The organism is Anaerovibrio sp. RM50 (assembly GCF_000622005.1).
GTDB lineage: Bacteria > Bacillota > Negativicutes > Selenomonadales > Selenomonadaceae > Anaerovibrio.
Map to the genome: position 1 here is coordinate 12434 of NZ_KK211384.1, position 57671 is coordinate 70104.

The 57671-nt window shown below is 45.1% G+C and carries 62 protein-coding genes (1 of these 62 cut by a window edge); 10 read left to right on the top strand and 52 right to left on the bottom strand.

What is annotated here, in order from left to right; all coding sequences use genetic code 11:
• Positions 1 to 111 precede the first annotated feature (111 nt).
• The 4 genes from cas2 to cas12a are packed head-to-tail and all read right to left on the bottom strand — an operon-like array spanning position 112 to position 5608.
• Positions 112 to 384, bottom strand: coding sequence for a CRISPR-associated endonuclease Cas2 (gene cas2, locus T525_RS0112950; protein WP_027407521.1), 273 nt, complete (start codon positions 382 to 384; stop codon positions 112 to 114).
• 4 nt (positions 385 to 388) lie between these two features.
• The gene (gene cas1 / locus T525_RS0112955) at positions 389 to 1354 is read right to left on the bottom strand and encodes a type V CRISPR-associated endonuclease Cas1 (RefSeq protein WP_027407522.1); all 966 of its coding nucleotides are present in this window, start codon (positions 1352 to 1354) and stop codon (positions 389 to 391) included.
• Positions 1351 to 1908, bottom strand: coding sequence for a type V CRISPR-associated protein Cas4 (cas4, locus tag T525_RS0112960; protein WP_072031665.1), 558 nt, complete (start codon positions 1906 to 1908; stop codon positions 1351 to 1353). The genes cas1 and cas4 overlap by 4 nt, the downstream gene beginning before the upstream one ends.
• Positions 1901 to 5608, bottom strand: a complete 3708-nt coding sequence (gene cas12a, locus T525_RS0112965; RefSeq protein WP_027407524.1) for a type V CRISPR-associated protein Cas12a/Cpf1 — start codon at positions 5606 to 5608, stop codon at positions 1901 to 1903. The genes cas4 and cas12a overlap by 8 nt, the downstream gene beginning before the upstream one ends.
• A 291-nt stretch (positions 5609 to 5899) precedes the next feature.
• Between cas12a and T525_RS0112970 the strand changes: the two genes are divergently transcribed.
• From T525_RS0112970 to T525_RS0112980, 3 genes are all read left to right on the top strand, one after another.
• On the top strand, positions 5900 to 6289 hold the full coding sequence (locus T525_RS0112970) for a pyridoxamine 5'-phosphate oxidase family protein (RefSeq protein WP_027407525.1): 390 nt from the start codon (positions 5900 to 5902) through the stop codon (positions 6287 to 6289).
• Positions 6290 to 6333: 44 nt separating this feature from the next.
• Positions 6334 to 6837 carry a hypothetical protein gene (locus T525_RS0112975; protein WP_027407526.1) on the top strand — a complete coding sequence of 168 codons (504 nt, stop codon included), beginning with the start codon at positions 6334 to 6336 and terminating at the stop codon, positions 6835 to 6837.
• A gap of 143 nt (positions 6838 to 6980) precedes the next feature.
• Positions 6981 to 7520, top strand: a complete 540-nt coding sequence (locus T525_RS0112980) for a phosphatase PAP2 family protein (RefSeq protein ID WP_027407527.1) — start codon at positions 6981 to 6983, stop codon at positions 7518 to 7520.
• A 138-nt stretch (positions 7521 to 7658) separates the two neighbouring features.
• Here the strand turns inward: T525_RS0112980 and T525_RS0112985 are convergent, their stop codons facing one another.
• The 8 genes from T525_RS0112985 to T525_RS15295 all read right to left on the bottom strand — a co-directional run bounded on the left by T525_RS0112985 (position 7659) and on the right by T525_RS15295 (position 10165).
• Positions 7659 to 8153 carry an HAD domain-containing protein gene (locus T525_RS0112985; protein ID WP_027407528.1) on the bottom strand — a complete coding sequence of 165 codons (495 nt, stop codon included), beginning with the start codon at positions 8151 to 8153 and terminating at the stop codon, positions 7659 to 7661.
• 378 nt (positions 8154 to 8531) lie between these two features.
• Positions 8532 to 8711 (bottom strand): hypothetical protein, encoded by a 180-nt coding sequence (locus tag T525_RS16460; protein WP_156945826.1) that lies wholly within the window; start codon positions 8709 to 8711, stop codon positions 8532 to 8534.
• Positions 8712 to 8758: 47 nt separating this feature from the next.
• A complete protein-coding gene (locus T525_RS0112995) occupies positions 8759 to 8938 on the bottom strand; it encodes a hypothetical protein (protein WP_027407529.1) in 180 nt (59 codons plus the stop codon).
• A 36-nt stretch (positions 8939 to 8974) separates the two neighbouring features.
• Positions 8975 to 9172, bottom strand: a complete 198-nt coding sequence (locus T525_RS0113000) for a hypothetical protein (RefSeq protein WP_027407530.1) — start codon at positions 9170 to 9172, stop codon at positions 8975 to 8977.
• Positions 9173 to 9259: 87 nt separating this feature from the next.
• Complete coding sequence (locus T525_RS16465) at positions 9260 to 9400, bottom strand: hypothetical protein (protein WP_156945828.1); 141 nt, start codon at positions 9398 to 9400, stop codon at positions 9260 to 9262.
• Between the two features lie 46 nt (positions 9401 to 9446).
• Positions 9447 to 9641, bottom strand: coding sequence for a hypothetical protein (locus T525_RS0113010; protein ID WP_027407531.1), 195 nt, complete (start codon positions 9639 to 9641; stop codon positions 9447 to 9449).
• Between the two features lie 105 nt (positions 9642 to 9746).
• Positions 9747 to 9887, bottom strand: coding sequence for a hypothetical protein (locus T525_RS16470; protein WP_156945830.1), 141 nt, complete (start codon positions 9885 to 9887; stop codon positions 9747 to 9749).
• 98 nt (positions 9888 to 9985) lie between these two features.
• Positions 9986 to 10165: a hypothetical protein gene (locus T525_RS15295; RefSeq protein WP_037325716.1), complete on the bottom strand. Its 180-nt coding sequence runs from the start codon at positions 10163 to 10165 to the stop codon at positions 9986 to 9988.
• 412 nt (positions 10166 to 10577) lie between these two features.
• On the opposite strand from T525_RS15295, the gene T525_RS0113025 reads away from it, so the two are divergent.
• From T525_RS0113025 to T525_RS0113050, 6 genes are read left to right on the top strand one after another with little or no spacing between them, the layout of a single operon-like run.
• Positions 10578 to 11477 (top strand): ImmA/IrrE family metallo-endopeptidase, encoded by a 900-nt coding sequence (locus tag T525_RS0113025; RefSeq protein WP_027407533.1) that lies wholly within the window; start codon positions 10578 to 10580, stop codon positions 11475 to 11477.
• A 10-nt stretch (positions 11478 to 11487) separates the two neighbouring features.
• Positions 11488 to 11661, top strand: a complete 174-nt coding sequence (locus T525_RS16475) for a hypothetical protein (RefSeq protein ID WP_156945833.1) — start codon at positions 11488 to 11490, stop codon at positions 11659 to 11661.
• Positions 11662 to 11691: 30 nt separating this feature from the next.
• Positions 11692 to 11874 (top strand): hypothetical protein, encoded by a 183-nt coding sequence (locus tag T525_RS0113035; protein ID WP_027407534.1) that lies wholly within the window; start codon positions 11692 to 11694, stop codon positions 11872 to 11874.
• Between the two features lie 10 nt (positions 11875 to 11884).
• Positions 11885 to 12172: a hypothetical protein gene (locus T525_RS0113040; RefSeq protein ID WP_156945836.1), complete on the top strand. Its 288-nt coding sequence runs from the start codon at positions 11885 to 11887 to the stop codon at positions 12170 to 12172.
• Between the two features lie 38 nt (positions 12173 to 12210).
• A complete protein-coding gene (locus T525_RS0113045; protein WP_027407536.1) occupies positions 12211 to 13032 on the top strand; it encodes a hypothetical protein in 822 nt (273 codons plus the stop codon).
• 30 nt (positions 13033 to 13062) lie between these two features.
• A complete protein-coding gene (locus tag T525_RS0113050) occupies positions 13063 to 13527 on the top strand; it encodes a hypothetical protein (protein ID WP_027407537.1) in 465 nt (154 codons plus the stop codon).
• A 238-nt stretch (positions 13528 to 13765) separates the two neighbouring features.
• On the opposite strand, the gene fic is transcribed toward T525_RS0113050, so the two are convergent.
• The 22 genes from fic to motA all read right to left on the bottom strand — a co-directional run bounded on the left by fic (position 13766) and on the right by motA (position 36390).
• On the bottom strand, positions 13766 to 14377 hold the full coding sequence (gene fic, locus T525_RS0113055; RefSeq protein WP_037325718.1) for a protein adenylyltransferase Fic: 612 nt from the start codon (positions 14375 to 14377) through the stop codon (positions 13766 to 13768).
• A 39-nt stretch (positions 14378 to 14416) separates the two neighbouring features.
• Positions 14417 to 15184: a precorrin-6A reductase gene (gene cobK, locus T525_RS0113060; protein WP_027407539.1), complete on the bottom strand. Its 768-nt coding sequence runs from the start codon at positions 15182 to 15184 to the stop codon at positions 14417 to 14419.
• Entirely contained in the window at positions 15181 to 15921 is a 741-nt protein-coding gene (cobJ, locus tag T525_RS0113065; protein WP_027407540.1) for a precorrin-3B C(17)-methyltransferase, read from the bottom strand. The genes cobK and cobJ overlap by 4 nt, the downstream gene beginning before the upstream one ends.
• On the bottom strand, positions 15909 to 16979 hold the full coding sequence (locus T525_RS0113070) for a cobalt-precorrin 5A hydrolase (protein WP_027407541.1): 1071 nt from the start codon (positions 16977 to 16979) through the stop codon (positions 15909 to 15911). Before T525_RS0113070 ends, cobJ begins: the two co-directional genes overlap by 13 nt.
• Positions 16976 to 17731, bottom strand: a complete 756-nt coding sequence (gene cobM, locus T525_RS0113075) for a precorrin-4 C(11)-methyltransferase (RefSeq protein WP_027407542.1) — start codon at positions 17729 to 17731, stop codon at positions 16976 to 16978. Before cobM ends, T525_RS0113070 begins: the two co-directional genes overlap by 4 nt.
• Positions 17732 to 17736: 5 nt before the next feature.
• The gene (gene cbiT, locus T525_RS0113080) at positions 17737 to 18321 is read right to left on the bottom strand and encodes a precorrin-6Y C5,15-methyltransferase (decarboxylating) subunit CbiT (protein WP_027407543.1); all 585 of its coding nucleotides are present in this window, start codon (positions 18319 to 18321) and stop codon (positions 17737 to 17739) included.
• Positions 18321 to 18956, bottom strand: a complete 636-nt coding sequence (cbiE, locus tag T525_RS0113085) for a precorrin-6y C5,15-methyltransferase (decarboxylating) subunit CbiE (RefSeq protein ID WP_027407544.1) — start codon at positions 18954 to 18956, stop codon at positions 18321 to 18323. The genes cbiT and cbiE overlap by 1 nt, the downstream gene beginning before the upstream one ends.
• Complete coding sequence (gene cbiD / locus T525_RS0113090; protein ID WP_027407545.1) at positions 18941 to 20041, bottom strand: cobalt-precorrin-5B (C(1))-methyltransferase CbiD; 1101 nt, start codon at positions 20039 to 20041, stop codon at positions 18941 to 18943. The genes cbiE and cbiD overlap by 16 nt, the downstream gene beginning before the upstream one ends.
• Positions 20042 to 20175: 134 nt before the next feature.
• Entirely contained in the window at positions 20176 to 21090 is a 915-nt protein-coding gene (ftsY, locus tag T525_RS0113095; protein ID WP_027407546.1) for a signal recognition particle-docking protein FtsY, read from the bottom strand.
• Between the two features lie 18 nt (positions 21091 to 21108).
• Positions 21109 to 24669: a chromosome segregation protein SMC gene (smc, locus tag T525_RS0113100; RefSeq protein WP_027407547.1), complete on the bottom strand. Its 3561-nt coding sequence runs from the start codon at positions 24667 to 24669 to the stop codon at positions 21109 to 21111.
• A 148-nt stretch (positions 24670 to 24817) separates the two neighbouring features.
• Positions 24818 to 25951, bottom strand: a complete 1134-nt coding sequence (locus tag T525_RS0113105; protein WP_027407548.1) for a sodium ion-translocating decarboxylase subunit beta — start codon at positions 25949 to 25951, stop codon at positions 24818 to 24820.
• A 20-nt stretch (positions 25952 to 25971) separates the two neighbouring features.
• The gene (locus T525_RS0113110; RefSeq protein WP_027407549.1) at positions 25972 to 26316 is read right to left on the bottom strand and encodes an OadG family protein; all 345 of its coding nucleotides are present in this window, start codon (positions 26314 to 26316) and stop codon (positions 25972 to 25974) included.
• Between the two features lie 184 nt (positions 26317 to 26500).
• Entirely contained in the window at positions 26501 to 27280 is a 780-nt protein-coding gene (locus T525_RS0113115) for a sirohydrochlorin cobaltochelatase (protein ID WP_027407550.1), read from the bottom strand.
• An 11-nt stretch (positions 27281 to 27291) separates the two neighbouring features.
• Positions 27292 to 28647, bottom strand: coding sequence for a phosphoglucosamine mutase (gene glmM / locus T525_RS0113120; protein ID WP_027407551.1), 1356 nt, complete (start codon positions 28645 to 28647; stop codon positions 27292 to 27294).
• A 33-nt stretch (positions 28648 to 28680) separates the two neighbouring features.
• On the bottom strand, positions 28681 to 30300 hold the full coding sequence (locus T525_RS0113125) for an NAD(P)/FAD-dependent oxidoreductase (protein ID WP_027407552.1): 1620 nt from the start codon (positions 30298 to 30300) through the stop codon (positions 28681 to 28683).
• Positions 30301 to 30328: 28 nt separating this feature from the next.
• A complete protein-coding gene (locus tag T525_RS0113130) occupies positions 30329 to 31261 on the bottom strand; it encodes a YbbR-like domain-containing protein (protein WP_027407553.1) in 933 nt (310 codons plus the stop codon).
• Entirely contained in the window at positions 31251 to 32102 is an 852-nt protein-coding gene (cdaA, locus tag T525_RS0113135) for a diadenylate cyclase CdaA (protein ID WP_027407554.1), read from the bottom strand. Before cdaA ends, T525_RS0113130 begins: the two co-directional genes overlap by 11 nt.
• Positions 32103 to 32341: 239 nt before the next feature.
• Complete coding sequence (locus T525_RS0113140; protein ID WP_027407555.1) at positions 32342 to 33421, bottom strand: branched-chain amino acid aminotransferase; 1080 nt, start codon at positions 33419 to 33421, stop codon at positions 32342 to 32344.
• Positions 33422 to 33566: 145 nt separating this feature from the next.
• Positions 33567 to 34439 carry an NAD(P)H-hydrate dehydratase gene (locus T525_RS15300; RefSeq protein WP_051533614.1) on the bottom strand — a complete coding sequence of 291 codons (873 nt, stop codon included), beginning with the start codon at positions 34437 to 34439 and terminating at the stop codon, positions 33567 to 33569.
• A gap of 12 nt (positions 34440 to 34451) precedes the next feature.
• A complete protein-coding gene (gene acpS / locus T525_RS0113150) occupies positions 34452 to 34823 on the bottom strand; it encodes a holo-ACP synthase (RefSeq protein ID WP_027407556.1) in 372 nt (123 codons plus the stop codon).
• A gap of 46 nt (positions 34824 to 34869) precedes the next feature.
• Complete coding sequence (locus T525_RS0113155) at positions 34870 to 35640, bottom strand: flagellar motor protein MotB (protein ID WP_027407557.1); 771 nt, start codon at positions 35638 to 35640, stop codon at positions 34870 to 34872.
• 3 nt (positions 35641 to 35643) lie between these two features.
• Complete coding sequence (motA, locus tag T525_RS0113160; protein ID WP_051533622.1) at positions 35644 to 36390, bottom strand: flagellar motor stator protein MotA; 747 nt, start codon at positions 36388 to 36390, stop codon at positions 35644 to 35646.
• 390 nt (positions 36391 to 36780) lie between these two features.
• On the opposite strand from motA, the gene T525_RS0113165 reads away from it, so the two are divergent.
• Complete coding sequence (locus T525_RS0113165; protein ID WP_027407559.1) at positions 36781 to 37662, top strand: LysR family transcriptional regulator; 882 nt, start codon at positions 36781 to 36783, stop codon at positions 37660 to 37662.
• 104 nt (positions 37663 to 37766) lie between these two features.
• On the opposite strand, the gene T525_RS0113170 is transcribed toward T525_RS0113165, so the two are convergent.
• The 18 genes from T525_RS0113170 to T525_RS0113255 all read right to left on the bottom strand — a co-directional run.
• Complete coding sequence (locus tag T525_RS0113170; RefSeq protein WP_027407560.1) at positions 37767 to 39005, bottom strand: ATP-binding protein; 1239 nt, start codon at positions 39003 to 39005, stop codon at positions 37767 to 37769.
• A 16-nt stretch (positions 39006 to 39021) separates the two neighbouring features.
• Positions 39022 to 39531 carry a shikimate kinase gene (locus T525_RS0113175; RefSeq protein ID WP_027407561.1) on the bottom strand — a complete coding sequence of 170 codons (510 nt, stop codon included), beginning with the start codon at positions 39529 to 39531 and terminating at the stop codon, positions 39022 to 39024.
• Positions 39531 to 40688 (bottom strand): chorismate synthase, encoded by a 1158-nt coding sequence (gene aroC, locus T525_RS0113180; RefSeq protein WP_027407562.1) that lies wholly within the window; start codon positions 40686 to 40688, stop codon positions 39531 to 39533. Before aroC ends, T525_RS0113175 begins: the two co-directional genes overlap by 1 nt.
• An 85-nt stretch (positions 40689 to 40773) precedes the next feature.
• Entirely contained in the window at positions 40774 to 41340 is a 567-nt protein-coding gene (gene pilO, locus T525_RS0113185) for a type 4a pilus biogenesis protein PilO (protein ID WP_027407563.1), read from the bottom strand.
• A complete protein-coding gene (locus T525_RS0113190; protein ID WP_156945842.1) occupies positions 41309 to 42391 on the bottom strand; it encodes a hypothetical protein in 1083 nt (360 codons plus the stop codon). The genes pilO and T525_RS0113190 overlap by 32 nt, the downstream gene beginning before the upstream one ends.
• On the bottom strand, positions 42388 to 42804 hold the full coding sequence (locus T525_RS0113195; RefSeq protein WP_037325723.1) for a hypothetical protein: 417 nt from the start codon (positions 42802 to 42804) through the stop codon (positions 42388 to 42390). Before T525_RS0113195 ends, T525_RS0113190 begins: the two co-directional genes overlap by 4 nt.
• 2 nt (positions 42805 to 42806) lie before the next feature.
• Complete coding sequence (locus tag T525_RS0113200; RefSeq protein ID WP_027407566.1) at positions 42807 to 43346, bottom strand: hypothetical protein; 540 nt, start codon at positions 43344 to 43346, stop codon at positions 42807 to 42809.
• Complete coding sequence (locus tag T525_RS0113205; protein ID WP_027407567.1) at positions 43318 to 43536, bottom strand: hypothetical protein; 219 nt, start codon at positions 43534 to 43536, stop codon at positions 43318 to 43320. Before T525_RS0113205 ends, T525_RS0113200 begins: the two co-directional genes overlap by 29 nt.
• Positions 43529 to 43945, bottom strand: coding sequence for a Tfp pilus assembly protein FimT/FimU (locus T525_RS0113210; protein ID WP_156945844.1), 417 nt, complete (start codon positions 43943 to 43945; stop codon positions 43529 to 43531). The genes T525_RS0113205 and T525_RS0113210 overlap by 8 nt, the downstream gene beginning before the upstream one ends.
• Positions 43933 to 44553, bottom strand: a complete 621-nt coding sequence (locus T525_RS0113215; RefSeq protein WP_027407569.1) for an A24 family peptidase — start codon at positions 44551 to 44553, stop codon at positions 43933 to 43935. Before T525_RS0113215 ends, T525_RS0113210 begins: the two co-directional genes overlap by 13 nt.
• Entirely contained in the window at positions 44553 to 44957 is a 405-nt protein-coding gene (locus T525_RS15305; RefSeq protein WP_051533615.1) for a prepilin-type N-terminal cleavage/methylation domain-containing protein, read from the bottom strand. Before T525_RS15305 ends, T525_RS0113215 begins: the two co-directional genes overlap by 1 nt.
• A 12-nt stretch (positions 44958 to 44969) precedes the next feature.
• Complete coding sequence (locus tag T525_RS0113225) at positions 44970 to 46157, bottom strand: type II secretion system F family protein (protein WP_027407570.1); 1188 nt, start codon at positions 46155 to 46157, stop codon at positions 44970 to 44972.
• Positions 46154 to 47161 carry a type IV pilus twitching motility protein PilT gene (locus T525_RS0113230; RefSeq protein ID WP_037325725.1) on the bottom strand — a complete coding sequence of 336 codons (1008 nt, stop codon included), beginning with the start codon at positions 47159 to 47161 and terminating at the stop codon, positions 46154 to 46156. The genes T525_RS0113225 and T525_RS0113230 overlap by 4 nt, the downstream gene beginning before the upstream one ends.
• An 11-nt stretch (positions 47162 to 47172) precedes the next feature.
• Positions 47173 to 48444 (bottom strand): GspE/PulE family protein, encoded by a 1272-nt coding sequence (locus T525_RS15310; RefSeq protein ID WP_051533616.1) that lies wholly within the window; start codon positions 48442 to 48444, stop codon positions 47173 to 47175.
• A gap of 180 nt (positions 48445 to 48624) precedes the next feature.
• Positions 48625 to 52416, bottom strand: coding sequence for a helicase-exonuclease AddAB subunit AddA (gene addA, locus T525_RS0113240; protein ID WP_027407572.1), 3792 nt, complete (start codon positions 52414 to 52416; stop codon positions 48625 to 48627).
• A 2-nt stretch (positions 52417 to 52418) separates the two neighbouring features.
• The gene (gene addB, locus T525_RS15315) at positions 52419 to 55958 is read right to left on the bottom strand and encodes a helicase-exonuclease AddAB subunit AddB (protein WP_051533617.1); all 3540 of its coding nucleotides are present in this window, start codon (positions 55956 to 55958) and stop codon (positions 52419 to 52421) included.
• A 94-nt stretch (positions 55959 to 56052) separates the two neighbouring features.
• Entirely contained in the window at positions 56053 to 57036 is a 984-nt protein-coding gene (locus tag T525_RS0113250; protein ID WP_027407573.1) for a phenylacetate--CoA ligase family protein, read from the bottom strand.
• A gap of 34 nt (positions 57037 to 57070) precedes the next feature.
• Positions 57071 to 57671, bottom strand: the 3' portion of a protein-coding gene (locus T525_RS0113255; RefSeq protein ID WP_027407574.1) for a protein-glutamate O-methyltransferase CheR. The gene runs 185 nt beyond the window's last position; the window shows 601 of its 786 coding nt (coding positions 186-786); its start codon lies beyond the right edge, outside the window — the gene reads right to left on this strand; the stop codon is at positions 57071 to 57073.

Sequence of the window (57671 nt, forward strand, 5' to 3'; positions counted from 1 at the left end):
TTTTTGAACCAACATGTTTTTTATTTTCATTAATTTCTTTAAAACTAACTTTATTAGCCCAGAACCTCATTTTTAAACCTTAAATTTCCATAAAGACAGAGGTTTGCAACCTCAAACTATAATCAATTCATCTGTATCATGCTTTGCATAACCAAATCGTGTTATATCACAATATTTGGAAAGCTTCATTATCATGATACTATCTTCCTCAGAAAATTTCTTTTCAAAATTACCTTTTATTTCCAAGATAATATTATCCAAGGCAGTATCACTGTTTTGTATTTCATAGACAGAATACTGCAACCTTCCACCAAATTTCCTAATATACTTGTTAAACTTGGTACGTAATTTGTCGTCTTTTATATCATAGCTGATTATAACCATTATATCACCTGACCACAAATACAGGAAATTCCTCGGCCTTTTTGCCCTTCATAAATGCCCTATAGTAGCTTTGAACATACATAAAAATTTCCACCTTCTTTTGCAGAATTGGCTGCATTAAAAAGCCAATATATTTTCCATTATTCTCCCACTTCAAAAGAAAAGCTCCATTGCGGTTGGTAAAATCCTCTGGCTGGCATTGCTTTAAATTAACAGATTTTCTTACCTGCATATCTATAAGGCTCCTAAAGGGTTCCACCAAATCACATACCAAGGATTTTCGCATGTAAAACTCCCGGTGTAATACACCGCAATAAGTATCAAAACCAAAAGCATTTAACAAGGCATCAATATAATTAAACAGTATGGTATACCCTATATCCAGGGTACTATTTATAAAATCACATTTTATCCTCGGCTTTCGCCCCTTCCATTCTATATCACGGTAGTAGCATTTAAAATATTCTCTGGCAGATAGCCCTTCCAATCCCAATAAGCCCGATAGCTCTCCAGTATAGGATCTTATTCTAGTAACAAATTCATCTAAACGTGCTATTGATAACTTAACATCTTCCGATTTATTGCGCTCAGCCATTAAAAGTTGGCGCGAATTTTCAACTTTATTTTTCAATAAATGCTTTGCCAATTCTAAACCGCTATAGGCATATTGTTTACGTCGCAATATCACATTTCCTTCCATTCTTCCACCAAGCATTTCATAGGTTTTCATGGAGGAACTCATTAATACGATTAAGAAACAAAACTTGCGGGCAGCCTTGAATACGGCATTTGTAATTGAAATATTGCCTATCAGACACAACATAAACAATCTGTAGCAGGTGGACTGGTGGCGAATTTTCCCATCCTTGTCCTTAACTATTATGTTGTCATTTGAAAAAGCAATTTTCTCCCCTTCATTAAGCAAAACGAACACGATTTGTTTGGATTCAAATTCAGGCTTACTAATCATATTAAACCTCTGTCACATGCTGGTTCGTAAATACATCTTTGACACTTTTTAATATTAGTCTGCTGGAAATCGTCCAAAGAAAAATCTCTTATTGCTTTAATTGTACTTTCGAATTTAACAGACATTATATGGTCTTCACAGGGAAGCAGGATGTCATAGTTCTTATTGTCATCCATGGAATGAAAACGGATATTAGACACGGTATATCCCATTTCCATCAATGCAAAATATTGGGCATAAAGCTGGAAAACATATCCATCATAAATGTTTACAATCCTTTTTTTCCGCTCAGTCAGAACGCCATTGGCCACATCGAATATGTCTATTTTGCCCACAAGACCATACTTTTCTGATACAACACTTATCCCCTGCAACACATCTTTGCGAGTAGAATAGCATTTTTCATCAACAGTTTTATGGGCTGCTTTACCAGAAATCTGATCACTATTCTGGTAAAGCAGCGTTTCTTTATTCCCATATAACTGGTGAAAATAAATTGATACCGGGCAAAAGATAAAATCATTCAGCCATGAAATCAATATATAATCATCCATTGTTTTTATATTCCTGATTTTGCATAAATTTAAACCATGCTGCGTTTTCTCCACCTTTACCGTAATTATGCAATTTGCCATCCTCAATTCCTCTTATAGTCATGAGACCTTTCAAAGCAATATGATATGCACCGTTGGCATCAGCATTCATCGGCTCAGTGGAAGTGGCCTCGCGGGAATCAAAGAATTTACCTGGGGCATATTCCACAGGGGATAGGATAAAGTCATTTTCATTTTCTGTTCCGCTTACGGTATATCTCATTTTCAGCACCAACCGCAAATAGAACAACAGCGTACTCAAAAAATGTTTATCTGCAACCTCTGTAATATGAGATACAAGATTCTCCCCACCTACATAATCGATACCATGAGCTTTAAATAATTCTTTCAGCCGGTCAGTAACGGAATAAGCCTTTGTCTCCCGTGTTTTTGCAGAATACTCCCACCGCAAATCTCCGCACGTACATACCACCCATTCATTTCTGGCCATATCAACGCCAAAACTTCTGTAATCAAAGGCAAACTCAAAATAATCTGCCTTGGCATTATAGGAAATGCTGTCAAATTTCCGTATTGTATCCTGGGCCTTGGTAATATTTTCATATCTCAGCTTGGCATTAAGCAGATTCACAAATCCTGTTTTTGGATCAATGTGTGAAGTATAAGACGGTATCACATAATATATACAGCCTGTCTGTTTGCCAATCTTATCAAAGCTCTCAAACTTATCCGTCAGCTGTAAGCCCTTTGCATAAGAACCATTCATTTCATAACCACGGTCCTTAAATACAAGATAGTTAAGCTTATCTATCATGGCTTTTTCAAATTTCTGATAAACCTGCTTTTCCACCTTTGTTCTGCCACGCTTAAAACCAACATTGAGGTTCTCAAGGACAATGACAGCATTATACTGCAGCATTAACTGGGTAAGCTTATATACCACCTGAGACAAATACCCTGCTTTTAATTCCTTGATGTTCTCTATGGTTTCCCAAGCCTGCTGGGCTACATGCTTCCCTTTTTCCTTTCTGTCCAGCAAATCATGGTAATCCGTTTCCTTGTTGACCTTCTCACCCTTATCATTTGTGTAACTGCCAGAAATCTTATTAAGTGAACCCTGTTCCAAAATATCCCCTGTCTGATTAATGACAGTGTAATACAGTAAATGTCTTTCACCACGGTCAATGCCTATAATGCACACATCAGGATTATTCTCCACAAAGCGGTTAATCTTTTCGTTGTACTTTATAGGCTTATCCGCCCGGAAATTCAGAGTAATCGGACAATGGAAATAGAATTTTCTTTCAGTGTAGCGCTTATCTTTAATCAAATCATAATTAAATACACTTTCCTTCTTGGTATTGAGCGGATTTTTATTGGCAATAGGCTTGTTATGCTCATGAGTAACCTGAAACTCAATTGACGGATTGCGCATAAACATTTCCGCTTCACCATTCAGTTTTATAATTGGCTGTGTTCCCTCAGTAACGGCCTTTAAATTCTCATCGCTGAACACCCCATGCCAATACATTGTATGAAGGTTATCCGTTCCCTTTTTCTTTTTCTTATCGGAAAAATCCTTTGTATAAAGCTGGAACAAATACAGCTTATGCTGTGAAACCATCTCATCAATATATTCTGTTGGAATCTCCACTTTTTCCAACGAATAAGTCTGCTTATCTATGTCCTCATAAAACTTATTTGCATTGTCATATTCCGCTGTATTTTTAAACTTAAACTTGAAATATTCATTCCATTCCGGGTGAATGGCAATTGCTGATTTCATAAAGTCTATCCACTCAGCAACAGCCTTACGATCCCCTGCCGCTGCAGTATATAGCTTTTTCTCACGAATTTCCAATATTCGTTTTGAAATCAAATGGCCAAAAATTTTTTCGTTAGAACCAGCGAAAACAACTTTTGGTAACATTTTGGCGGAGCCGGAAACTTGCTTATACTTAACCTTATAATATATGTCTTTGGAGGAATATTTATCCAAAAGGTGTGGATTCTTTTTAAAATCAAATATATTCTTTGATTTGCTGTCTGCTACACCCAAGAAGTATTTTCCATCTTTTATAAACAGGAAGCAGCCATTGGCTGTTTCATTGTTATAGTCCCAACCAGCCAGCATTGTCGGCATGTTGAAGGAAAGTTTCATCTTTTCATCAGAATAAGGTTTCTTGGTAGCAAAATTTCTGATTCTGTCATAAAGGATACTAAATTCGCTCAGCTTATCATATATAGCATTAAACTCGTTGCTAAAATCGATGCCATTTTCAGGAACATCCATCTTTTTCCTGCCGTTATACATAGAAAACAGCTTATATTTGCGTATTGCCTGAAGCATAGCATCCAAATGTGGTTTATATTGGGTTATTTTATCCAAATCAGGAAGAGTAGCGTCCAATGCATTTTTCTGAATGAAATAATCCTTCAAGTTAAATTTATCCTGAATTTTAGCTGCATCATCAGCATCCAGCACTTTGCAATACTCAGAAAAATACTTTTCCAACTCAGCCAGATTAATTATATCCTTATCATATTTTCCATTATCCAAGGCATTTCTGAGAATACTCCAATCCCCAAAAAGAGCCTGGGATAACTCAGTTAATGGCTGGGTTTTTACATAAATATTTCCATAGTTATCTTCAGTAAATATCTTCTTGTACAACTGCAATAACTCATTGAAAAGTGCATAAGAAACTTTATACCCATTCTTGGCACATTCTATGGCTTCCTCATTTCTATTTATTACTTCAGACATAAAACTGTTATCCCTGTCACTGAGTATCTGCTTGTACAACATTGACATAACAGGCAGTTCACGGGCTTTGATGCCATTTTTCTGACGATATTCATTTATCAGGGAATTAACGCCCTTGAAATCAGCATCATCAATTGGTCTGCCAATACACTGATAGTTGTATTCATCTATTTTGCTTTGACTCAGTATTTCCGAATAAGCTGTCGGCGAGAAAAACTTTTCAAAGCCCTTAAGGGCAGAATATAACTCAGGATACTTGGCTTTGATTTTTTCATATATTCTTATATTGCCAAAATATGTCACCATATTTTGATCTATCACCCGAAAAGCTATGGCCGTGGACTTGTCCTCAGAGCTAAACATATTCTCTCTGGCCTGCTTATAATTAGTAAGATAGGTTACAAAGCCTTCAAATGATTCAATAGCTTTGATATATTTCTCTCTGTCTTCAGCAGAATATTTTGCATTGTTATTCAGCCAGTTAATCAATCTGCTGTCAACTTCAATCTTCTTTTTACCTTTACCGGCTGGGGCATCTACTTTGGCTTTAAGCTTAACCAAGTCCTTTAATTGATCAGAGCCCAACAAATAATCCTTTAAATTTCCGAAAGCCTTTACCAAATCCTTCCTCAATTTTTCACAGCATGAGGAAAAAGCATTAGTATCGCGGTTGCAGTACAAGTCATAGGCATTTTCAAGCAATGCTTTATCCAAAGTAAATGACGTAAGCGCATCTTCAATATAAGCCCTGTAATAATCATCCAATAGTTCTTTAAGCACACCATAATACTCATTACGCTTTTGGTCATTGAACAAAACACTGCACTGGTCACTTTCGAGCCACTTCTTAGTTTCTGGAACTGGTCGTGCCTCAAATCTTAAAGTTTTGGAAACTGGGTATTGCCCTACAAATTCATCAATAAACGCAACCATGTTTACACCTCTTCCTATAGTTATTGCAAAAGCACTGTATTAAACCTTTTCCCCTAAAATATTTCTATACTTTTCAAAAAATTCCCCCTTCATGTGAATTAATTTTCATTGACTTTATATTAGCACTTATGTCTTCCACTGGAAACACTTTGTTGTTACTTTTTTTGACCAAGCTAGAGAATGTAGGTTTGGAATGGACTTTTTCTTTTGCCGCTATCTTATAAAGATATCTCCTTGGGTGTATAATACAAGAAAGAGTTTTATATAATGGTTCAAAGGGGGATTTATACCATGAACAAAATAGTTGAAGCCCTGAAAAAAGCAGACACCTTCTTTATTGCCACCATTGATGGGGACCAGCCAAGGGTGCGTCCTTTTGGTGCTGTTGTCGAATATGAGGGCAAGCCTTATCTTTGCACTGGCAATAAAAAGCCATGCTTTGCCCAGATGAAGGCCAATCCGAAGGTTGAAATCTCAGCAGTATACCCTGACAAAAGCTGGCTGAGACTTACCGCAAAGGTGGAAGCAATCGACAGCGATGATATCCGCTCCGCCATGCTGGAGGAATATCCAAGCTTAAAGGGAATGTATCATGTTGGAGATGGGGTCTTTGAAGTATTGGAAATCAAGGAAGCAAAAGGCGGCATATACTCATTTGCTGCTGATCCTGTAATATTGTAAGGGAATACATGAATTTTTCCACAACAGAAAGAGAGGTAATGTGTATGCCTTGTAAATCAAAGCTTGCAGCATTTATTGTACTTTGCAGTATGTTGATATCATCAGTGGCCTTTGCACATAATATGCCCTGGGAGGAAATGTATGTGGGAGGCGTAGGCCCGGGATGTACCCTGGGCTATGTAAAGGAAATATATGGTGAACCCATTGACAAGATTGAATCTACAACCGATTGGCTTCATATTGTAACCTACAAATATTCTGAGTCTTTTTCTATTACTGGCCGCTCTTTTACAGAGGAAAATATTCCCGAAAATGAAATGATAGTTGCGGGATTGGTACTTAAAGACAATTCCCTGTCTACCCCAAGCGGCATCCGGGTAGGAAGCCCCTATGAAGAAGTCATACACAAATTTGGCTACGGTGATGAAGTAAAACTTAGCGGCAAGACCTACTATTGTTTTAATGCCCCTAACTCTGCCGTGGAAATGTCCTTTGGGGTTGATGGTGATTATATTATTACTGAAATACGTGCAGGTACTGAGCTTTAACTATTTGGATAACTCAATATGCGGTTTTCCTGTGGAGTGCTGCAACCTCATGGGATAAGGTCAGTCTTCGGACTGGCCTTTTTTTGTGGCTCACTATTCCGGATATTTGTGATATCATATAAAAATAATGAAAGGAGACATTTATGGACTGGCTTTTCAATATTGATAAAACCCTTATTTTCGCCGTGCAGGATAATATAGTAACTCCTCTGCTTACCCCTTTTATGCGGGGAATATCCTTTGTTGGGGAATATGGTGCAATATGGATTATATTGGGCATTGGCCTTTGCTGTACAAAAAAATACCGCCAAACTGGCATAGCTGTCCTGATTGGGTTGTTATTTACCCTTTTGGTGGGAAATATCTTTTTAAAACACCTTGTAATGCGGGCAAGGCCATGTATAGATTTTGCGGGAATATCGGTTTTGCCTGTTACGCCGCCTGCAACCGACTATTCCTTTCCCTCCGGTCATTCCTTCAGCTCTTTTGTCGCAGCTACGGCTATTGCCAGTACAAAGAAAAAAGGCTGGATTATCGCCGCATTTTCAGCGGCCTTTATAATGGCTTTTTCCAGGATATATCTGTTTGTCCACTATCCTTCCGATGTGCTTACGGGAATGATTTTGGGTATTGTCTTTGGAATACTGGCATGTCATATTTCCAAATTCATATATAAGCATTAACGAATAACGTATTACGTGTAGAGACCCCCATAAGTTAGACCAAGTAATCTAACTTATGGGGGTCTCTACACAGCTCCATGTATATTTGAGATTATTTGATTTTTGGGAACTGCCCTAGTAATAGCCACCTCAAATTATTTACTTTCCCCCAAAGAAATTCATAATCCTCTGCCAGCCAGTTTTGTCACTGTTTATCAGCTTTTGGGCATCATCCTTGGTGAAGCCCCTGGCTGCATTGGTGTAGTAGATATTCAGCTCCGGGGCGGTTTTAAACAGGGATTTGTCATCATCAAAAACTATATAATCCCTGATATTATGTGCCTTACAGTAATTCAGTACGCTCCGTCCCCTGTCCAGTTGGTCAAGCTCCTCAGTCTTATCCATTATGCGGATTTTTTCAGGGGCCATGGCGTGAATTAACTCCTTTATATACACCGCATGTTTACCATCACTGTTGAAGCCCGTTTTCCATGAAGAAGTGAGGACAATGCCCACCTCATGGTTATGCTTCCCGTTCAGATAGGCCATGTATTCAAGAAAGCAGCTGATACATTTGCTATTTAAGGTAAAAGGGCGCTTCCAGTCCATTTCCGTGTTCAGTACCCCGTCCACATCCAGAAATATATAAAACATAATATCACGTTCCTTATATTGATCCCTTATATTAAAAACCTAATTTACCTAATCTTATCAAACCAACAAAGCCTTATCAATCAACGATTTGACTTCATTATTTCTTGCTCAGATATAACACTTTCCCCTGCTCAGGGATATAAAGAACAGAAAAGGAAATACATCCCAAAATAAAACGTATATACAAGTAAATAAAGGCACGTAGAAGCGGTTATGCTTTTCATCAGGAATTGTATAATTTCTTCCAGTGCCATCAGCAACAGAGGGTCGGAAGCCGACCCCTGTTTCAATTTTGGGGGAAATTAAAGAAGCCGCCCCCTGGGTTGGGAACAGCTCTATGGGTGTATTTAAGATTATTTCTTTTTGGGTGAATGAACCTCATTTGGAGGGTCGTATTGGCATAATCTGCTGATTTGCTGCCTGAATTTTCTTGAGTGATTCCTCTGTCCAATTCATACCCAGCTTTTCCGCTAATACCTCCAATTCCTTCATGTCCGTTGTGTGGCACATCTTTTGAGTTAGAACATTTATTTCGTGCTTTGACAATTCTTTCATCACTTTCAAACGCCCTCCTTCCGAAACTTAACACTATTGTTGAATGGTCCTCATTTTGGGAAGGGCGTATCGGATAATTGGGAGGGGGTCGCATTCGCCAAGAATTCCTTTTCTTCTGGCAGCATTTCTATCCCGTAGTAATCGTAAATCTCGGTAAACGCTGCCAGTCTTTCCGATGGTGTTTTTGCTTCGTAGGCTTTCAATGCTAATTTCCAAGGATTCGGTTCCATTGTCAAACTCCTTTCTAGGTTGAATGACCCTCAAATTCAGCGGTTCATATTGGCCAAGGACTGTTCTAACGCCATCCGTTCCTCGTACTCCCGTCTGAGGATTTCCTTCCCCTCTTTCTCCACCAGTTCTCTTGACATCCCCGGTGTTCTTCGCATTATCTCGTTGACGAATTTCTCCAGCGGCAATGGCTTTATCGAGGTTAATCTTGCGTTGTCTTTTGACTTGTTCATCATTTTCAAACGCCTCCCCTAAGTTGAATGACCCACCAAATTTGAGGTGCACCCCATTTTGGGAGGGTTGTATTGGTTTATCCCTTACATTTAAATCATAAGGTATTTTTTTGCCCTTTCTTCCGCTTCTTCGTCTGGCATATCGGGATAAGCCTTTTGCAGACAATAAACCACTTCTTCCACCGTTTTTGCTTCTGCTATTCGGTAAAACCATCTCATAGTTTCTGTCATAATCAATACACCCCCTGTTTAGGTTGAACGGCTCTCAGTGGTATGATCATATTGGTAATTTTTCTTCTAAACTTATATTCTCCTGTGACTGGGATGGAGGCGCCTTCATGAAAATTTCCTTCTCCTCTGGCAACATTTCTATTCCGTAATGATTGTATATCTCTGTATATGCTGCTAACCTCTCCGATTCATCCTTCGCCTTGTATGCTTTCAAGGATAATTTTGCTAATTCCTTCATCATTATTAAACATCCCCCTTATTAGGTTGAACGGCTTTTATTGGGATGGTCCTATTGGATAATCGCCAAAAGGCTCAGACCTGATAGCAAATATCTTGTTCCGAGTATTTACATATTAAAAATGTTCATTACTCTTTTTTTGGCTTCCTCATCCGTTATCCCCGGACAAGCCTTTTTCATGTACTGTACTGCTTCTTCAAATGTTTGTGCCTTTGCTATCTTCAGATACATTTCCAATTTTTCTGACATACCACCCACACCTCCTGATTCGTTCGCGGTCAAGGGAGATTTTTCAGTAGATGACTCTTTCATAATCAACGACCCCCATAGTTAAATGGACATTCATTTTAAGAGCATCCTTGATTGATGCAAATATCTTCTCCATTTTTTATCGCTAAGAGTTCTTCGGAGAACTTCTTTATTTCTTGAGGTGTTTTCGTCGGATATACTATTTTGCAATACTTCATTATTTCTTCCAGAGTATCGGCTTCCAACATCATTCTATAGGCTAGTATTTCTTCTCCCATAAGAGATGCACCTCCTAACCATATTTTATCAAAACCATGTCCTCTTTAGGTCGCTTCGCAAGCGACATAACAACCACTTGAATATGGTTTTAGGTTAATCAATATTTATTATCTGTATGTTATCATTTTTTTTTAAACTTGAAAACATTTACCTGTGCAAAAATATAGCCAACATAAAAATCATGTGTTCCACTTTATTTTTTTGGGGTGGCAGCCAAATTTTTATTTTTAAAGTCCGGCATATATCAGAGCCCTGTTGGAGAATATAAGTTCTCTGACGAGGGCATTTTTTTGACCTGACAGATATTGCAAAATATAAATGTTAATATAGAATATAGAAAAGAATTATTATTAACAAATATTGAGGTTTAAAACTCTGCTGATCTGTCATAGTATACGGAGGTGGGTTGAAATGACTGATAGCACATATAAAAGTTCACCATTCAGGATAGAAGAAATTGATGAATTATATAACAATGTCCAGAAATTCAGATCCACAAAATTTACCGGCAAGCTATTTGAATTTATAGCCAATTTTCCTAAAATTGCCCCGTATAATGCCATGCTGGTTTTTATGCAAAAGCCCGGCAGCTCCTATGTGGCCACCGCAAAAGAGTGGAAGGAAAAATATGGCAGAAGCCCAAAATCCACCGCCAACCCGCTGGTTATATTAAAAGCATTTGGCCCAATAGAATTTGTCTTTGAGGCAAACGATACTGAGGGAAAGCCTTTGCCCCAGGAAATAACTAATCCTTTCAGAACTGAGGGGGAGATTTCCCGAAAACACTACGATACATTTTTTAAAGATATCATTAAGGAAGGTATCGTTGTAAGGAAACAAAATTATGGTACTGGTATGGCTGGAAAAATTCAAAGACTTCAGAGCAGCAGCAGTATTATTCTTCCAGAAGGTAAAAAAAGCATAGAAGTATCACATTGTTTTGATATTGTAATAAATGAATCAATGAGCGAAACTGAGGAAGTTGCTACCATATTTCACGAACTGGGCCATTATTTTTGCGGACACTTTAAGATGCCGGACAAAATAAAGCATATCCCAAGAAGAATGGTCGAAACTTTAACGGATCAGGTAAGGGAGTTCGAGGCTGAAACAGTTTGCTGGCTTGTCTGCAAACGGCTGGGGATTATTAATCCATCTGAAAAATATTTGAAGCATTATTTGGAAAATAATAATGAGGTGCCAGAGGGAATAAGCTTTGATGCCATTTTAAAGGCCTGCGGGAAAATAGAAAACATGCTGCTTGGTAAATACAAGACACCGAAGGAGTTAATTATAAACGTATACAAGTGAGGTGGTTGGCATGGAACAATTAACAAGAAAACAAGGAATAGAATTGACAGAAAGACTTCACCAGAGCTCCAATGTAGACGAGATTTTGGAAATATCACAAAAACTAGGGATGGACTTCACCCGTCAAGAGGCCATCGAATATATGGAAAGAAATCTGCGAATAATGGCGTTGGATAAAAAATAAATGTCACACTTCAACATGGGGGTGTTCATTATGGAAGAATTAACAAGACAGCATGGAGTGGAATTGATAAGAAAGCTTCGACAGAGTACTGATGTGGATGAGATTTTGGAAATATCCCAGAAATTGGGGATGGATTTTGATAGGCAGTCGGCCAATGAGTATGCAGAAACAAATCGGCGAATAGAGGCGTTGGATGAACCAAAAGAGAAGTGAGGTGGGCGTTATGGCTGAGAAGAACACTAAAACTTATCCAATATGGAAAAACGGAAAAATACTTTTCAAGGGTATTGAACTTACGGAGGATGAAGCATTGGCACTGGTAATGAAAATGGAATACGGCGACCCGAACATCGACAAGCAAATGGAAATCGACATCAGAACAGAAATTTGCGGAATGCCGTTGGAAAAAGCTATTGATTTTACGGAGGGTCGATACCCTGATATTGATCGTGCAACACAGCTTAAGATTTTAGACAGATGGATTAGGGAAATAAAGGAAGGTAAATTGTAATAGCAGTTCTGATAGATTTCTGTTAGGAGGTTTTTACAATGGATGCTGAAAGATGGATGCAGCTGCACCCAGAGATAGATATGATAGCGGCTATAAATAAAATTAAGGATTATTTTAAAGATAATTTATATCAGATAATTCTTTTTCCTCCAACAGATAGATATCCTTTTCTTGAGATACTTCTTGACGAACATGACCACGATAACTTTTACTCTGATTTATCCGATGAACTCTTATTTGATATGGATTTAGGTACTCTATACAGGGAGAAAGATGATTTTAATGCACTTTTACCATTTGGTGAACAAAGTAATTATATAGCCAGAGAAGGAATTGTGTTTTATGGACCAGAACTGAAACGTCCAAATTATGATCTAAAAAAAATGCCTGTAGATGCAAACTATGCAGAAAGACATGATATTAACTATAGATTTAATATGGCTTTTAATGTTGGGTATGTTTTGGCGCAATCAATCGAAGCATTTGCCTTTAAACCAGTTGAATTAATTGAAAGATGGCTTACTTCCCAAACAGCTTATGATGTTTATCAATTAGGGCATTCTTATGACGAAAAATATCATTATCCAATGAAAAGTGATGTAATATTTGATGATTTTGCAAAAGAACTCTCGTTAAATTGGGTTGGCCCGCAGATCGTTAATGCCATAGTAGATAAAAGTCCAATGTTTTGGTTGGGGTATATGCTTCAACACCTTATGTATAAAGATGGGCTTCCACCGGCAACACTTTTAAAAAAATATAATATTAGACGGATAATAGCTGACATTGAAATACTCTGGACTCTCTGCGCAAATGATGCAGTAGATATTCTTTCTGAAAAATATACTTTGAACAATTGAGTAAAAAATCTGGAATGTGGGGTGATTACCATGCAGAAAGACAGATTTACAGAACTTGCATTAGAATTGTTATTTATTGACGATGAGCAACACAAAGAAGCGATATTTCAAGAAATATGTAAACTGGAAGCTGACAGAATAAAAGAAGAACACATATTAGAACAAATAAAAGACCTTATTCCTGAAAGAGAGTTGGAATATTATAAGGCACTTTTAACCGCTAAAGATGATGAACAGAAAAAAAAAATAATCATATCCCATGCAGAAAAATCAGGCATTGAGCTTGTACCAGGCGAATTGGAAATATATATAAAAAATGCTACCCCTAAAAAAATATTGCACCAATTATTAGACATAGCGTTTCATAATGCAACTGATCCACAAATGATTATATATCTTGGAAATAAGTTGGGGATGAGCTTCACTCAGGAAAAAGCTGAAGAAATTGCAGAAAGGCATAAATTCTTTAAGGTTGGTAAGGCATCTGAGCTTTAAGAAAAATATTGATTGAGCACCCTTCATGGGTGCTTTTCTTTTTTGGGTGGGGCGTATGCCGTGGGGCGGCTGCGACGCGAAGCTAGTCCCGACATGGGCTCTTTCTTTTAAAATCTGTGTGCAGCTGCGGCCACGGCTCTTGGGTGGGGTTCAGCGAGCATTCTTCAAAAAGAGCGAATAGTCATCTAATAAAAAATGCTGGAACCAGTTACTAGTTCCAGCATTTATTTTAGAAATATTAAATTTTATCAATAGACCAGGTGCTGTAGCCCTCATAGGCATAGGAGGCGTCGATGCCCTTCATATACACTTGGCGGTCAGTGATTTTGTCCGTTAAAGCATCTTGCAGAAGGGCCTTTATTTCCTTGTTGCGCACGGGGCTTCTTTCCATGGCCAAAAGGTAATCCTCCTTGTCCACCTGACTCCAGTCAACTACCTTGCCCAGTTCCTTTTTTAGTATGCAGTCCAGCCATATTCTTGTACTGCGGCCATTTCCCTCACGGAAGGGATGGGCCACATTCATCTCCACATACTTCTCAATAATATGGTCGAAGGTATCCTGTGGCATTTTATCAATATTGCCAAGGGCTTCACTTAAATACAGCACCGGTGCAAAGCGAAAATTTCCCTTTGCTAAATTAACAGTCCGCATGACACCGGCAAAATCATATACATCCTGAAAAAGATATTTGTGTATTGCCTGCAGGCCTTCAAATGTGCCTACCGAAAAGGAATCCAGCAGCTTTTTATCATAAAGCTCCAGTGCTCTCTTTTTGCTCAGGCGTTCCTCTATATGGGCCAGTTCTATGGAATCCGTTATACCAAGTTTATTTTCCAATGCATTTGCCATAGACTTCTTCATCTCCATTTCCACTGACCCGTAAAAATACTATTTCCTTACTTGGCCTTCAAGAAACTCCAGCACACCATCGAAGCTATAGGCCACGTTGGTGTATTCCACCTTCGGGCGGTCGATAACCACCATAGGCAGATTCAGCTCCTTTACTGCCGCAAATTTTGTATCTGCCCCACCAAGGGAGCCGCTGTTTTTAGTAACCACCACATCAGCCTTGTACTTGATAAAGAGCTCCTTGTTAAGCTCCTTGGAAAACGGCCCCTGCATGGCAACAATTTGATTTGGTGAAAAGCCCAGCTCCCTGGCCTCCCGTACCACCTCAGCCTCCGGCAGAATACGGCATACCACATCGCAGTTCTTTAAGGCCTCGGCCCTGGCAAATACAGGAAGACTCCTGCTGCCAGTGGTGAGAAATACGTGCTTTCCCAGTTCTCCGGCCTTCTCTGCCGCTGCCTCAACGCTTTCCACATAATAGGCCTTGTCATAATCCAGCTGGCTTGATGGCCGCTCATAGCGGATATAAGGCACACCATATTTTTCACAGGCCCTCATGGCATTGGCGGAAATATTGGCCGCATAGGGGTGACTGGCATCAACAAAGCACTCCACCTTGTTGCTGCTGAAATACTCCACAAAGCCAGCTTCATCCATGGCCTTATTATTAACCTTTATTCCCTTGTAGCTTTGCAAAAGCTCCTCACCGTACTCACTGACAACAGAGGCAGTAACCTCATAGCCATGCTCCAAAATGAAGCCCGCCAGTTCACGTCCGTCCTGAGTACCCGCAGCTATGAAAATCATACCTTGTAACCTCTTGGAGTAATCATATAACCGTCCTTAACGTAGGTGTGGCTGTTGCCAATGATTACGATGGAGAACATGCCGATTTCTTCCTCTGTGAAATGCTCCAGATCGGAAATAACATAATCCTCCTGCTCACGGCTGGCACTGGTAACAATACCCACTGGGGTCTTTGGATCACGGCACTTCAGAAGAATCTCCTGAATGGTGTCAATATAATCTGGACGGGCCTTGCTCTTTGGGTTATAAAGGGCAATTACAAAATCCCCCTCCCCTGCCAATTTGGCACGCTTCTGAATAAGCTCCCAAGGGGTCATCCAGTCACTGAGGGAAATAACTGCAAAATCGTGCATCAGCGGAGCTCCCAGAATAGAAGCCGCCGCATTTACTGCAGAAACCCCTGCCACTGTTCCGCCATATTCCGGACGGTCACACTCCGGGTACTGAAGCACCAGCTCCAATACGAGCCCGGCCATACCATATACCCCAGCATCACCGCTGGATACAACTATGGTATTTTTTCCGGATGCTGCAGACTCCACAGCCATCTTGCAGCGGTCAACCTCCTGCATCATGCCTGTGCCAATAACCTCTTTGCCCTCAAGCATTGGCTTAATTAAATCAATATATGTGGTATAGCCCGCAACCACTTCTGCCGCCTCGATTGCTTTTTTTGCCTTTGGAGTCATATCGTCCATGCTGCCAGGACCAATTCCGATTACTGTTATTTTTCCCATATTAACGCCACCGTCACTTTCTCATATTTTGTCTTAAGGAGAGCCTCAACACCGTGGTTAACACAGCAAAAGGCCGCAGCCTCCGCCACATTTCCCACGCCAATAGTTTTTCTTACAAATTCCGACTCTGCCAAATTATAATATTCTATCTGTTCCTTCAGTTTGCTGTTATCCCAGAAGGTAATCTTCTTGTTCAGGGTCTTTGCAATTTCCAGGAGTCCCTGCTCGTCAGCCTTGAATACAGTGCTGGCCATTTCGTCTATACGGTCAACACTCCAGCCAATCCTCTTGCAGGCCTCCTCCAGTGCCCCGCGAATCAGGTCCGCCCCAACACCCCGGCGACAGCCGATACCGGCCACCAGCCGCCTTGGCCTAAGATACAGCACCCATTCATTAACAGGAAAATGATTAGCGGAAAGCACCACGCGATAGGTGCCCTGCTCCACCACCTTTTTGGATATTTCCTCATTGGTGCAAACCGTCACCAAAATGCCATTGCTCTTCATCTTTTCACGGTATTCCTCCAGACATGGAATATCCTCATCTATGAGGTATTCCAGCTGTGCGTCTCCCAAAACCGCGTTATTTAAATGGAGAATATTTTTCTTTGGATAAGGCACCAGCCCAATGCGTGATGCCAACAAATCCGGGGCCAGCTTATTATTCACGTCTGTAGCTGTAGTAATAACAGGATTGCTTTCCAGAATTTCCGCCAGCTCCAGAGTAAGCTCATTGCCGCCCCCAATATGGCCGGACAACAGACTGATAACATTTCTGGCCTGCTCGTCCATTACCACAACTGCAGGATCAGTGAGCTTGCTTTCCAAGAGCGGGGCAATAGTACGCACCACAATTCCCGTGGCCATAATAAAAATCAGGGCCCCGTATCTGGAAAATTCTTCCTTTACAGCACTGGCCAGACGGCTGTAATATATGACCTCATGCTGGTCCCTAAGGCCCTCATGGGCATAAATATCCACATTGGCCTTAATATTCTCTCTGATGCGTCTGGCTACCTTCAATCCATTTTCTGATGAAGTAAAGATGGCATATTTCATAGGCTGGCTTCCCTAAATCCGTGACTGAACTCCGGGGCATAAAGCCTTGACAGCTCGTAGTCACTGCCCAACACATTACTTACGACTATCATGGAGGTGCGGTCTACGCCCTTGCCCTCAATTTCCTTGCAGATGGTCTCCAATGTACCACGGAAAATCCGCTGCTCCGGCCAGCTGGCCCGCTGAACAATGGCAATAGGAGTAGTAGGCTCATAGCCACCCTCAATAAGCTCCTTCACCACATCCCCCAGCATGGAGATACTGAGGAAAATGCACATGGTGGCCTTGTGGGCAGCCAGAGAACGAAGCTTTTCCCTATCCGGAACTGGAGTTCTACCTTCATTTCTGGTAATAATAACGGTCTGGGTAACCCCCGGCAGGGTATACTCCTGCTTAAGGGCCGCTGCAGTGGCCAAAAAGCTGCTGACTCCCGGAACCACCTGATATTCAATGCCCTTCTTGTTAAGGGCATCCATCTGCTCCTGAATGGCACCATAAATGGCAGGATCCCCCGTATGGAGTCTTACCACATTTTTACCAGCTGCCACGGATTTTTCAATAACCTCCAGCACCTCAGGAAGGGACATTGAAGCGGAATTATGAATCTCACAGCCCTCCTTGGCGTAGCCCAGCAAAGCCTCCGGCACCAGGGAGCCCGCATAAATAATAACGTCAGCCTCCTCCAGTAGTCTCTTGCCCTTTACTGTAATAAGCTCAGGATCGCCAGGGCCTGCCCCCACTATATTTACCATTGCCATTATTTAGCTCCTTTCTGTTTTTCACATGTAACTATATAAATCGGATTATTTGCCTTTGGCATATCATAAGGCCCCACCTGCTCCAGCTTGCTCACCTGGACCTGAACGGCCTCATAGGTATAATCCTCACGCTTTCTCATATATTCCAGGCACTGGGCGATAGTCTGTATGGTGATGCAGTTCATCACAATTCGCCCGCCCTTGTTCAGCTTTTTATCAATTGCATCAAGAATAATTGGCAGATTGCTGCCGCTGCCCCCAATGATAACAGCATCAAGCATGGGAAGCTCATCAAATCCCTCAGGGGCGTAGGCCTCAATAACCTTTAAGTTATATACACCAAATTTTTGTGCATTTTGTTTAATTAAGTCAATGCCATCTGGATTGCGCTCAATGGCATATATCATACCGTCCTTGGCTTGAAAAGCTGCCTCTATGGATATGGAGCCCGTGCCTGCTCCCACATCGCAAATTACACTGTCTGGCTTTATGCGGGCCTTGGCAATGGTCAGAATCCTAACCTCCTGCTTTGTCATGGGCACCTTGCCACGAATAAATTCCTCATCGGGAATCCCTAATGGAATCATTTTGCCTTCACCACCAATACGCAATTTAAATACACCGTCTCCAGTTTGGCCGCTTCACCGATGGTTGTAATTATAATTTTCTCATCGGGATATGACAGTCGGTTGCAGATTGCCACCATGGCCCCCGCCGGCCAGCCCATTTTTCTCAGCATGGAAGGAATGGTTCTGGAATTATTATTTTTATCCGTCAAAAAGCCTAAAATCTTGCCGGGACAATAAACCATTTTTTCCTTGGAAGCACTGCGCCCGTGCATGCTGATAAGCTCCGCCTCCTGCCATGGCATACCCAGCTTGGCAAAGGCCACCTGCATAGAGCTGAGCCCTGGAATGACCTTTATTGGCTTATCTTCAAAATTGCGCTTAACAGCATCCAGCATAGAGTAATACCCCGGATCCCCGGAAACCATTACCACCACGTCCTGGGTATGAAGCTCCCTTTCAATGAAGTCCATAACAGCATGCATATCCGCCCGAATAATGCACTGCTTCTGGCCCTTGTCCTTGCCATACTGCTCCATGGCACGGCTGCCCCCCACCAGCACCTTTGCCTCATCAATGGTCTTTAATGCCGCTGGTATCATATATTCAGGACTTCCTGGTCCAATGCCCACAATAATTATTTTATGTTCCATCCAAACTCCTCGCCAATCTTTCTTGCTGTATCGTCCATGCCCAAAAGCTTTCCCTTCAGGGTAACCATCACTGTGCCAACCTGCATTTTTTCAAATACATAGCGCTGGGCTCTAAGGCTTGCCCGTGCCGCAATGGTGTCATAGACAGACTCCAGATTATACTTTTCAATAACTGGCAGTGCCTCCTCTGTGGTAACAGCAGAAAGTATCTCCTGCACTCCCTCTGGTGGCATTCCCGCCGCTGCACTGTAGGCCGCCATGGTTTCCATACGCCCGTCTCCCATGCGGTTGTGGGTATGAAAAACTCCCGCCGCCACCTTGGCCATTTTTCCGATATGGCCAAATAAAAGAACTCTTTCCAGTCCCATATCTGCCGCCGATTCCAGCATGTGACCGATAAAATTGGAGGTCTGGACCATTGCTTCTGTCGGAAGTCCCCATGAACTGGCTATACGTTCACCAATCTTTCCAGGCACAAAAATCTGTGTCTTGTACCCTGAAGCCAGAGCAACACTGATCTGAGGCACCAATGAATCCTTAAATGCTTCCTCGGACATGGGGCGAATAACCCCAGTGGTGCCAATAATGGATATACCACCAACTACCCCCAACACGGAATTTAGGGTTTTCTTGGCCAGCTCCTCACCCGCCGGCACATCAACCCGTACAGAGCAGCCGGGAATAAAGCCAAAGACCTCCTCCAAGGACTGTCTTATAAGAGCTCTGGGACCCGGATTAATGGAAGGCTCCCCTGGAGGTATTGCCAGCCCGGGCTTTGTAATGGTGCCAACTCCCTTTCCAGCGATAAGCTTGATACCCTCCTGGGACTTGTCCATGGTCAGGGTAGTCAAAATGGATGCTCCGTTGGTAATATCCGGATCGTCCCCGGAGTCCTTCACTATTTCCACCCTTATGCCCTTCCCAAAGGGTTCAATGGCCTTTACGGGTATATGCAGTTTTGTTCCGTCAAGGGCATTTATTTCCACAAAATCAACGGAGCTGCCCTGCATAAACAGAGCCGCTGCCTTGACTCCGGCTGCCACACAGGCCCCTGTGGTATATCCGCCCCTAAGTTCTTTAGGCATTTACGTCTCCTATTTTAACGATAACTCTCAGTTATCTTATATTATAACGCAATTATGCAAATTTTTCCTTTACTAAAGGAAAAATATTCCTAATGCAAAAGAAAAAGGACTGCTTTCGCAGTCCCTGATATTTTTTATCTCTCAAACAAAGCCTTGGCGAAGTCCTCGGCTACGAACGGACGGAGATCGTCCACGCCCTCCCCTACGCCAATCCACTTAACTGGCATGGAGAGCTCGGCCTTGATGCCGATTACCACGCCGCCCTTGGCAGTGCCGTCCAGCTTGGTGAGAACTACACCAGAGATTGGGGCCGCCTCAGTAAAGAGCTTGGCCTGGCTGATGGCGTTCTGGCCAGTGGTGGCATCCAGCACCAGCAATGTCTCATGTGGTGCCTCGGGAATCTCACGCTGAATAACGCGGTTAATTTTCTTCAGCTCCTCCATGAGATTGGATTTGGTCTGAAGTCTGCCGGCAGTATCGATAAGGAGAATGTCCACATTACGGGCCACAGCCGCCTTTACGGCATCATAGGCCACAGCAGCAGGATCGGAGTTTTCCTCATGACGGATAACCTTTGCGTTGGTGCGCTCCCCCCAGATTTCCAACTGGTCAATGGCTGCAGCTCTAAAGGTATCCGCAGCGGCCAGCATAACGGTTTTGCCCTGTTCCCTGTAATAATTGCTCAACTTGCCAATGGTTGTGGTCTTCCCCACACCGTTTACGCCGATTACCAAAATAACAGTAGGGCCTTCCTGGGCAATTTTGGTGATATCTGAATCCTTGGTAAGAAGCTCGGAAATCTGCTTTGCCAAAAATGGTTTCAAATCCTCAGGGGTGTTGATTTCCTTCTTCTTGATGCCCTTGCGCACAGCCTCCATGAGATTATCGGTGGTGTTGACACCCACGTCTGCCATAATGAGGATTTCCTCCAGCTCGTCCAGCAGATCATCATCAATATCGGCATAGCCAATAACCAGCTTTTCAATTTTCTCGGTAATTGTTTCACGGGTCTTGGTCAGGCCCTTTTTTAATTTATCAAAAAATCCCATTTTAAACCTCCAACGATTTTAATTATCTATCATGGATTCTGCTTCCTTCAGCTTTACGGAGAGAATCTTGGATACCCCCGCATCCTCAACAGTGACCCCATACATGGAATCCGCCGACTCCATGGTTCCCTTGCGGTGAGTAACCACAATAAACTGTGTATTATCGGAATATTCCTCGAGGAAGCTTCCGAAACGGCCAATATTGGCCTCATCCAACGGAGCGTCCACCTCGTCAAGGAGAGAGAATGGGGCAGGTCTGTACCGCAGGAAGGAGAACAGCAATGCCACAACTGTAAGGGCACGCTCACCACCTGACAGCACTGCCAGATTCTGCTGCTTCTTGTCGGGAATCTGCACCACAATGTCCACGCCGGACTCCAGAACATTTTCCCTGTCAATTAGGATAATCTTGGCATCGCCGCCCCCAAAGAGTCTCACAAAAATATCCTTGAACAGAAGGTTGATGCTGTTAAATGCCTCCCTGAACTGCTTGGTCATGGTGGCATCCATTTCCCCGATTATCTTCAGAAGATCCGCCTTGGCATTGGTAAGATCCTCAGCGTTTCCTGACAGGAAGCCGTGGCGCTCCAAAAGCTCCTTGTACTCAGTCGGGGCATTTGGATTGACAGTACCAAGGGTGCCAATCTCCCGCTCCAGTCTTTTCAGCTCACGCTTAAGGGCGGTTGGCTCCATTTCAGGCACCATTTCAGCGGCACGCTCCGGCACTATGCCATATTCTGACAGCATCTCATTTTCCAGCTGCTCCAAGTCGTATTCCGTGTGGGAAGCGTTGAGCTCCAGCTGATGCAGCTCATCCTGAATACCATTAAGACGCTGCTGGGCTGCCTTTGTTTCCTTTTCATTTTTCTGGCTTTCCACCAGCTTTTCCATGCGGCGCTCGTGAACTTCGCTGTATTCCTTCTTGGCCGCTGCATAATCATCCTGCAAATGCTGGGTTTTGGTAATAAGGCCGCCAATCTTGTTTTGGCTTTCCTCCAGCTCATTGTCCAGTCTGCGGATCTCCTGCTCATTCTGGCCGATGGATTCTGCGTTTCTGGAAACCTCACGCTGACGAAGCAGCGTCTTTTCCTTCATGCGCAAAATACTCTGCTCAAGAACAGTTTTATCATGCTCCAGTTGATTGGTAAATACGGACAGATCCTCTGCCTCCTGATCCATATCAGCATAATCATCTATACTTTCCTGAAGCTCTTCATTTAAGGACTTATTCCTTGTCTGCAAAGCTTCCGTTTCTTTTCTAAGAGCTGCCACCTGCTCCTGGGTGGAAATGAAGTTGGCCTGGGCATTTTCCAGGGCCTGCTCCAGTGCTTCACTGTCAACACTTGCCTTTGACAGCTTTTCTTCAATGGCTGCCCCATTAAGGGTCTGCTCCTGCTCCCTCATTTCCAGGGTGTGCAGATCATTTCTCAGTGAGGTCAGCTGGGAAGAAGCTTCCTCTATTCTATCCATTAATGCAGTGCCTTTTTCCTGCAACTCCCCGAAGGATTTTTTATCGCTTGCCAGCTTTTCCTTAAGCTGCTTTATTTCCTCCTGACGGTTCAGAAAACTGCTTTCACGATGCTGATGGCTGCCGCCGGTCATGGCACCACCCGGGCTGAGAAGCTCGCCCTCAAGGGTTACAATGCGAAGTCGCTGCCCCATCTGCTTATTAAGGCTGATGGCGTTGTCCATGGTATCAACCACCAGAGTTCTTCCCAACAGGAAATCCATAACCTTCCCATATGAGTTCTCAGTGGTGACAATTTCGTTGGCCCAGCCAATTACTCCCGCCGCTCCCTTTGGCAAATTCTCCCGATTATTTTTCGGGGTGATTGATGAAAGGGGCAGGAAGGTAACACGGCCCAAGCGGTCCTGCTTTAAAAACTCAATGGCCGCCTTGGCAGTATCGGTATCTTCAGTAACAATATTTTGCAGACTGCCTCCAAGGGCTGTTTCGATGGCGGTAACATATTTCCCCGGAACCTCCATCAATTCAGCCACTGTACCGCAAACCCGCTTACGCCAAGCTGTCTGGGCTTTTAAAACGGCCTTTACAGCTTTGCCAAAGCCCTCATAGGAATTCTGGAGATTTTCCATTATCTGCAGTCGGCTGGCCATTTTCTGGATACTGCCTTCCAGCTGATTCTTTTCTCTGTTTAAGTCCTCAAGGGTCTGGTTATCCTCTTTAAGCTGCTTTTCCCTGTTTTCAATAGCTCCGGCCTTGGCGGCTTTCTCCTTGGAGATTTCACCAATAAGCTGGGTCAGCTGGCTCTGATCCCGTTCCAAAAGGGCCATTTCTTTTTGCAGGTCTTCCAGCTGCTGCAGCTGGTCACCCCGGTTCTGGCTGTCATTTTCCAGATCACGCTCCAAAAGCATGAGCTGGCTGTTCTTTTCATTATAGCTCTGCATGGCATCCTGAAGCTGCTTTTCAAGGTCAGAGCGCTCTTCCCTTTTCTTCTGGAGGGCTTCACGGAGGCCCTTGGCCTGCTCACGGCACTTCTGGATTTTGGCTGTTGCTTCATCAAGGGCATTCTGTGACTCTTCCCCGCTCTTTGCAGAAGCATCAATATCCTGCTGTGCCTCCTCCACTGCAGCCTTTAATTCGCGAAGCTGCTGGCTTAAAAGCTGGCGGGAAGCCTTGCCCTGACGGCGGCGTTCCTCCAGTACCTTGATTTCACTGTCTGCTGCCTCAAGCTGGCTGCGAAGATCGTTGCGTCTTTGGGAAACAGTTTCCTGTTCCTTTTCCAGCTCCAGTACTGCCTTGTCAAACTGCTCCTTGCGGTTTTCAGAAAGCTGCAATGCGGTTCTGGCTGCTATTTCCTGATCCTTCTTGGCAGTAATGGCCGCAGTGTGCTTTGCCTTTTTCTTGTTAAGATCAAGGTAATTAAGATAAATTCCAGCCAGATTGAACTTTTTCAATTCCTCCTGAAGGGCGTTGTATTTTTCCGTTTTTTCTGCGCTGAGCTTTAATGGCTCCAGCTGGTACTCTATTTCACCGATAATATCCTGGACACGGAGAAGATTTGCCTCTGTGTCCTCCAGCTTGCGCATGGATTCCCGCTTGCGGTTCCTGTATTTGGTAATTCCCGCCGCTTCCTCGAAAAATAGGCGTCTCTCCTCGGGGCGGGCATTTAAAACAGCATCAATCTTGTTCTGACTGATGATTCCCATACTGTCATGGCCAATACCGGTGTCTGCAAAGAGATTGGTAATATCCTTCAGGCGGCAACGGGCCCTGTTAATGTAGAACTCGCTGTCCCCATTTCTGAAAAGCCTTCTGGTAATGGTGACTTCCTGAAAATCCACCGGCAAGGTGCCGTCATTATCAAACACCAGAGAAACCTCAGCCACACCCATGGCACGGCGGGCAGCACTGCCGTTGAAGATAATATCCTCAGCCTTGGTGCCACGGATATTGCGGACATTCTGCTCACCCAGCACCCATTTTATGGCATCGGAAATATTACTCTTGCCACTGCCGTTTGGTCCCACTATGGCAGTTATTCCCTTGTCAAAATCTACTTCTATTTTATCAGCGAAGGACTTAAAACCATAAGCCTCCAGTCGTTTTAACTGCAACTAAAACACCAGCCTGTTTGAAATTTAGTAACACTTTATTTTATCATAAATTCCATTTTTTTCATATTCTTATACGCATTTCATGGCAAAGAAAAGGGCTGAAAAGATAAACACATCTTTTCAGCCCTTCGGACATTCTCAAATTAACTTATTTGGCAAGCATAGCCATCATGGTACCAGCAGCTACTGCTGTACCGATAACGCCGGCTACGTTAGGACCCATTGCATGCATCAGGAGGAAGTTGGAAGGATTTGCCTTCTGACCAACCATCTGGGATACACGGGCTGCCATAGGAACTGCAGATACACCTGCGGAACCGATGAGCGGATTAATCTTGCCACCGGAAAGACGGCACATAACCTTACCAAGCAGCACACCAGCAGCAGTACCGCCAGCGAATGCCAGGAGACCAAGGAGGATAATCTCAATAGTCTGTACAGTCAGGAAGTGCTCTGCACTCATGGTCATACCAGTACCAGTAGCCAGGAAGATGGTAACGATGTTGCACAGTGCGTTCTGGGAAGTATCGGACAGACGGTCAGTTACGCCAGACTCACGGAACAGATTACCAAGCATCAGCATGCTGATAAGAGCAGCTACAGGTGGGAGCAGCAGGGAAATGATAATAGCAGCGGATACTGGGAATACCAGTCTCTCAAACTTAGTAACATTGCGGAGCTGTTCCATCTTGATAGCTCTCTCTTCCTTGGAGGTCATCAGCTTCATAATTGGAGGCTGAATGAGAGGTACCAGAGACATGTAGGAATACGCTGCTACAGCAATTGCACCAAGAAGGTTTGGAGCCATCTTGGAAGCCATGTAAATAGCAGTAGGGCCATCAGCACCACCGATGATACCGATAGCAGAGGCCTCCTGGGCAGTGAAGCCCAGAGCCATGGCACCAGCCAGGGAAATAAATACACCAAACTGGGCAGCTGCACCCAGGAACAGGGTGTTAGGATTTGCAAGCAACGGTCCAAAGTCCGTCATGGCACCTACACCAAGGAAAATCAGTGGAGGGAAAATCTCAAACTGAATACCATAGTTAATCATCTTCATAACGCCTGGCTCTTCGAGGAAGCCGGTGCATGGGAAGTTGGCCATGATACAACCAAAGGCAATTGGAGCCAAAAGAAGTGGCTCGAACTCTTTTCCGATGGCCATGTACAAAAGCAACAGACCAACCAGAATCATAACAAAATTACCAAAGGTAAATGATGCAAAACCGCTGTCCAGCCATACTGACTGGATAGATGTTAAAAATGCGCTTAATATATCCATACTCTAATGACTTCTCCTTATCATCTCATCTTCAAGGTAGTAAGACCTTCAGTGCGGGCTGCACCGCCCCATTGAGGACGATCCGCCACTCTGATAGCCTTAACACGAGAAAAGCCCACACCCATAGTTGCCAGAGCTGCCGCAATAGCTGCTACTGTCTCATCGGCAATACCCTTCTCCACAACAGGAGCAGGTGCTGCCTTAGGAGCCGGGGCTGCCTTAGGAGCTGCCTTTGGAGCTGCTGCTGCTTTTGCAGTCGGATCAATCTTGTGGATCAATCTGATGTAAAGGCTTAACACAAACAGCACCGCGAATACGATTGTCATGTTAATAAGCATAATGACAATAGGATTCTGAGTTTCCATAAATACACCGCCTTATAAAAAAAATTTAAAACTGCCACCGCTTCAATTTGAATAATAATATTCAGGGTGAAGCAGTGCCCCCCTTTAACACTTTTAGTACACTAATACATTATAGCAGACTTTTACGCCACTTTAAAGAACCAACTGGGCATAATTTCATAAATGATTAGAATTATCACACATCTTACAAAGCATTTTTTATTCTTTTTATGTAAATCGACCTATAAAGATGATTTTCCCCAAGTCCCTTGGTGGAAAAGCGAACCTCTATGCCGGCAGCACTCACAATATTCTTCCAGGAATCAGGATTGTCCCCAGCCATGTCCACGGTGGCATGATCGCCGCCAGTGAGAAGCATTGGCCGCATAAATACCTTCTTTACGCCCTTTTCCTTAAGCCGCTTCATTACATCATCAAGGGTTGGGTAATCCTCAGCTTCAAGAACACCAATATGAACAGGCAGATGTTTTTTATCCGCATACTGCTGAACCCACTCGTAAACCGGGTTATGGCGCTTCGGGGAGCCGTGTCCCATAAGCAGCAGTTCTTCTCCAGGCTCCAGAGAATCAAGATAAAAGAGCACATCTGCTATGCCCTCATAATCCTCAGGGCCCTTTCCTGCCAAAGCCGGCTCAGCCAGATGAACCTCACGGAAATCATCCTTGGCTTCCTCCACCACATTGACAACCTTGTTGTCAAACTCCTGCCCCGGGGTCAAATGAGTTGGAGCCACCACGACCTTCTCATAGCCAGCATCTTTGAGGTCACCCAAAACCTCTTCCAGAGTCTCATAATTTGTACCCTGTGCTGCCAGCTTCTTAATCAGGAAACGGGAGGTCCAGGCCTCGAAAACATCATAATCCGGAAAAGCATTGCGAATATCTTCAATCAGTGTATCAATGCACTTTTTCTTTACATCCTTGTCCCCTACCCCAAAGGTAGTAACAACTATTGCCTGCTTCATATTCTCACACCTTATCTTGCACCCTGTTCTTTTAAAACAACATCGGCAATTTCGTGACAAATTGCATCCAGCTGGGACTGATCAGGACCCTCAGCCATTACGCGGATAAGAGGCTCTGTGCCGGAAGGACGTACCAGAATGCGGCCATCAGCCCCCAGCTTTTCCTCACCAGCCTTGATGGCTGCCTTGATATTTGCGTTTTCTTCCCAGCCTTCCTTGGTCTTGACTGCAACATTAACCAGAAGCTGTGGGTAGCTTACCATCATTTCATTAAGCTCAGAAGCTTTCTTGCCACTGCGTTTTACAGCGGACAGAACCTGAATGGCTGTAACAGGACCATCACCTGTAGTATTGTAATCGGTGAAAATAATATGGCCGGACTGCTCGCCACCCAGCTTGTAGCCGTTGGCCAACATATTCTCCAGAACATAGCGGTCACCAACCTTGGTAATCTCAGCTCTGCCCCCCAGCTCCTTAACTGCCTTGTGGAAGCCGATATTGGCCATTACAGTTGTTACCACTGTGTTATGGGTAAGGGTCCCGGCAGCCATCATTTCCTTGGCACACATTACCAGGATATGGTCACCGTCAATAATATTGCCCTTTTCATCTACGCAGAGGCAGCGGTCAGCATCCCCATCATGGGCAATACCAAAATCTGCTCCCAGACCAACTACTGCCTTCTGAATGCGGTCCATGTGGGTGGAGCCGCAGTTATCATTAATATTTCTGCCGTTTGGAGCATTATTGAGAACAATAACATCAGCCCCCAGGCTGTTAAGCACCATTGGCATTACTTCGTATGCTGCACCATTGGAGCAGTCCAGCACAATCTTCATGCCGTCAAAGCGCTCCTTGCAGGTGGACAGAATAAAATCCTTGTACTCGTTAATGTAGTTATGGCGATAGTCTATATAGCCCATCTTGGAACCGGTGGAACGAGGAAAGTCGTCTCCTGCCTCAATCTTTCTTACAATTTCCTCCAGCTCATCCTCCACGGAATCAGGCAGCTTGTAGCCATTGCCGCCGAAGAACTTGATGCCATTGTCGTGGAATGGATTATGGGAAGCGGAAATAACAATCCCGCAGTTAGCATTCTTTTTCTTGGTAAGATATGCAATAGCAGGAGTTGGAATAACACCCACAATAATTGCACGGCCACCGGCGGAGCAGATACCAGCACACAATGCGGCCTCAAACATCTGACCGGAAATTCTTGTGTCCCGGCCAATGAGAATCTTTGGCATGGTTTCAGAATTTTCACCAAAATACAGAGTTGCTGCTCTGCCCAGACGATATGCCAGCTCAGGAGTCAGCTCAACATTAGCCTCGCCACGCACACCATCAGTACCAAATAATCTTGCCATAATTAAATAACCTCCAAGTTAGTAATTTCAAATTCACATTCCTTTAGTATGAGCCTTTTTATCCAAAAATGCAAGTGCTGCATTCATACCATCCAGAGCCGCGCTCATTATGCCGCCGGCATAGCCTGCCCCTTCACCGATTGGGTAAAAGCCCGACAGACTTTCGGACTCAAAGGATGCCTTGTCCCTGATAATTCTGCAGGGAGCCGAGGAGCGTGATTCAATTCCCGTCATTACAGCCCCGCTGTCATCAAAGCCTGCTATTTTTCTGCCAAAATATGGCAGGGCATCTGTCAGCATTCCGCTGACGAAATCCGGAAGGCAGTGGTGCAAATCCACGGCCCGTACCCCTGGCTGATATGAAGGGGTGGTGAGGAAATCGGTGGAGCCTGATTTTCCGGAAAGGAAGTCCCCCACAGTCTGAACGGGAGCGTAATAATCCCCGCCTCCGGCCTTGAAGGCCGCCCGCTCCCACTTGCGCTGGAACTCAATCCCTCCCAGCACATGATCCGCAAAGTCCTTGGTGTTTACTGTAACCAGCAAAGCGGAATTGGCCACTCCGGAATTGCGCTTGTAGTTGCTCATGCCGTTGGTAACAACGCCCCCCTCCTCCGAGGTGGCAGCCACCACCTGGCCTCCGGGGCACATGCAGAAGGAATAGGCACCACGGCCCTTTTCCCTGTCATTATATGTAACAGCATAATCCGCCACCGGGAGCATTTCATGGCCCGTGGCATCTCCGTATTGATTTCTGTCTATCATCTCCTGAGGGTGTTCGATGCGTACACCAACGGCAAAGGGCTTGGCCTCCATGCTGAGGCCAAAATCATAAAGCATTTTATATGTGTCCCTGGCAGAGTGTCCAATGCCAAAGAAGGCCGCCGATACCTCCATCCGCTCACTGTCATTTATAATAACAGCTTTTATGGAGCCATCACTGTTTTTTTCTATGCCCGTAACCTGGCTTTCAAAACGCACCTGGCCGCCTAAACGAATCACCTCAAGACGGATATTTTTAACCACAGTACGCAGCATATCTGTACCAATGTGAGGCTTATGGAGATATTTAATATCCTCCGGGGCACCGGCCTTAACAAAATCCTCCAGTACAGCACTGATAAGAGGGTCATTTACCCTTGTGGTGAGCTTGCCATCAGAAAAGGTTCCGGCCCCGCCCTCACCAAACTGGACATTTGATTGGGCGCATAATGGTCCTCCCGTCCAGAATGTATTTATATCAGCATGACGGCTGTCCACGTCCCTGCCCCGTTCCAGCACCACTGGTTTATAACCGGCTCTGGCCAATGTAAGGGCTGCGAACATTCCTGCGGGACCAAATCCCACAATTACTGGTGGCATATCCGCAACATCTGGTGCCGGGAATTTTTTCGGCATCACCTTTTTAGGGGCCCAGTCTATATTTTTATCCTTTCTGAAGCGGTTAAGTATTTTCTTTTCGTTACCCTCCACTGCAACGTCCAGAATATAAACAAATTTAATGGGCGCTCCCTTGTAACGTCTGGCATCTATGGCTTTACGCACAATTACCACCTCACTGACGGAGTGAGGTGGTAATTCCATTCGTTTTTCAACCAAGACATTAAGGGGCGTCCTATCATCAAAGGAAACATTAAAGTTCTGTATCCTAATCACTCAGCTTACCTCTCTTATTGCTCAATCACTATTTCGCTTTTTTGATTTGTACCTTTACGGTAACCTTTTTGCTCGGAGATATTATACCATCCGGCAGGTCAAGAATCACGTCTTTTATGACATCAGCATTGGCTCCGTCCACCATAATGTTTTCCGTGAAAATTTCATTGAGCGTCTCCAAGACCTCAGTCTTGGCCGTAATCTCCACCTTGTCAGGCTGGGCAGTTGCTTCTCCAACCTCAAAGCCTTGTTCCGGAATACCGCTGTATGCAGGCTTAATTGGAACCATTTTCTTGTCAACGCCGCTCAGTATCTTGGCTGTTACACTTATTTCCTGAGAAGATAAGGTCACACTGTCAACAATATTCCCGTCCACATCTACAGGGGTCAGTTTAACCTTCACCCCAAAATCAGCTGTATTGTTGGCCAGATTCAAGTAGCCGACCACCCTGTTTACTCTTTCCACGTTGCTTCTTGGCCCGCTTATATTAATGTGGCTCTTTTCCGGAACAATCTTTTCCAGGGCACTATGGGCGCCAGTATTGCCGGTAACATGTATATCCACCGACAGATCCCTTTCCACAAGGGATTCCATAACAACATCAATGGTTTCATCAGAAACATCCACAACTTCAAAGCCCTGAGGAACCACGGTCCGCACCCTCAGCTTGTTGGTGCCTTCCACCGCATCGGTCAGATCCACATAGGCCTTGAAATCATCCGTCTTTGTGGCGGTAAAGGAAGCCCTGGGAGCCTTAACTTTTAATGTCACATCCCGGGTACTGAGCCTGACGATATATCCCTCCGGCTCATTGATGGTATAAATCGGCACCGTAAAGGTGGAATTTACAGAGGGGTTCTCGTCGTTCATTACAAAAAACCAGAGAACAATGGCCCCCAACAGGGCCAATATCTTGGCGGGAAGATTATGTCTGAATAAACTCTGGATTCTATTCATCATCTTTCTTCCTCCAATTTGCAATAATGTCCTTAAATTTCATGCTTGACTTCTCTTTTACGAAGAGAGGGCGTATACGCTGACGCAGGCTGTCATGGGTCATGTAACGCTCAATGCGGCCATTTTCCGCCACAGAAACAACACCTGTCTCCTCACTGACAATAATGATAACTGCATCACACTGCTCAGAAAGGCCTATGGCAGCCCTGTGACGGGTTCCCAGCTCACTGCTGAGGGAACGGTTTTCCGTAAGTGGCAGATAACAGCCTGCTGCCACCAGTCTCTTACCGCGAATCACCGCTGCACCATCATGTAACGGGGTATTTGGAATGAAAACATTCATCAAAAACTCCGTGGTTACAAGGCCTTCAATTTTTATACCTGTATCGATAATTTCATTTATTCCCACATTTTTTTCAATGGCCAGCAGGGCACCAATCTTCTTGTCTGCCATATTAAATACAGCCTTATCAATTTCATTGGTAATGGAATTGGCCTCCTCTGCATCAAGATACTGGTCAAGGCCAAGGAAGCGTCCCTGTCCCAAGCGCTCCAGAGCACGGCGCAGCTCCGGCTGGAATACGATTGGCAGGGCCACAAAAAGAAGCTGTACCGATTTTTGCAGCAGCCAGGAAATAACATGAAGCTCCAAAATACTGGCCACAAGGGTAACAATCATCAGCACAATAAGGCCCTTCACCAAAGTGATGGCCCGGGTATCCTGCAGCATTTCGTAAACCTTGTAAAGGATTACGGCCACAATCAATATATCTATTACATCCCAAAAGCCCACAGTTTTAATCAAACCGTGTATCTGGGAAGGAATTGGCAAATCAAACGGCATATCCAAAACTCCTCGTTACTATAATACACAACCATATATATTTTTTATTCTATCATCAGTAAATAAAATCCTGCTATGAAAAATAATAAGTTTTTTTAAAAATTGCATTATTATTCTCAAAAATTTGTTTAATTGCAACTATATTAATATTATAGTAGCACCACTTTATGAAAACAAGGTGATTTGCCGCAAAAAAGAAAGGCGTCCCTCCTTTTCCAGAGGAACGCCACAGTTTTATATTAATACTCACCAGCTACATCAATAAAGCCAAAGGTGTCTTCAACTTCACCGGTATGGAGGCCATCGATGTAATCGTACATCTTCTGGGCAAATGGTCCAATCTTGCCCTCATTGAATACCATCTTGGTATCAACGCTGTCATAGCCCAGCTCGCCTACAGGAGAAATTACTGCCGCAGTGCCGGAGCCAAATACTTCCTCCAGTTTGCCGTTCTTGTAGGATTCCAGCAGCTCATCCGTGGAGATTCTGCGCTCCTCCACCTCATAGCCCCAGGCCTTGGCCACCTGCAGCACAGTACGTCTGGTAATACCGTCCAAAATAGTGCCGTCCAGTTCAGGAGTAACAATCTTATTATCAATCTTGAAGAGGATATTCATGGAACCAACTTCACCAATGTACTTGCGCTCAACACCGTCCAGCCACAAAGTCTGGTCGTAGCCCTTCTCATGAGCTACCAGGCCTGCATGAAGGGAAGCGGCATAATTGGCAGGAGTCTTGGCAGCACCCAGACCGCCACGAACTGCTCTTACATAAGTATCCTCCACCATAATCTTAACAGGTGCAAAGCCATGGGCATAATATGCAGCCACAGGAGACAGGATAATCATCAGCTTGTAGCACTTGCTGACGCTAACCCCCAGATAAGGGTCATTGGCAAAGATAAACGGACGAATATAAAGGCTCTGACCAGGGCCATCAGGGATCCAATCCTTTTCAATGTCAATGAGCTGCATAAGGGCATCATACACCAGCTTCTCGTCAACCTGTGGAATATCCAAAATCTTGGCAGATTTATTCAGTCTTGCAATGTGGTCCTTGGCACGGAAAACTACAGCCTTGTTGCCCTTGTAGTGATAAGCCTTGCAGCCCTCGAAAATTGCCTGGCCATAATGAATTGTGGTGTTTGCCGGACTAACCTTAATGTCCTCATAAGGCACAATGCGTGGATCATACCAGCCCTTGCCCTCCTCGTAGTCCATTACAAACATGTAATCAGTAAAATGTGTGCCAAAGCCGATTTTGGTAACATCAGGCTTTGCTTTCAAAGTATCCGCCTTCACAAAACGAACATCTGCCATAAAAATACATCTCCTAACTTTATGCACCTTTTTAGTGCACTTATGTAAACATATAATAATGAATTATAGTCTTTTCACTGTAATAAATCAAGAATTTTTTGGCATATTTTGTCATTTTTTGTAAACCATGTCCACAAAACAGCAACTACAATTCCAACAGCACCTTACCAATTTTATCAATCATATCCGTGGCAATCAGCCCATTGCCGTAGTCCTCATAGGCCAAATCCCCGGCTCTGCCATGAACATACACTCCCGCCAGCGGGGCCCCATCGGCCTTTGTCTGGCTCCACAGCCCCCCAATGGTGCCTGCCAGCACATCACCACTGCCCGCTGTTGCCATTCCAGGATTGCCCACTGTGGTAACATACATTCTTCCATCAGGATAGGCAACAATTGTTTCCTCACTTTTGGCTGTCAGAATTACATTATTTTCTTCTGCTGTCTTTTTTATTATATTGCAACGATCCTTCTGCAATTCGCTGACAGAAATATTCAGAAGAGCGGCCAGCTCTCCCAGATGGGGAGTCAATACAGGTACATGGTTGCACTTTTTTAGCAGGCTGCACTGTCCGCGAAAGGCGTACAGACCATCTGCATCGATTATCAGGGAAGTCTCCGTGCGACAGACAAATTCCCGCACCAGCTCCATGGTACTGTCCTGGCGGCCCAGCCCTGGTCCCATGAGAACTACATCGAACTGTTCTGCCTTTTCCAGCAGAAAATCCAGTCCTTCCACTCCCAGATATCCCTTTTCAGCTTCTTTTACGGGTATGGTCATAACCTCAGTAAGCTTAATTTCAAATATATTATTAAGACTTTCCCCGCAGGCCAGACTTACAATCCCTGCCCCGGCCCTCATGGCTGCCCGGGAAGCCATAACGGCTGCCCCCGTAAGCCCTGTAGAGCCGGCAATAATCAGCACTCTTCCGCAGGTCCCCTTATGGCAATTCCTTGGCCGTGGCAACATAATTTCTCTTACCAGCTCTTTATTTATGGGAAGTAAATCCACCTTCATAGCCACTACCCCTTATCCTTCCATTACGCATTGAGCTACTGCACTGTTTTTCGAATGGCTAATACTCAGCCAGATATGCTTTACCCCTTTTTTCTCAGCATATTCCGCAAACCATCCGGACAGCTTCACCCTTGGACAGCCCATATCATCATTATAGATATCTATGTCCACCAGCTCACCGCCCCTAAGGCCGGTTCCAAAGGCCTTCAGGATAGCCTCCTTGGCCGCAAAACGCCCCCCGAAGGACTGAACGCTGCTTTTCCCCCGGGCCTGGCAATATTTAATTTCTTCCGGAGTAAAGACCCTTTTTAAAAATGCCTCACTAGAAACAGCCTTTTTCACCCGCTCCAGTTCAATAATATCTACGCCAATTCCTATAATCATACCATTTCTCCATACGAAAAAAGGGCCCCAAAAGAGCCCTTTAACATTAACGAATTGTTTGCATTGCCGATTTATCCAGATGAACTGCACGTTCGATGAGAACCTCAACACGACGGTTCTGGGTACGTCCCTCGTCAGTTACATTATCAGCAATTGGTCTGTACTGGCTGCACCCCAATGCGCTGAAACGGGCCGGATTCATGCGGGAATCCTGGGCCAGAATATATTTCATAAAATTCAGGGCACGTGCCGAGCTGAGCTCCCAGTTGGAAGGGAACTGTGGTGTGTTAATCGGAACATCATCTGTATGACCGGAAATCAGAATGCGCTGCGGAATAGGGGCAATCAGTGCTGCAATGGCAGGACCGATACGCTGCACTCCTGGAACAAGATCAGCTGAACCGGAAGGGAACAGCGCCTTTTCCTTGATTCTGATCATAAGCCCATCCTCTGTGAGAGTGGTGCTCAGATCCTCCTGCAATTCATTTTGGTCAATATACTGATCCAGGCTCCTCTTTACAGCCTCCAGCTGATTATTCTCTGCCAGATATGCCTCGGCACCGCCATCCTCATCAGACAAATAGTCACGGGAACTGGTGGCTGAAGGGCCAGCCCCCTGGAAGAAGGACGGACCGCCCAAATTAAAGGCAGAACTGAATGCCTGTGCCATCTGAGTCAGCTTGGTTTCATCAGTCTGGGAAATTGCGAACAAGCAAATAAACAACGCCAAAAGCAGAGTCATCAAGTCAGAATAAGGCAGGAGCCAAGCCTCTGAAGCTTCTTCTTCATGGGGCTTTGGTCTTTTCTTCTTTGCCATCTGTTACTCCTCCTTCTTCAAGCCTTCGCGTGCCGTCTGAGGAATGAATACCATCAGCTTGGCCTCTATTGCTGTAGGAGAGTCACCTGCCTGCAAAGACAAAATACCCTCGATAATCATACGCTTTTGATTAATTTCCTGCTCAGACAGAATCTTCAGCTTATTACAGAACGGAAGCCACAATACATAACCGGTGAATATACCAAGTATTGTTGCTACGAATGCCGCCGCAATGGAGTGACCCAGCTTATCAATATCATTCAAGTTACCAAGTGCTGCAATCAAACCTACTACGGCGCCAAGTACGCCCAGTGTCGGTGCATAGGTTCCTGCCTGTGAGAACATGGAACGGTTTTCTGCATGACGGGCCTGCATAATGGACAGCTCCGCATCAAGAACATCACTTACGAATTCAGGCTCCATACCATCAATAACCATACCCAGACCAGTACGGAAGAACGGATCCTCAATCTCCTGAACCTTGCTTTCCAAAGCCAGAATACCTTCACGGCGGGCCAGCTGAGACAATTCAATAAATAATGTCAGGAGTTCGCTGGAAGACTGCAGGGCATTCTTTTTGAAGGTCATGCCAATGAGTTTAGGGAACCTCACCACCTGGTCCATACGGAAACCGATGAAAATACAAGATGCGGTACCACCTATGATAATTAGGAACGCCGCAGGATTGTTCAGCGCTGATATTGGAGCACCCTTGATTACCATACCAACGAATACTGATATGAGACCCATAACCAGGCCAACGACTGTCGCTAATTCCAAAATAATTCCCCCCGTTCAACCCATTACATGCTGTAAATATGACGAACATATATAGATTGCAATTATTTTTTCTATCACGGGCACAGCTGATCCAATCACTGCGCCTATATACTTTGTATATTCAACAGAAGTACAAAAAATCCTACTCCCACAGATAAATATATACTAATTATACAACAAAATTATCAAAAATCCAAAATACTTAATACCTAAATATTTACAAATATTAAACAAGAATAAATTTTTATTATACAACCATAAGAGCTATTTAAGATTTGTGTAATATATGATATAATAATCAGCGGATAATTTTGATTTATCGGTCATTTTTCCCTATTTATTATATCGGAGTGATTACCAATGGAATTAAGACAGCTAGAATATTTTCAGATGGCGAGTCGGTTAAAAAATATCACCAGGGCGGCAGAACGTTTAAATGTTTCCCAGCCCAATATTACAGTGGCCATCAAAAAACTGGAGGCCGAACTGGGTATTCAGCTCTTTGACCGCAGCCAAAAGCAGCTTTCCCTCACCCCTGAGGGCACAATTTTTCTTAATCGCATTGAACTGGCTCTGAGAAACATTCAGGATGCCGTTCTCGAAGTCAACGACTATAAGCAGCTGCAAAAGGGAACCATAAAAATTGGCATTCCGTCCATGATAGGTGCCTATCTGTTCCCTAAAATTTTCTCCAGCTTCCAGCACCTCTATCCTCACCTGGATATTTATCTCTACGAGGAGGGTTCCATGACCATTCGCGAGAAGTTGGAGCGGGATGAGCTGGATTTTGGTATTGTTATACTGTCTGATGCCTCCTCCAACCTGCAGCTCCTGCCTATGGCCCGAAACCAGATTGTGGCCTGTGTTCCCAATGAGCATCCGCTGGCCCACAAGAGCTCCATAAATATCAACGACATCAGTGAGGCTGATCTTATAATGCTGAAGGAGGGTTCCTTCCTTCGCTATATGGTTTTAAATAAGCTGAAAATGGCAAATATTTCCCCAAATATTGTGCTGGAATCCAATCAGATTGAGACCATCAAAGGATTGGTCAGCAGCAATGTGGGCATCTCCTTCCTGCTTGACTTCATTGTAAAGGGAACCCCGGGCATTAAGATTCTGCCTTTCGAGGATCCTATCTACGTTGATTTGGGCCTTGCCTGGAAAAAGGAACGCTATATTTCCAAGGCTGCCCAGTCCTTTATTGATTTCTGCAAAAACACTCTGAACGAGCATCATTAAGATACTCTCCTTCAGAAAACATATTCACCATAAAAAAGGCTTTGGTTATGCTAAAACGCATTTCCAAAGCCTATTATATTGCCTATATATTTTATTGTTACTTTTTACCTCATCTGCCCCAAATAATGGGTCACAAACTGGCGGGCACTTCGGCCGCTCCGGCCTGAATGCTCCAGATTCCACTGATGTCCCAAAATTCTCAGTTCTTCCCGTTCCAGATGAATTCCCTCCTGCCCAAGGAAGTGGTCTATAATATCCAGATATTCATCCTGGGTCGGTTCCAGATATGTAATGATAAGGCCAAATCGGTCCGACAGGGATATGGTCTCGTTAATGCTGTCATTTCTAAAGAGCTCATCCTGACCATCCACCCTGTCCCGCCAAGTCTCACGAATAAGGTGACGCCTGTTGGATGTAGCATAAATCAGCACATTTTCCGGGCAGGACTCTACGCCTCCTTCAATGGCAGATTTTAAATACTTATACTCGCTGTCTGATTCCTCAAAGGACAGATCATCAAAAAAGATAATAAACCGCTTGCTGGCATACTGTCGCAGTGTTGCCATGATTTTAGGCAGCTCATTAAGCTGTGCCTTCTGCATCTGAAGCAATCTCAGGCCCTGACTATAATATGCCTTTGCCAGTGCCTTAACCCCGGAAGATTTTCCTGTTCCCCTGGCTCCCACCAGCAGCACGTTGTTGGCTGGTCTTTTATTTATAAAGGCCAGGGTATTATTGATAAGCTGTTCCTTCTGACGCTTATAGGCAATAATATCCTCAAAATCCATAGCCTCAAAGTGACGTATCCCCTTCAGCTTCTGATGCTTTGTATCCCAGGAGAAGGCCTGATGGGAAGCGATTTCTCCATAGCCGTACTTCTGATAAAACACCAAAAATGCCTCTGCCACTTTTTCTGGTGTAGTACAGCCCGCCAGCTGCTTTTCCAGGAAATCAGTGGCCTCAAGAGTATAAGGAATAGACGGGGAATAGTCATCCAAAATACTTATATTGACAATGCCGGAGGCCCTGTTGAACAGCAATGGCATCAATTTTTTTATGTCATGTACAAAGGCTTTTTTAAGGCTCTCACCAATTGCTCCCTTGGATACCTCAGCCATTTTGGCTGCCAGACAGCCCTCCTGACTGAGAAGATGAAGAAACAGGGCACGTATCAGATTACCGCTCCATCCTTCGTTTTCTGCCTTTTCCACCAGATGCCCCGCGAAGGCATGGCTAAGGGCCAAATCATCAGGCTGTCTGCTGGAGGCGATAAGCTCCTGTACCAGCTTGTCCTTCAATATACTTCTGCACACCAGCATATTTTCAAGGTCAATCGAAATCATTTTATGACCTCCCATTTTATCTTCGTTTCATATAGGAAATAATATCCTGGGACACCTGTAAGGGCGATAAATCAGTGGTGTCCAGTGTATAATCCGCCTGGGCATACATGGGCTGGCGCTCCGCCAACAAATCAATAATCCCCTGTCGTCTGTCCTCCATGGCATCCAGAATAGGTCTGGTCCCCCTTGTGGCGGTTCTTTCCATAATGGAATCAACACTGGCGGAAAGACACACAATCTTGCCAGTACGCTTAAGAATAGCCACGTTTTCAGGGTCCTTTACAGTACCGCCCCCAGTGGAAATTACCACGCTTTTTCTGGAAGCCACTTCCCGGCACATTTCCTTTTCCTTCTCCCGAAAATAGGCCTCACCATGCTTCTCGAACATTTCAGGAATAGTCATGTGATATTTTTTCTCGATGGCTTTATCCATGTCAATGAACTTAAATCCAAGCATGTTGGCCAACATACGGCCGGTGCTGGATTTGCCAACCCCCATAAAGCCAATTAACACAACATTTTTTATCATAATCCACCCTGAACCCTGTTCCTGTATTTATCCAATGCACTGAGCAAATCCACCATGGCGTCCCCGCCAAATTTATCCAGCATTGCCTCTGCAATAACAATGGCTGTCATAGCCTCCCCCACCACAGATGCAGCAGAAACGGCGCAGCAGTCACTGCGCTCCTTGCAGGCACTGACCTCTGTTTTGGAGCCGATATCCACGGAATTAAGGGGCTGCATCAGGGTTGGAATTGGCTTCATACAGGCCTTGATACAAATTTCCTCACCGTTGGTCATACCACCCTCCAGACCACCGGCCCGATTTGTTTTTCTATATACCCTGTTGGCATCGTCCAAAAACATTTCATCGTGAATCTGGCTGCCCGGAAGCTCGCCGCACTGGAAGCCGGCACCAATTTCCACGCCCTTAATGGCCTGAATGGACATCATGGCCCAAGCCAGCTTGCCGTCGAGCCTTTTATCCCACTGAATATGGCTGCCCAGGCCAAGAGGTGCCCCACGGACAATAACCTCAAATACCCCGCCCAGGGTATCTCCGGCCTTCATGGCTGCCTGTATCTTTTCCTTCATCTTTTCTTCCGCCTCGGGGTCATAGCAGTTAAGCTCAGATTCCCCACTGCCAATTTTGCTTCTGTCAATATTGGCCTCATTGACGGAGACGCCCCCAATTTTGATAACCTGGGATACCACCGCAATGCCACAGGCCTTCAAAAACTCCTTACAAAGGCCCCCCACAGCCACTCTGGCTGCGGTTTCTCTGGCACTGGCACGCTCCAGAATATCCCTGGCATCATTGCGGTCATACTTGAGAACCCCTGTCAGATCAGCATGTCCCGGGCGCACCGCAGTAACCTTGTCCCCAAACTCCGGGCCAAATACCGACATACGGTCAGTCCAGTTCTGCCAGTCACGGTTCACCACCCTAAGGGTAACGGGATCACCCATAGTCTCCCCGAAGCGGATACCGGAAACCACATCTGCCTTATCCGTCTCTATTTTCATACGTCCGCCACGGCCATAGCCCTGCTGACGGCGTGCCAAATCCTTGTTAATGCTGTCAATATCTATCTTAAGCCCTGCGGGGATTCCTTCCACAATGGCCGTAAGGCACTGTCCATGGGATTCACCGGAGGTCAAAAATCTGAAATTGCTCATAAAACACCTCATAGCTGATATTCTTTTTAAATACAAGTACCTTTTAATTCTATGATAAGTGTTTACATAAAGCAAGAAAATATCCCTATTTTCCACCTAATAAGTAAAATATTGAAACATTAATATGGCACTCCAGTCCTTGTGGTGAGTATTTTATGGAAAGAGAATTGGTTTTTGTATAACGGGAGTCCTGCTGCATAGTCTTAAAAAAATCCATAATCTGGAAATAACCGCCCCTCAGCCCCAGCTCTATAGGCTGTTCTGTACATTTGTCCCCCCTTATGGCCTTCCCCGGCTTCATGGAAATTAATTCCAACCCCTTTTCCTCTGACTGGCGTTGAATAATGTCAATAAATCCCGATATTGATTCATTATCGGGAAGCAGCCTGTCAATCCTTTGATATTCCTTTGTCAGCCGGGCGAAATATACTTCAATATCTCCATTGGCATTTTGGAAGCTGTTAATATCCTCCACCTGATTTTTAAGGGAATGGAGGGTATTTTCATTTTCCTCAATTTTATGTAGGCTCTGGGGCAGAATAATAAAAATATTCAGTAATATGATAAACAGCCCCAACACAACAGCTACGCCCCCAATATATATTTTTACAGGCACCAGCCTATAACTGCCCCTTGCAAATAAATTCCACATTGCCCTGTTCACCCTGCTGAGTTTTCTCAATGGATATTTCTCTTCCCAGTGTACTTATGTATTTTACCAACAAACCTACATTTTCTGCCTTTCCCTTCAGTATAAGCTCCTTATTGTTCTCCGCCCTGACTTCATCCAGAGTAATCCCCGTCGCAGGCACATGGGATAAATGCACCATAACAGCATATCCCGACATGCCTAATCCCCTGTCCTGCAATGAAGCCAGTATTCCAGCTTTTGTTTTACTGGTCACAGCCAATTCCCGGGCCTCTTTTTTTATATCATTGGCATTTTCAAGCAATGCCAGCTGCTGTTTATACCCATGGCTTTCTTCAGCCAGCTCCTGATTTTTCAGAAAGAAACCCAAACAGATAAATACGGATATTAAAACATTTATGGCCAGAAACAAAGCACCTATTTTCAGCCAGTTCCAACGATAAAATATAGCCGGAACCCCTTCAAAGGAATATCCAAGTTCCCTTATGTAATTAAACGCTGTACAGATAAGTTCCCTTTCATCATCACAAAGATTATCCGGGGAAATATTACCCCAGGAAAAATCCTCCATAACTTCCCATAATTCATCAGAAACCTCCCGAGGCTCCAGTGCCACTACCCCGGCAATGGAAACATCTCCCCTGTAGTCATCAATGAAATTTCCGTAATCCTCTGCCGACAACTTTTTTACTGTCAACCAATCATCTTGGTATTTATATGTCCATCTGCAGCTTTCCCCGGAATATTCCATTTCCAGCTTAATTGCCTGCTCCGCCTCCTTTGGAGTTAGCCCCGGCATCTCACGGGCCACAGTTTCCAGCAGCTGATCTCCTATACAAAAAACCACCTCGCTGCCTCCGGACCCATGAATAACCAATCTGGCTGTCAGCCTCTGGCGGAGCTCTGCTGTCTCCCCCGCCACGGAATCCACCCACATCACGGAAACACCGTTCTTTTTGTCCACTCTGAGACAGGCCATGTAAGCTATATTTTCCTGGGGATAAACCGCCACCACATCCCTATATTTCTGCTGAAAAAAATCATTTAGTATCAATAAAAACATCCCTTTAAAACAAATCTGTCTGTGTCCTCATCAAAAACCAGAATGTAACACACCTGGGCCTTGCTGCTATCCTTTTCCGCCACTGCCCAAATAATCACTTGGCTGTTTCCCTCTCCCACAAAGACCTGACAGCGGCCCTTTTCATTTTCCACAGTCTCTCCCAAAGGCTTCATTTTTCTTCCCTCTGTAAGAATGTCCCTCAGCAGTTCATTGTCCAGATGTATTTTCTCATATTCCCTTTCAGCTGCCGACTCCGCCATTATCCTCAACTCATTACTGACTATACTATCTTCCACGGCCCTATGCTCCATTTTGTTCAACTGCCCCATGGCTGTCACCAAAAGGGAGGCGGCAAATACCATTATCACTGCCATAAGGGAAATACTGCCCCGATCATTATCCATAATCATTCATCGCCATCAGTTTTAGTATACTTTTCTTTAAGCCAAATAAGCCGGCTGTAAATGTTGTTTTCAATGGTATCCACTCTGCCAGTGGCCTTATTTTCCAATGTTATATGCATAACCACCTTATGGGGCAATTCCTTTTCAAAGGTAATATCCCTTATATTCACATATTGCCTGGCATCACTGCTGGAAATTGGTTGACCATTAAGAGAAAACACCCCTTTACCCTCCGGGTCAGTATAAAACTGCAGTCTGTCAGTCACTTCCCCATCATAATCCACCCGCTGAAGGAATAATTTATGACTGCCCGTAACATCAAGATCATAGGCGCACCTTACCCTTTGACTGACGATATTGGTAATGGTCCTGATTTCCTCCACATAGGCCCATTGGCTTGCAATTTTAATATAATTGCGGCAAAACACCCCATAGGCCGTCATCAACGCTGTCATCAGCGCAATACATAATGGCAGGCACACCAAAATTTCAGTCAGGGTAAAGCCCCCATCGTCATAGGCCCTCCCTATTTTCGGCCTCATAATTTGCATTTTCCATTTCCACCCTGTCTATATATTCCTGTCTGGCCAGTTCCTCCAAAAAACGCTGTTCCATTTTAACTGAATCCTCATACACCAAAAAGCTGAATTTCACCATCCCTGCCAGGGACAGGAGAAAAATCCCCAAAAGCAGTACATCTATAACCACAAACCCTGCATCATCTTTACTCAATTCGTATCCGCCCCACTCTGTCTACCACCACTTTGCGGCTTTTGTCTTTCAGCCGCAGCTTAAAGGTACAATTGGAGGTTTCCCCATTCCTATGGAAAACCGTTTCCTGCCTGTTGCAGATCAACATAAATCCCGGAGGTAGGGACCAGGACTCCCTGGTTTTATTACCAATCCGACACGTATATCCTCCGCCTTCCTCATCAACCACCAATTTAGGCAATTTATTATTATCCCTATAACCCTTTGCGACAAAAATATCCATATCTCCAGATAATTTTTTCACGTATTCCAGACGCTTGACCAGAAGGCTTACTTCATAATCCAGCCTATACTGGTCAACAAAACCTATGGTGGGCAGTGCTATTCCAAGGACTGCAGCCATTATAACTACCGCTATTATAACCTCCACAATACTGGAGCCCCTGTCCAGCACAACAAAGTCAAATACATACCGATTATTTCCTCCCCATAAATTAGCCCCACAGAGCTTCCTATTGCCAAAAAGGGCCCGAAGGGAATGGCTTTCTTCCTGTATTTCCATAGGCTGTCCACCCCATCTTTCATTACCACCATCAACAAATAAAAAACTACATATAATCCCCCAATGGCAAAGGAGGCATACAGTGCCGTTACGGAAGCCTGGGGCCCCAGCCAAATGCCGGCAGCAGCTCCCAGCTTTACATCCCCCATGCCCAGGCTTTCCTTTGACATGTATCGTATAAGGAACAAAACACCCCCAAAGACTGCTGCCCCTATAAGAACATCTCCCGGGTGTCTCTCCGGCAACAGTCCGCAAATCACCAAGCCTATTAGCCCCATTACTGCCACCAGCCCGTTAAAGAGCCGCTTATAGTAATAATCCAGTATCCCCAAAGGCACAAGGGTAATGTTAAATAGTGGAATAATCCACCATCTGTTCATGGATTGGGAAAGAAATAGCTCCCCGGCAGTTATGCAAAGGTATAAAACTGTCACTTCCCAAAAATGTTTCCTTATCAATTCCAGTGCTTCCATCATTACGCCCCGCCATCAGACTTGTCCTGCCGCCCGAAATCTGCCAAAGGGTGCCCATCACAAAGAGCCTCCTTTTCCTCAGTGTCTATGGTATATTCTGTATCGGAAATCTCCCCCACCGTTCCGTCCCGAAGAAGATATTTACCCTTGGGAGGCCTAATATCCGAGGCATTCTTTACATAGTCCTCCAAATCACCCAAAACTGACGGATATTGACCTGTTTCCGTATAATACATCATAATTGCCCCGTCAATGGTCTGCAGATCCGCCTGTATTCTTGCCGTATTGGCCATTGCAATGGCATTATTGTATTTGGGCACTGCCACAGCCAAAATAATGCCCACAATTGAAATATAAATAATCAGCTCCAACATGGAAAAACCCGCTTCATTTCTGAAATTCTTCACCTTCTGCCCTCCTTAAAAATAGGCCGTCATCAGCTCCAGCATCGGCCACACAATACTTATTACAATAAAACCGATAACAATGCCCAAAAACGCCACTATCACCGGCTCAGCCATGGTTTCAATTATATGCACTCCCTTTTCAGCCTCATCAAGACAATATTCGCTGCCGTAATGCAGCATGGTCCCCAGTTCCCCGGAGCCCTCTCCCGCCGCTATCATACTTCTTATTACCTCAGGATATAATTCATCCTTCATACAGCTCTGAAGGCTGTTTCCCCTGAACAGTCTTTCCCCCATTTCCAGAAAGCTGTCCCCCAGAAACACGTTGGTACACAGGGGAGCGCAGTTGGCCATGGCCTTGTCAATAACAATTCCGCTGTCCAAAAGCATAGCCAAGGTACCCAGCAATACGCCCAAATCCTTCATGAGCCAAAGTCTGCCCCAAAATGGCAGTCTCAGCAATATTCTGTCCATAATCCTGCCCCAAGTATGGCTTCTGCGGATGGCAATTATTCCCATAACCAACAACACCATGATGGCAAATACTGCGCCCAACCTTTCCGCCGGTGTATTGGATATGGTAATCAGAATCCTTGTGGGCCAGGGCAAATCCAGGGATAAATCACCAAATACCCCAAGCACCACCGGCAAAACTCCAAGGATTATAAATGTCAAGGAACAAAGGCTCAAAATCGACAAAAATAACGGATACATCATAGCCATCTTAAAGCTCTGACGCAGCTTATCCCGTTTTTCAAAGCTCTGTGCCAAAGAAAGAAATACCCACTCCAGATTCCCCCCAAATTCCCCTGCCTCCACCATGGCAATTTCCTGGGAGCTGTAAAGTCTTCCACAGGCTGACATGGCATTGGCCAGAGAGTTACCCCCGGACAGTTTTTCCTTAAGACTGCCCCCAATATAATTTCCCGTCTCCATGAGCCCCACCACCTGGTTTATTGGGAGACCAGCCCTCATGAGAATAGCCCCTTGGCGATAAAACTGACTCTTTTGGTTTTTATTGTCTTTTCTTTTTGCCTTCAAAAAATTCAGAAAAAGGTTGCTGTTCTTTTCCCTAAGCTCCAGTATTATCATCCCCTGGGATTTTAAATTCTCATAGGCAATGGTCCTGTTCTCTGCCTCAATAATCCCCTGGCTGCGTTTACCCGCATCATCTAAAACAGTGTATCCGTAATTATTCATAAAGCCTTATCCAGTGCCTTATCCAGTGCCTTATCCAATGCCATTTCCATGGTCTGCATTCCCTGGGAAACTCCCGACTGCATTACAGATTGCAGCAGTTCATACTTGCCCTTTCTTATTATGTTGGCCACTGCATTATTGCCGTGGAGTACCTCCACTGCACAATGTAATTCACTGTCCCTTCCCATATATAGCTTTTGTGTGCATATCCCCCTTAATGAGGAAGCCAGCATACTTCGGGCCAAATTCTGCTTCTCCTCGGGAAACATACTGATAAACCGCTCCACAGTTTCCACCGCCCCTCCAGTGTGCATGGTGGCAATAACATAATGGCCGGAGGCAGCGGCACTAAGGGCTGCCTGACAAGTTGCCCCATCACGCAGCTCTGCAATCATAATCACATCGGGATTTTCCCGCATGGCACTGGCAATCCCCCTTTCATAGCTAAGAAAATCCTTTCCCAGCTCCTGCTGGCTGAACAGGCATCTGCCCCGGGGATAAAGAAATTCCACCGGATCCTCCAGTGTGAGAATATGATATTCCTTCTTCTTGTTCATTTCTGCCAAAAATGAGGAAACTGTGGTGGTCTTGCCAGCCCCCGTGGCTCCTGTCACCAGCAAAAGGCCGTCCTTGTAATTTATAAACTGCCGGATATTCCCGGCCTGGCCTAACTCCTCCAATAGAGGAATCTCGTGGGGCAATAGTCTGAAAGCAAATGCTATATTTCCCCGCTGGCGGTAAATATGCACCCGATACCGCCTCCCTGACACTTCCCATGTAAAATCTACTTCCTTTCGTTTCAGGAAATCCTCCTGCTGATTGCGGTCGGTAATGCGGGAAAATATTTTCCATATATCCTCCTTGATAGTTACATCATCCCCCATCATTAACCTTCCCCTCCGTCGGAAAAATACCGGCATTCCCTCTGATATAAAGACATCGGATACTCCCCTATCTGCAAACTCAGACAGCAGCTCCTCAAATTTCTTTCCACCTAATCCCATATACCTTCCTCCTACTCATTGCATATTCTAATTATCTCTTCAATTTCCACCAGCCCTGCCTTGGCCTTCTCAATGCCATCCTCCCACATGGTTTTCATATCTGTGTTTTTTATTGCTTCCTCCAGCTCCCCTAGGGTTGGTCCATAACTGATACATTGCTGAAGGTCACTGTCAATAATAAGCAGCTCCTGAATGGCCACTCTCCCCCTAATCCCCCGTCCCCTGCATTTATCACAGCCACAACGACGGTACAGCAATAGTCCGGGCTCGTAATTATCCCCCAATGCTTTGGCAATACTGCTGTCCGGCAACACGTCATAAACTTCACAGCAATGGGGGCAAAGTCTGGGGACCAGTCGCTGGGCCACAATTCCTCTTAAGGCAATGGCCAGCAAAAAGGGCTTAATTCCCATATCCAGGAGCCTGTAAATTACCTTGACGGCACTGGAGGTATGAACCGTGGCAAAAACCAGATGCCCCGTAAGGGAGCTCTTTACCAGCATCTTTGCCACCTCATGGCTTCTCACCTCTCCGATGGCCAGAATATCGTAATCCTGTCTTAAGACAGCCTTTAAGGCCTCTTCAAAATCCAGCTTGATTTTCGTATTAACCTGCATCTGATTAATTCCGTAAAGCTGATATTCCACAGGGTCCTCGATAGTAACAATATTCTTGGCACTGTCATTTAAGTAATGGAGTGCCCCATACAAAGTGGTGGTTTTTCCTGAATTAACAGGCCCCGCCATAATAACTGCACCGCTGGGCTCCCTGCACAGTCCCATAAATTTTTCTTTGTTCTCCTGGGAAAAATCCAGACTATCTATATCCATAAAGCCCCCGGCCCGGTTCAGCAGTCTGAGTACCGCCTTTTCCCCTTTGATGAGAGGCACAATGGATACCCTCACATCAATTTCCTGCTGCCCGAAGCTGTAGGAAAACCTTCCATCCTGGGGAAGTCGGTTCTCTGCAATATTCAGCTGACACATTATTTTGATACGTGAAATAACATTGCTGTACAGCTCCATGGGAATCTGGTCGTAAACCGTCTCCAGATTTCCGTCAATCCTGTAGCGAAGCCGCCCCACCACATTTCCCGGCTCCACGTGAATATCGGAGGCATTCTGCTCCAGGGCCTCCTGAAGAATATTATTCACCAGCTCTACCACAGGTGAGCGGTCATTTACTGTCTTAACGGGAATAGCCATGGGAGCATTATAGGTGGCGGCACTGCGCTTGGCTGTATCAAATAATTCTTTAAAACTTTTCTTATTTTTAGGCTTCATACTAATTTTCCTTTGTGATATTCCATTTTCACTTTCTTTATTAAATATTTTATCACTACTCAAAATATTTTCAATACATTTTATTGAAATTCCAAATATATTTTTGTAAAAAGTAAAAAACTGTGGTGATTTTTTATATCACCACAGTCCATTAAAACATTTTGTAAAATTATTGAATCATCAAATAGAAATCACGCTGCTGTCGTGAAGCATGTACAGATACCTTTCCGCCACTTTTATGCCCAGTATGGATTCTGCGGCGGCAGTATAAAGCTTCAGCTGCAATTCATAACGTTTCTTTACTGCCTCCGGATCTGTATCCCTGTCAGTCTTGTAATCCAGCAACACATAGGTGCCGTCAGTCTCCTTAAACAGCACGTCGATAACACCCTGGCTGAAGATATATTCTCCCTCCACGTCGTCGTAATAATCACTGGCCGCCAGCATGCGGCTAAAAGGAAGCTCCCGCCAAAGCTCAGTGGCATTTTTCAGCCGCTGGCCAATATCCGTCTTAAAGAAAGCGGCCACCGCTTTTACATTTACGTATGCCGACTGCTCCTGACTCATGATTTCATTGGTCACCATAGCTGTAAGCTGATTTTTCACGTCCCTGGCATCCAGTTTTCCGGACAAATCCAGATGCTGCATAACGGAGTGCATAAGGGTTCCATATTCGTTGCCCTTAAGACCAGCCTTTCCCTCTGCCTCCTGAATAAATCTTGGCCGATTGAAGATATACTCCTGATGCTGGGCTGCCAGCTGACAGCTCCCCTCCATGATTCCTTCACCTACTGCCTTCTCCGCAAAGCGGCGCTTCAGTTCAGAAACGGTGAGCTTGGCCGGGACCTCTCTGGTCCCACCATAATCATAATCAAGGGTTAACTGGGCCATCAATGACTCCATATCCCCTTCCGCCTCTTCCTTTAAATGCAACTCTTCACCATTGCGCACCGCCTGAAGAATATCCCTTTCCACTTCTTCAGCCCGGCCTGCCCCCGTAATTGCACCAGCCTCTATCACAGAAACTGTCCAGTTGGATTCCTTGCCCATGGCATCGGGAATAGCCACCCGATTTTTGGCAATGCCGGAATATTCCACCAATGGTTCCCCGTCAGGGTGATGGGCTACTGCCCTGGCCACCCAGTCAGCGTAGGAATTAACTGACAGAAGTGTATGCACCGGCAAAACCTTATCAGTTGTATCAATATGCTGGCACCACTTGGCCGCCTTGCCTTCCAGCCCATGACTTCTGCCCACCATAATCAGCTTTTCCCTGGCTCTTGTCATGGCCACATAAAGGACACGCAGCTCCTCTGCCTGCAGTTCCCGCAGCCATTTGGCCTTTACGGCCTGACGGGCAAAGGTTTCATATTTTGCCATTAATTCCGGGTCCACGTATTTAATGCCCATGCCCATATCCTTATGAACCAGCACATCATCATTTAAATCCATTGTATTGAATTTCTTGCACATATCCGCAATAACAACCACGGGAAACTCTAGACCCTTACTCTTGTGAATGGTCATTACACGAACCACGTCCTCACCTTCCCCAAGGGTTCTGGCCATGGACAGGTCCGTTTCCATATCCGTCATGCGCTGGATAAACCGCAGAAAACGGAACAGCCCCTGATAATCAGTGCTTTGGAATTCCTGGGCCCGGGTTATCAGCATACGCAGATTGGCCTGGCGGAGGATACCGCCTTTAAGGCTGCCCACGTAATCATAATACCCCGTATCCCGGAAAATCTGCCAGATAAGCTCAGGAACACTGACTTGTCTGGAAAGCTGCCGCCAAATACTCAGCTGATTCAAAAATCCGTCCACCTTCTCCTTTATCCCACCATCCAGCTCCGATTCCGGGGTATTGGCTGCCAGCAGGGCAGTATACATATCCTCATCCTTTGCTGAGGCCTTCAGTCTGGCCAAATCAGCAGCACTTAGCCCCACTATTGGTGAAAACAGCACCGCCGCCAAATGGATATCCTGCTGGGCGTTGTCAATTACCGACAGCAAGGAGTGCATAGTCTGGATTTCAGTGGTCTGGAAAAATCCATCACTGGTGTTGGCGTACACGGGGATATCATTCTGCTGGAGAATCTCCTGTAAAACCTCCGCCTTGCCCTTGGTGGCCCTTAGGAGAATTACCATATCCCGCCACGTTACAGGACGATACCCCTTATTATCCGTATAATCCTTGTCAAAGACCATTTTACCGCTGGCCTTGATTTCCTTCAGGCGGTGGGCAATATACTGGGCCTCCAGCTCGAAGTCCGCCAGATCTTCCATATCCTCCTGCCCTTCATTTTCCTCATCAGCGGCATCGAAATCCAAATCTATCAGGGCCAGCTCCACGTTTTTATCCATAAGCTCCCCATAGTCCGGCTCCACGTAGCCATAAGGCACCCCCTCATTAAGCATGGCCCGTTCATCGTATTCAATTTCATTTGGATCAGGGGTCATCACCTGGGCAAAAACGTAGTTTATGGCCGAAAGAATCTCCCTACGGCTGCGGAAATTCCGCCCCAAAGTAATAAGCTCCCCCTCCTGATTATCAGTCTTTTCATAGGCCCTGTATTTTTTCAGGAAAAGTCTGGCCTCCGAGGAACGGAAGCCATATATGCTCTGCTTTACATCTCCCACAGTAAATGTATTGGCGTTGCCCTCGCCGGTAATGAGCCCCACAATAAATTCCTGCACCTCATTGGTGTCCTGATACTCATCCACCATAATCTCCTGATAGCGTTTTCTAAGCTCCAGGGCTATTTCCGAAGGCTTCATTTCCCCCGGGGCGGCATCAGGAGATTTTAAAATCTCCAGGGCAAAATGCTCCACATCACTGAAATCCATAATATTTTTCTTTCTTTTGGCGTCACTATATGCCTTGGAAAAATCCTTCACCATGGTTACAATACAGGATACATCCCCCACAGCAGCATTAAGCTCCTCCAGCAGCACCTCTTCATCATCCTGCACAAAGGACTGTATCTCCTCAAGAATCCCCTTCAGCTCCTTTGCCACAACGCTAAAGGCCTCTTTAACCTCCGGCTCCATATCCTTTAATTTCCCCGGCATTCTTGGCACACCCGACATTTTGGACAGGGCCTCATAAATATCGTGCCACCCCTGTTCAAGGGCAGTATCCAGTGACGTCACCACATCATCATAGCCAGCCACCAGATCTTCAAACTTTTCCCGTACCTTTGGAGCCTCAAAATTCACCACAATACTTTTCAGTTCAGCCAAACACTGTCTCGCAGGGGCCATGCGGCAGATGATTTCTTCCTTCATCACCGGCCACCACTTGGTTTCCTGCAAAGAAACAATCGGCCCCCCATTGCCCAAATAATCCTGTTCCAGCTGGCTTAACCACAAATCCGGAAAGGGCTGATTGCGGGACTTTTCATATAGCTTCAGCACAATATCGTAAAGGGCAGAATCCCCTCTGTCGGTGCCGTATTTATCTGCAAACCGTTGGAGAGCCGAATCCCCCGAGCTGTATTTTTCCTCAAACATATCCTCCAGCACGTCCTGCTGAAGTATAATCAGCTCATTTTCATTGGCAATGCGAAACTTTGGGTCCATGTCTATAGCATTAAAATTGTTTTTTACCACAGTCTGGCAGAAGGAATCTATAGTGGAAATGGCAGCACCCGAAAGAAGTATCATCTGCCGCTCCAGCCGTCTTATCATGTTCTTGTCTGAATTCCCTTCCTCCATGGCCTGGGCAATGGCCCCCTGAAGCCGCTTCTTTATACGCTGCTTCATTTCCTCTGCCGCCGCCCTGGTAAAGGTAACAACCAGCAGACGGTCCACGTCCCATGCTTTTTCATCCTTGGACGGATCCCTAAGCAAATGGGACACAACCCGTTCCACCAGCACCGCTGTCTTTCCGGAGCCTGCAGCCGCCGAAACCAATATATTTTTATCATCATTGTTGATGGCAAGCTTTTGTTCCTGTGACCACTCCACTTCTACTCCTCCTTCCCCTCAGCTGCATTTCCGTTTTTATCAAGGATTGCGCCCTTCACTCTTTCTGTTATTATTTCCATAATTTCAGCGTCACTGCCGCCAATCCTGCGATAATCATATCCCTCCAGTCTTGGGTCAAATCCGCATAGAGGATGATATTTACAATACGTGCAAGGAGTGTTTTTGTCCTTCCTGTACGGCTTAATCTCAATATTGCCACCTATGATCTCCTCGCCGGTATCCTTGAAAATAAGCTCAATATATTCCATCAGCAGCTCAAATTCTTCCCTGCTTTTCAGCGTATTCATACTGGAAGAATTAAAGGACAGATTCCCTTCCTTTCCCTTGTAGGCCAGCTTCAAAAAACGGCTCTTATTTTCTGTGGAAAGGGTGTTATCTATCTGCTCAGCAATGTCCTTGTCCAAAAGAACCCAGCCCGGCATTTTCAACTCAGCATCCAGAGCTTCCCGGATTTTCTCCGGGTCTCTGGTGTGATTTTTCATTAAAAGTACTGGTCTTTTCAGGAAGAAATACAGCATTCCCGCCGGCAGCATTGGGGTATCCTTACCTCTGCCCATGAGCTCCCTGGCCACCAAAAGATAGGTAAGAAGCTGCAGCTTCAGCCCATAATAAACGTCCACCAAATTTATGGCTGCAGAACCAGTCTTATAATCCAGTATCATAAAATGGCTTCCCTGTTCATTGACATCTATGCGGTCAATCTGGCCATTCAGCTTCAGACGGTTATTTTCGTGAAGCTTGTACACCAATTCCAAGGAATCCTCCGGCCCATAGGTACCAAAGGAACGTTCAAACAGCTCAGGGTGGAATTTGCTGACCCTGTCAAATTCCCCCAGCCTCCTTAAGGCAAAGCGGGCCGTTGCCTCCAGTCGGGACAGCTGGGCCTCCATCTGCTTAGTAGAATAGAGCATACCGTTATTAAGACGCGGCGCCAGCTTATTGATAATCTCATTGGCAATCTCATCCCTTTCACCAGGGGCAATATCCCCCCAATGACGTCCCTCTTTTTTCAGTCTCAGCCCAAATTCCTTTAGCACGGCATGAAGAAGTGTCCCCAGCTCAGGACTGCTGAAACGGGTTATTTTCCGCTCCCTCAAATTGAGGCCATATTGGGCAAAAAACTGGAAGGGACAGCTGTTATACAGCTCAAACTTGGTAACAGATCCTCCCAGAATCCCTTTTTTTGTATACAGTGCCCTGGCCAGCTCCCTAGGCAGCTTGTCCAGCCGCGGATTTATAAAAAGCCCCCGGCGGATAAGTTTCACAAGGTGTCCCACACCGTCATCCTTCAAAAGGCAGTTATACACCTTCTGCCATAACTCCGAAAGTTCTTCCCCCTCCCGAAGCTCCCTTAGGGCAATTGCCAAGGAGGACAAGGTTTGCCGCTTGTTGGCCAGCATTTTTAACTGCTCCTCCTCTGGAAACTTACTGATCCAGTCCAATGGAATGGTCTTGACGCTGTTCTCTGGCAAAAGGGCCTTAATTCTCCCCACAATTTCCGCCCCGGTCATGGCATCGCCGGCGGGAGATGCCAGAGAATAAGAAACCCACATATATTCCCGGGCCTGGGTAAAGGCCTTATATATAAGATAATTCTCGTTGAAGCTGGCTTCCTCCCCCAGCACAGAAAGTTCAATAATATTCTTTTGGTTGATATGCATACGATCTGCATCTGACAGCACCGTATTTTCCACAGACCGTCTTGGCATAACACCAACATTGGCCCCCAGAATATACACTGCTTTAATATTGTCCAGGGCATTTTGGTCAAAGGAGGCAATATTTACATAATCCAGCCCCGGTGGGATAAGAGCCATTTCAAGGGAGGAAAGGCCCTCCTCCAAAAGCTGCTTAAGTTCCCCCACAGCCATTTTGTTATCTCCGCTGACTTCCACCATCTGGTCCAGCAGCTCCATAATGTCATTCCAAACCTGCTGATGCTCTCTGGCCATATCCAGATTGCCGCTTTTTTCCGCCTGATCGGACCAGTCCTGCAAAATCTTAGGCACCTCAATATCCACCATGAACTGATAGATAACCCGTATCATATCTCTGGTGGTGGCAGCTTCCTTCAATCCGTCCTGAAGTCTGCCCACCGGCTCTGCCACATGACGACGCAGCTGGTCCGCAGTGGCTGCCCGTAGTTTTTGCTTATCTGCAACCCTTTCATTCTCCTCATCAATGGAATAGCGGGAATAAAAATCCCATGGCTCATCCCTGCGCCAAACCTTTCTGCCCCTAAGATTAAATTCCAGGCAATAATTTTCCAAAAGGTCAATCTGCTGGGCCGTAAGCTGGAAAAAGCCCGTTTTTATGCAACAGAATAAATCGTCATAACCCCAGCCTTCAGTAATACCAATGGCAGAGCGGATAAGCTCCGCCACGGGATGATTGGCGCATTGACGTTTTTTGTCGCTGAAAAAAGGAATATCATAATCTTTAAATACAAAATTTATAAGGTCACCATAGGTCTCCCCATCTCTGATGAGCACCCCAATATCACGCCATTTATACCCCTTTTGGCGGACAAGATTTATAATGTCTGCTGCCGCAGCCTCCACCTCCAGCCTGCAGGTGGCAGCCTCCACCAGAGATATATCCCTGGCATCTTCAACGGGCTTGATTTTGCCCTTGTCAAATCCCGCCTCCAGCGCCTTCAACGTTTTATTTTGATATCGTTTTACCTCATTAAAGTGACGATAGTTTACAGGAATTTCATATTTTCTGGCCAGCTTCAGTAGACGGCTGCAGCTGGTATAGGCTCGGTTAAAAAGGCCGGAAGCCTCCCTGTTGGCCCACTGCCCCTGTGCTGTATTATTATCATCCATATTAAAGGTCACATGAATATTGGCACCGTATTGTAACAATCCCTCCAGCACCTGCAGCTCCAACGTATTAAAAAACAGGAAGCCGTCCAGCCAGATATCTGCCCCTGCCACCAGTCTGGACATTGGCATTCTGTCCACCAGAATACTCATTATGTCCTTTCCGTCATTATAACGGCCTGCCATGGCCTCATTGAAATCACCGTACAGCAATGCCAAATCCCCCAGCTTATTGCTGAGTCTGGTATCCTCCATGGTGTCACTGGCTTCATTTAACAGCTCCGGGGATATGCCACACCCCTTAAACTCATCGATAATGCCCCCAAGTATATTGGCAAAGCCCCGCTGACGTGATGCCCGTCCAAAGACCTTTAGTTCATTATATCGCTTGTCCAGAATTCTCTTAAGGAGCAGCTGCCGCCCCATATCAGTAATGCCCTGCTCCAGTCCGCCGCCGGTTTCCTGCAGCACCTGATAAGCAAAGCGCTTAAATCCGTACACCTGACAACGCATGTAGCCCCGACCCTGTTTTTCCAGCATTGAAGCCAGCTGACGCTCCACCTTGTAGGTCATGTGCTCCGGCAACAGCAGAATAATAGCCGGCCCCAGGGGTCTTTTTACCAGCTCTTTTGTTATCTGTTCCAATACATAGGTGGTCTTGCCACTGCCAGCCCGGCCTGTAATAATTTCCAACATATATCCGCCCCCTTGTCCGCCGACCTTTTTACCAGTGAAAAAATCGGACTGTTTTGACCAGTCCGATTTTGTATAGCAAAATATTATGATTATCTTATGGAACCGTACCTTCGTATTCTGTTGGCTCTGCCACCCTCATCATGGTACGGCCGCAATTACATTCCCCATCAATACGCAAAACCGCATGGCCGGTGCGCAAACGGAAAATAGGCATAGCCTCATTGGCAAGGGATGTAAGCACCAGCTCACCCACCCTATGAGGTTCTGTTATAACCTGACTGCCGCCGAATTCCACAATCTCGGCATAATAATAATCCTCGTGAATGTGGAACCCCTTGTCCTCCGGGCACTGATACATAATGCCGGCACAGCCGAAGCCAGGTGAATTATACACCGTGTTGGTCTTAACATTCATCCGTCGTTCCAGATAAGCCCGCATTGGATTATGAAGTGTTTCCTCGAGACAAACTATGGTAGGAAGATACAGGTCCTGGGCATTCTCCCCATCCGCCTGCAGCTTCACAATAAACTGGGTTACCAGCCGAAAATCGCTAATCAGTACATCCACATGGCAGGAGGTCATGAGCTCCACAATATTATCCATATTGCTGCCCATAAGCATAACGGAAGCACCGATACCCTCCAGGGCATACTGCACATCCATAAGCCTGCTGTCGGAAGCCTCCCCCAGAAGGCCCACCACAGTAGTGTCGTTGATGCCATAGGCCACCAGAACCCTCGTCATCATTTCCATCTGACGGGCCACATCACCATTGGTATACATTTTGATAAAGGTTTCCGCATCACCCTGTCTGGATATGCGTAGCACACCGCTTATAGGCAATGTGAGCAAATCAAAGATGGAGGCCTCCCTCAGCACGCTCCGCTCCGTAAGGGGCAGCTTTTGGATGTCCGCCAAGGTCTGTATGTCATTGGGGCCAACCCCTGCCTTTTTGAAAGCCTGCTGATAAAAGGCACTTTTCTCCTGAGCCCACTTCACCCGTTTTTTCAGGGCATCCAGTTGCAAAGCCTCCAGCTGGGAGCGTTCCATGGTCTCTATTTTTCGATTAGCAATCATCGTAACTTCATTTCTCCCAATCTAACCCATAAAATCAGGTAAGAGGCTTCTGATAGAAGAACGGCTGGAAGCTTGTATAGCCCAGCTTGCGGAAATTCAGAATAGCCTCAGTGGCACCAACGAACAAAATTCCACCTGGCTTCAATGCCTTGAAGAAGTTGGCATAAAGCTGGTCCTTTGCTTCCTCGGTAAAATAAATAACTACGTTACGGCAAAGAATAAGATCAAAGCCGCTCTCAAAGTTGTCCTTCAAAAGGTTATGGCGCTTGAACTCAATACAGTCCTTAATCTCCTGGGATACCAGATACTTGTCGCCCTCATGGGTGAAATACTTCCTCTTGCGCTCAGGATCAATGGCCTTCAGCTCATTATCGGTATATTCGCCCTTTTTGGCCTTGCCCAAAATCTCAATATCAAGATCAGTTGCAAGGATGCGATGGCGCATATTAGGAGTCAGAGTCTTCATAATCATAGCCAGAGAATAAGGCTCTGCACCGATGGAGCAGCCGGCACTCCAAATATTCAGCTTGCTGCTGCGCTTTAAGAGGTCAGGAATAACATCTGTTTCCAGCTTGGCAAACTTGTCAGGAGTACGGAAGAACTCAGATACGTTAATCGTCAGATACTCAATGAAT

What these genes read in the sequence shown, in the direction of transcription:
- cas2 (WP_027407521.1), bottom strand. Translation starts at nt 384, where the DNA reads ATGGTTATAATCAGCTATGATATAAAAGACGACAAATTACGTACCAAG.
- cas1 (WP_027407522.1), bottom strand. Translation starts at nt 1,354, where the DNA reads ATGATTAGTAAGCCTGAATTTGAATCCAAACAAATCGTGTTCGTTTTG.
- cas4 (WP_072031665.1), bottom strand. Translation starts at nt 1,908, where the DNA reads ATGGATGATTATATATTGATTTCATGGCTGAATGATTTTATCTTTTGC.
- cas12a (WP_027407524.1), bottom strand. Translation starts at nt 5,608, where the DNA reads ATGGTTGCGTTTATTGATGAATTTGTAGGGCAATACCCAGTTTCCAAA.
- T525_RS0112970 (WP_027407525.1), top strand. Translation starts at nt 5,900, where the DNA reads ATGAACAAAATAGTTGAAGCCCTGAAAAAAGCAGACACCTTCTTTATT.
- T525_RS0112975 (WP_027407526.1), top strand. Translation starts at nt 6,334, where the DNA reads ATGCCTTGTAAATCAAAGCTTGCAGCATTTATTGTACTTTGCAGTATG.
- T525_RS0112980 (WP_027407527.1), top strand. Translation starts at nt 6,981, where the DNA reads ATGGACTGGCTTTTCAATATTGATAAAACCCTTATTTTCGCCGTGCAG.
- T525_RS0112985 (WP_027407528.1), bottom strand. Translation starts at nt 8,153, where the DNA reads ATGTTTTATATATTTCTGGATGTGGACGGGGTACTGAACACGGAAATG.
- T525_RS0112995 (WP_027407529.1), bottom strand. Translation starts at nt 8,938, where the DNA reads ATGGAACCGAATCCTTGGAAATTAGCATTGAAAGCCTACGAAGCAAAA.
- T525_RS0113000 (WP_027407530.1), bottom strand. Translation starts at nt 9,172, where the DNA reads ATGATGAACAAGTCAAAAGACAACGCAAGATTAACCTCGATAAAGCCA.
- T525_RS16465 (WP_156945828.1), bottom strand. Translation starts at nt 9,400, where the DNA reads ATGACAGAAACTATGAGATGGTTTTACCGAATAGCAGAAGCAAAAACG.
- T525_RS0113010 (WP_027407531.1), bottom strand. Translation starts at nt 9,641, where the DNA reads ATGATGAAGGAATTAGCAAAATTATCCTTGAAAGCATACAAGGCGAAG.
- T525_RS16470 (WP_156945830.1), bottom strand. Translation starts at nt 9,887, where the DNA reads ATGTCAGAAAAATTGGAAATGTATCTGAAGATAGCAAAGGCACAAACA.
- T525_RS15295 (WP_037325716.1), bottom strand. Translation starts at nt 10,165, where the DNA reads ATGGGAGAAGAAATACTAGCCTATAGAATGATGTTGGAAGCCGATACT.
- T525_RS0113025 (WP_027407533.1), top strand. Translation starts at nt 10,578, where the DNA reads ATGACTGATAGCACATATAAAAGTTCACCATTCAGGATAGAAGAAATT.
- T525_RS16475 (WP_156945833.1), top strand. Translation starts at nt 11,488, where the DNA reads ATGGAACAATTAACAAGAAAACAAGGAATAGAATTGACAGAAAGACTT.
- T525_RS0113035 (WP_027407534.1), top strand. Translation starts at nt 11,692, where the DNA reads ATGGAAGAATTAACAAGACAGCATGGAGTGGAATTGATAAGAAAGCTT.
- T525_RS0113040 (WP_156945836.1), top strand. Translation starts at nt 11,885, where the DNA reads ATGGCTGAGAAGAACACTAAAACTTATCCAATATGGAAAAACGGAAAA.
- T525_RS0113045 (WP_027407536.1), top strand. Translation starts at nt 12,211, where the DNA reads ATGGATGCTGAAAGATGGATGCAGCTGCACCCAGAGATAGATATGATA.
- T525_RS0113050 (WP_027407537.1), top strand. Translation starts at nt 13,063, where the DNA reads ATGCAGAAAGACAGATTTACAGAACTTGCATTAGAATTGTTATTTATT.
- fic (WP_037325718.1), bottom strand. Translation starts at nt 14,377, where the DNA reads ATGGCAAATGCATTGGAAAATAAACTTGGTATAACGGATTCCATAGAA.
- cobK (WP_027407539.1), bottom strand. Translation starts at nt 15,184, where the DNA reads ATGATTTTCATAGCTGCGGGTACTCAGGACGGACGTGAACTGGCGGGC.
- cobJ (WP_027407540.1), bottom strand. Translation starts at nt 15,921, where the DNA reads ATGGGAAAAATAACAGTAATCGGAATTGGTCCTGGCAGCATGGACGAT.
- T525_RS0113070 (WP_027407541.1), bottom strand. Translation starts at nt 16,979, where the DNA reads ATGAAATATGCCATCTTTACTTCATCAGAAAATGGATTGAAGGTAGCC.
- cobM (WP_027407542.1), bottom strand. Translation starts at nt 17,731, where the DNA reads ATGGTAAATATAGTGGGGGCAGGCCCTGGCGATCCTGAGCTTATTACA.
- cbiE (WP_027407544.1), bottom strand. Translation starts at nt 18,956, where the DNA reads ATGGAACATAAAATAATTATTGTGGGCATTGGACCAGGAAGTCCTGAA.
- cbiD (WP_027407545.1), bottom strand. Translation starts at nt 20,041, where the DNA reads ATGCCTAAAGAACTTAGGGGCGGATATACCACAGGGGCCTGTGTGGCA.
- ftsY (WP_027407546.1), bottom strand. Translation starts at nt 21,090, where the DNA reads ATGGGATTTTTTGATAAATTAAAAAAGGGCCTGACCAAGACCCGTGAA.
- T525_RS0113105 (WP_027407548.1), bottom strand. Translation starts at nt 25,951, where the DNA reads ATGGATATATTAAGCGCATTTTTAACATCTATCCAGTCAGTATGGCTG.
- T525_RS0113110 (WP_027407549.1), bottom strand. Translation starts at nt 26,316, where the DNA reads ATGGAAACTCAGAATCCTATTGTCATTATGCTTATTAACATGACAATC.
- T525_RS0113115 (WP_027407550.1), bottom strand. Translation starts at nt 27,280, where the DNA reads ATGAAGCAGGCAATAGTTGTTACTACCTTTGGGGTAGGGGACAAGGAT.
- glmM (WP_027407551.1), bottom strand. Translation starts at nt 28,647, where the DNA reads ATGGCAAGATTATTTGGTACTGATGGTGTGCGTGGCGAGGCTAATGTT.
- T525_RS0113130 (WP_027407553.1), bottom strand. Translation starts at nt 31,261, where the DNA reads ATGATGAATAGAATCCAGAGTTTATTCAGACATAATCTTCCCGCCAAG.
- cdaA (WP_027407554.1), bottom strand. Translation starts at nt 32,102, where the DNA reads ATGCCGTTTGATTTGCCAATTCCTTCCCAGATACACGGTTTGATTAAA.
- T525_RS0113140 (WP_027407555.1), bottom strand. Translation starts at nt 33,421, where the DNA reads ATGGCAGATGTTCGTTTTGTGAAGGCGGATACTTTGAAAGCAAAGCCT.
- T525_RS15300 (WP_051533614.1), bottom strand. Translation starts at nt 34,439, where the DNA reads ATGAAGGTGGATTTACTTCCCATAAATAAAGAGCTGGTAAGAGAAATT.
- acpS (WP_027407556.1), bottom strand. Translation starts at nt 34,823, where the DNA reads ATGATTATAGGAATTGGCGTAGATATTATTGAACTGGAGCGGGTGAAA.
- T525_RS0113155 (WP_027407557.1), bottom strand. Translation starts at nt 35,640, where the DNA reads ATGGCAAAGAAGAAAAGACCAAAGCCCCATGAAGAAGAAGCTTCAGAG.
- motA (WP_051533622.1), bottom strand. Translation starts at nt 36,390, where the DNA reads ATGGGTCTCATATCAGTATTCGTTGGTATGGTAATCAAGGGTGCTCCA.
- T525_RS0113165 (WP_027407559.1), top strand. Translation starts at nt 36,781, where the DNA reads ATGGAATTAAGACAGCTAGAATATTTTCAGATGGCGAGTCGGTTAAAA.
- T525_RS0113170 (WP_027407560.1), bottom strand. Translation starts at nt 39,005, where the DNA reads ATGATTTCGATTGACCTTGAAAATATGCTGGTGTGCAGAAGTATATTG.
- aroC (WP_027407562.1), bottom strand. Translation starts at nt 40,688, where the DNA reads ATGAGCAATTTCAGATTTTTGACCTCCGGTGAATCCCATGGACAGTGC.
- pilO (WP_027407563.1), bottom strand. Translation starts at nt 41,340, where the DNA reads ATGTGGAATTTATTTGCAAGGGGCAGTTATAGGCTGGTGCCTGTAAAA.
- T525_RS0113195 (WP_037325723.1), bottom strand. Translation starts at nt 42,804, where the DNA reads ATGGATAATGATCGGGGCAGTATTTCCCTTATGGCAGTGATAATGGTA.
- T525_RS0113200 (WP_027407566.1), bottom strand. Translation starts at nt 43,346, where the DNA reads ATGAGGCCGAAAATAGGGAGGGCCTATGACGATGGGGGCTTTACCCTG.
- T525_RS0113215 (WP_027407569.1), bottom strand. Translation starts at nt 44,553, where the DNA reads ATGATGGAAGCACTGGAATTGATAAGGAAACATTTTTGGGAAGTGACA.
- T525_RS0113225 (WP_027407570.1), bottom strand. Translation starts at nt 46,157, where the DNA reads ATGAATAATTACGGATACACTGTTTTAGATGATGCGGGTAAACGCAGC.
- T525_RS0113230 (WP_037325725.1), bottom strand. Translation starts at nt 47,161, where the DNA reads ATGGGATTAGGTGGAAAGAAATTTGAGGAGCTGCTGTCTGAGTTTGCA.
- T525_RS15310 (WP_051533616.1), bottom strand. Translation starts at nt 48,444, where the DNA reads ATGAAGCCTAAAAATAAGAAAAGTTTTAAAGAATTATTTGATACAGCC.
- addB (WP_051533617.1), bottom strand. Translation starts at nt 55,958, where the DNA reads ATGTTGGAAATTATTACAGGCCGGGCTGGCAGTGGCAAGACCACCTAT.
- T525_RS0113250 (WP_027407573.1), bottom strand. Translation starts at nt 57,036, where the DNA reads ATGATTGCTAATCGAAAAATAGAGACCATGGAACGCTCCCAGCTGGAG.